Annotated in this window: 53 protein-coding genes (2 of these 53 cut by a window edge); 26 read left to right on the top strand and 27 right to left on the bottom strand. The window is 63.7% G+C overall.

The features are described 5' to 3' along the window. From ttgB to V3314_RS25030, 5 genes are all read left to right on the top strand, one after another. Window positions 1–1,514, top strand: the 3' portion of a protein-coding gene (ttgB, locus tag V3314_RS25010; protein WP_046614835.1) for a multidrug efflux RND transporter permease subunit TtgB. It extends 1,639 nt beyond the left edge of the window; only the last 1,514 of its 3,153 coding nucleotides appear in the window; its start codon lies off the left edge, out of view; the stop codon is at window positions 1,512–1,514. Continuing rightward, a complete protein-coding gene (locus V3314_RS25015) occupies window positions 1,511–2,965 on the top strand; it encodes an AdeC/AdeK/OprM family multidrug efflux complex outer membrane factor (protein WP_046614836.1) in 1,455 nt (484 codons plus the stop codon). The genes ttgB and V3314_RS25015 overlap by 4 nt, the downstream gene beginning before the upstream one ends. A 294-nt stretch (window positions 2,966–3,259) precedes the next feature. Beyond that, a complete protein-coding gene (locus V3314_RS25020; RefSeq protein WP_046614837.1) occupies window positions 3,260–4,516 on the top strand; it encodes an OprD family porin in 1,257 nt (418 codons plus the stop codon). A gap of 201 nt (window positions 4,517–4,717) precedes the next feature. Further along, complete coding sequence (locus V3314_RS25025) at window positions 4,718–5,641, top strand: LysR family transcriptional regulator (RefSeq protein ID WP_153670522.1); 924 nt, start codon at window positions 4,718–4,720, stop codon at window positions 5,639–5,641. Window positions 5,642–5,835: 194 nt separating this feature from the next. Continuing rightward, window positions 5,836–6,360 carry an Mpo1-like protein gene (locus V3314_RS25030; protein WP_046617257.1) on the top strand — a complete coding sequence of 175 codons (525 nt, stop codon included), beginning with the start codon at window positions 5,836–5,838 and terminating at the stop codon, window positions 6,358–6,360. Between the two features lie 113 nt (window positions 6,361–6,473). Here the strand turns inward: V3314_RS25030 and pcaC are convergent, their stop codons facing one another. The 9 genes from pcaC to pcaR all read right to left on the bottom strand — a co-directional run bounded on the left by pcaC (window position 6,474) and on the right by pcaR (window position 16,160). Continuing rightward, entirely contained in the window at window positions 6,474–6,869 is a 396-nt protein-coding gene (gene pcaC / locus V3314_RS25035) for a 4-carboxymuconolactone decarboxylase (protein ID WP_046617256.1), read from the bottom strand. Between the two features lie 10 nt (window positions 6,870–6,879). Then, window positions 6,880–7,671, bottom strand: a complete 792-nt coding sequence (pcaD, locus tag V3314_RS25040) for a 3-oxoadipate enol-lactonase (RefSeq protein WP_046617255.1) — start codon at window positions 7,669–7,671, stop codon at window positions 6,880–6,882. An 11-nt stretch (window positions 7,672–7,682) separates the two neighbouring features. Next, window positions 7,683–9,035, bottom strand: coding sequence for a 3-carboxy-cis,cis-muconate cycloisomerase (locus tag V3314_RS25045; RefSeq protein ID WP_046617254.1), 1,353 nt, complete (start codon window positions 9,033–9,035; stop codon window positions 7,683–7,685). Between the two features lie 9 nt (window positions 9,036–9,044). After that, a complete protein-coding gene (locus V3314_RS25050) occupies window positions 9,045–10,334 on the bottom strand; it encodes an MFS family transporter (RefSeq protein WP_046617253.1) in 1,290 nt (429 codons plus the stop codon). 185 nt (window positions 10,335–10,519) lie between these two features. Then, the gene (gene pcaF / locus V3314_RS25055; RefSeq protein WP_181381669.1) at window positions 10,520–11,725 is read right to left on the bottom strand and encodes a 3-oxoadipyl-CoA thiolase; all 1,206 of its coding nucleotides are present in this window, start codon (window positions 11,723–11,725) and stop codon (window positions 10,520–10,522) included. Continuing rightward, a complete protein-coding gene (locus V3314_RS25060) occupies window positions 11,722–12,501 on the bottom strand; it encodes a CoA-transferase subunit beta (RefSeq protein ID WP_015271653.1) in 780 nt (259 codons plus the stop codon). Before V3314_RS25060 ends, pcaF begins: the two co-directional genes overlap by 4 nt. Next, window positions 12,498–13,358, bottom strand: a complete 861-nt coding sequence (locus V3314_RS25065; RefSeq protein ID WP_046617220.1) for a CoA transferase subunit A — start codon at window positions 13,356–13,358, stop codon at window positions 12,498–12,500. Before V3314_RS25065 ends, V3314_RS25060 begins: the two co-directional genes overlap by 4 nt. A gap of 233 nt (window positions 13,359–13,591) precedes the next feature. Further along, window positions 13,592–14,938 (bottom strand): MFS transporter, encoded by a 1,347-nt coding sequence (locus V3314_RS25070; protein ID WP_046617221.1) that lies wholly within the window; start codon window positions 14,936–14,938, stop codon window positions 13,592–13,594. 331 nt (window positions 14,939–15,269) lie between these two features. Further along, the gene (pcaR, locus tag V3314_RS25075; RefSeq protein ID WP_025340494.1) at window positions 15,270–16,160 is read right to left on the bottom strand and encodes a pca regulon transcriptional regulator PcaR; all 891 of its coding nucleotides are present in this window, start codon (window positions 16,158–16,160) and stop codon (window positions 15,270–15,272) included. A 487-nt stretch (window positions 16,161–16,647) separates the two neighbouring features. Between pcaR and V3314_RS25080 the strand changes: the two genes are divergently transcribed. Together V3314_RS25080 and V3314_RS25085 are read left to right on the top strand one after the other, a co-directional pair. Next, complete coding sequence (locus tag V3314_RS25080; RefSeq protein WP_003259583.1) at window positions 16,648–16,848, top strand: hypothetical protein; 201 nt, start codon at window positions 16,648–16,650, stop codon at window positions 16,846–16,848. A gap of 312 nt (window positions 16,849–17,160) precedes the next feature. Beyond that, window positions 17,161–18,633, top strand: coding sequence for an inorganic phosphate transporter (locus V3314_RS25085; protein WP_025340495.1), 1,473 nt, complete (start codon window positions 17,161–17,163; stop codon window positions 18,631–18,633). A gap of 170 nt (window positions 18,634–18,803) precedes the next feature. Here V3314_RS25085 and V3314_RS25090 read toward each other — a convergent pair whose 3' ends face one another. Next, window positions 18,804–20,279, bottom strand: coding sequence for a helicase HerA-like domain-containing protein (locus V3314_RS25090; protein ID WP_046617222.1), 1,476 nt, complete (start codon window positions 20,277–20,279; stop codon window positions 18,804–18,806). A 169-nt stretch (window positions 20,280–20,448) separates the two neighbouring features. Here V3314_RS25090 and V3314_RS25095 point away from each other — a divergent pair, with 169 nt between their 5' ends. The 4 genes from V3314_RS25095 (at window position 20,449) to V3314_RS25110 (ending at window position 25,433) form a co-directional block, all read left to right on the top strand. Then, complete coding sequence (locus V3314_RS25095; protein WP_085602263.1) at window positions 20,449–22,323, top strand: methyl-accepting chemotaxis protein; 1,875 nt, start codon at window positions 20,449–20,451, stop codon at window positions 22,321–22,323. Between the two features lie 242 nt (window positions 22,324–22,565). After that, a complete protein-coding gene (locus V3314_RS25100; protein WP_085602264.1) occupies window positions 22,566–23,687 on the top strand; it encodes a glycosyltransferase family 1 protein in 1,122 nt (373 codons plus the stop codon). Beyond that, window positions 23,680–24,444 carry a DUF2334 domain-containing protein gene (locus V3314_RS25105; protein WP_338459767.1) on the top strand — a complete coding sequence of 255 codons (765 nt, stop codon included), beginning with the start codon at window positions 23,680–23,682 and terminating at the stop codon, window positions 24,442–24,444. The genes V3314_RS25100 and V3314_RS25105 overlap by 8 nt, the downstream gene beginning before the upstream one ends. After that, complete coding sequence (locus tag V3314_RS25110) at window positions 24,441–25,433, top strand: lysylphosphatidylglycerol synthase transmembrane domain-containing protein (RefSeq protein WP_338459768.1); 993 nt, start codon at window positions 24,441–24,443, stop codon at window positions 25,431–25,433. The genes V3314_RS25105 and V3314_RS25110 overlap by 4 nt, the downstream gene beginning before the upstream one ends. Before the next feature lie 308 nt (window positions 25,434–25,741). Here V3314_RS25110 and purU read toward each other — a convergent pair whose 3' ends face one another. Then, on the bottom strand, window positions 25,742–26,593 hold the full coding sequence (gene purU / locus V3314_RS25115) for a formyltetrahydrofolate deformylase (protein WP_023662871.1): 852 nt from the start codon (window positions 26,591–26,593) through the stop codon (window positions 25,742–25,744). Window positions 26,594–26,877: 284 nt separating this feature from the next. Between purU and mvaT the strand changes: the two genes are divergently transcribed. Continuing rightward, complete coding sequence (mvaT, locus tag V3314_RS25120) at window positions 26,878–27,255, top strand: histone-like nucleoid-structuring protein MvaT (protein WP_003259590.1); 378 nt, start codon at window positions 26,878–26,880, stop codon at window positions 27,253–27,255. A gap of 85 nt (window positions 27,256–27,340) precedes the next feature. Here mvaT and sbcB read toward each other — a convergent pair whose 3' ends face one another. From sbcB to V3314_RS25135, 3 genes are all read right to left on the bottom strand, one after another. Further along, window positions 27,341–28,774 (bottom strand): exodeoxyribonuclease I, encoded by a 1,434-nt coding sequence (sbcB, locus tag V3314_RS25125; protein ID WP_046617203.1) that lies wholly within the window; start codon window positions 28,772–28,774, stop codon window positions 27,341–27,343. 73 nt (window positions 28,775–28,847) lie between these two features. Next, on the bottom strand, window positions 28,848–29,207 hold the full coding sequence (locus V3314_RS25130) for a PilZ domain-containing protein (RefSeq protein WP_046617204.1): 360 nt from the start codon (window positions 29,205–29,207) through the stop codon (window positions 28,848–28,850). A 123-nt stretch (window positions 29,208–29,330) separates the two neighbouring features. Continuing rightward, window positions 29,331–29,717 carry a hypothetical protein gene (locus V3314_RS25135; RefSeq protein ID WP_025340503.1) on the bottom strand — a complete coding sequence of 129 codons (387 nt, stop codon included), beginning with the start codon at window positions 29,715–29,717 and terminating at the stop codon, window positions 29,331–29,333. 179 nt (window positions 29,718–29,896) lie between these two features. On the opposite strand from V3314_RS25135, the gene pyk reads away from it, so the two are divergent. Further along, window positions 29,897–31,351 carry a pyruvate kinase gene (pyk, locus tag V3314_RS25140; protein ID WP_046617205.1) on the top strand — a complete coding sequence of 485 codons (1,455 nt, stop codon included), beginning with the start codon at window positions 29,897–29,899 and terminating at the stop codon, window positions 31,349–31,351. 125 nt (window positions 31,352–31,476) lie between these two features. Here pyk and V3314_RS25145 read toward each other — a convergent pair whose 3' ends face one another. Beyond that, a complete protein-coding gene (locus tag V3314_RS25145; protein ID WP_338459769.1) occupies window positions 31,477–32,397 on the bottom strand; it encodes an iron-sulfur-binding ferredoxin reductase in 921 nt (306 codons plus the stop codon). 276 nt (window positions 32,398–32,673) lie between these two features. Between V3314_RS25145 and V3314_RS25150 the strand changes: the two genes are divergently transcribed. Further along, entirely contained in the window at window positions 32,674–34,197 is a 1,524-nt protein-coding gene (locus V3314_RS25150; protein ID WP_013974059.1) for a fumarate hydratase, read from the top strand. Window positions 34,198–34,318: 121 nt separating this feature from the next. Here the strand turns inward: V3314_RS25150 and V3314_RS25155 are convergent, their stop codons facing one another. Next, window positions 34,319–35,191: a carbon-nitrogen hydrolase family protein gene (locus V3314_RS25155; RefSeq protein WP_338459770.1), complete on the bottom strand. Its 873-nt coding sequence runs from the start codon at window positions 35,189–35,191 to the stop codon at window positions 34,319–34,321. Beyond that, the gene (locus V3314_RS25160; RefSeq protein ID WP_013974061.1) at window positions 35,188–35,778 is read right to left on the bottom strand and encodes a GNAT family N-acetyltransferase; all 591 of its coding nucleotides are present in this window, start codon (window positions 35,776–35,778) and stop codon (window positions 35,188–35,190) included. Before V3314_RS25160 ends, V3314_RS25155 begins: the two co-directional genes overlap by 4 nt. A gap of 115 nt (window positions 35,779–35,893) precedes the next feature. Between V3314_RS25160 and V3314_RS25165 the strand changes: the two genes are divergently transcribed. After that, window positions 35,894–36,292 (top strand): nuclear transport factor 2 family protein, encoded by a 399-nt coding sequence (locus tag V3314_RS25165; protein WP_046616924.1) that lies wholly within the window; start codon window positions 35,894–35,896, stop codon window positions 36,290–36,292. 129 nt (window positions 36,293–36,421) lie between these two features. On the opposite strand, the gene V3314_RS25170 is transcribed toward V3314_RS25165, so the two are convergent. The 6 genes from V3314_RS25170 to V3314_RS25195 form a co-directional block, all read right to left on the bottom strand. Then, window positions 36,422–37,000, bottom strand: coding sequence for a DJ-1/PfpI family protein (locus V3314_RS25170; RefSeq protein WP_046616925.1), 579 nt, complete (start codon window positions 36,998–37,000; stop codon window positions 36,422–36,424). Between the two features lie 51 nt (window positions 37,001–37,051). After that, window positions 37,052–38,209: a phosphatidylserine/phosphatidylglycerophosphate/cardiolipin synthase family protein gene (locus tag V3314_RS25175; protein ID WP_015271668.1), complete on the bottom strand. Its 1,158-nt coding sequence runs from the start codon at window positions 38,207–38,209 to the stop codon at window positions 37,052–37,054. 1 nt (window position 38,210) lies between these two features. Next, window positions 38,211–38,792, bottom strand: a complete 582-nt coding sequence (locus tag V3314_RS25180; RefSeq protein ID WP_046616926.1) for a YceI family protein — start codon at window positions 38,790–38,792, stop codon at window positions 38,211–38,213. A gap of 44 nt (window positions 38,793–38,836) precedes the next feature. Further along, complete coding sequence (locus V3314_RS25185; protein WP_046616928.1) at window positions 38,837–39,133, bottom strand: hypothetical protein; 297 nt, start codon at window positions 39,131–39,133, stop codon at window positions 38,837–38,839. After that, a complete protein-coding gene (locus tag V3314_RS25190; protein WP_196173473.1) occupies window positions 39,130–40,212 on the bottom strand; it encodes a serine hydrolase in 1,083 nt (360 codons plus the stop codon). Before V3314_RS25190 ends, V3314_RS25185 begins: the two co-directional genes overlap by 4 nt. Window positions 40,213–40,379: 167 nt before the next feature. Then, the gene (locus V3314_RS25195; RefSeq protein ID WP_085601219.1) at window positions 40,380–41,267 is read right to left on the bottom strand and encodes an acyl-CoA dehydrogenase; all 888 of its coding nucleotides are present in this window, start codon (window positions 41,265–41,267) and stop codon (window positions 40,380–40,382) included. 160 nt (window positions 41,268–41,427) lie between these two features. On the opposite strand from V3314_RS25195, the gene olsB reads away from it, so the two are divergent. Beyond that, the gene (olsB, locus tag V3314_RS25200) at window positions 41,428–42,183 is read left to right on the top strand and encodes an L-ornithine N(alpha)-acyltransferase (RefSeq protein ID WP_015271672.1); all 756 of its coding nucleotides are present in this window, start codon (window positions 41,428–41,430) and stop codon (window positions 42,181–42,183) included. Next, the gene (locus V3314_RS25205) at window positions 42,183–42,971 is read left to right on the top strand and encodes a lysophospholipid acyltransferase family protein (protein WP_085601218.1); all 789 of its coding nucleotides are present in this window, start codon (window positions 42,183–42,185) and stop codon (window positions 42,969–42,971) included. The genes olsB and V3314_RS25205 overlap by 1 nt, the downstream gene beginning before the upstream one ends. A gap of 132 nt (window positions 42,972–43,103) precedes the next feature. Here V3314_RS25205 and V3314_RS25210 read toward each other — a convergent pair whose 3' ends face one another. Then, the gene (locus tag V3314_RS25210) at window positions 43,104–43,688 is read right to left on the bottom strand and encodes an ACP phosphodiesterase (protein WP_108480666.1); all 585 of its coding nucleotides are present in this window, start codon (window positions 43,686–43,688) and stop codon (window positions 43,104–43,106) included. A 150-nt stretch (window positions 43,689–43,838) separates the two neighbouring features. On the opposite strand from V3314_RS25210, the gene V3314_RS25215 reads away from it, so the two are divergent. Beyond that, complete coding sequence (locus tag V3314_RS25215) at window positions 43,839–44,141, top strand: helix-turn-helix transcriptional regulator (protein ID WP_015271675.1); 303 nt, start codon at window positions 43,839–43,841, stop codon at window positions 44,139–44,141. A gap of 17 nt (window positions 44,142–44,158) precedes the next feature. Then, entirely contained in the window at window positions 44,159–45,208 is a 1,050-nt protein-coding gene (locus tag V3314_RS25220; RefSeq protein WP_046616935.1) for an alkene reductase, read from the top strand. Between the two features lie 108 nt (window positions 45,209–45,316). On the opposite strand, the gene V3314_RS25225 is transcribed toward V3314_RS25220, so the two are convergent. From V3314_RS25225 to V3314_RS25235, 3 genes are all read right to left on the bottom strand, one after another. Further along, window positions 45,317–46,186 (bottom strand): hypothetical protein, encoded by an 870-nt coding sequence (locus V3314_RS25225; RefSeq protein WP_046616936.1) that lies wholly within the window; start codon window positions 46,184–46,186, stop codon window positions 45,317–45,319. 87 nt (window positions 46,187–46,273) lie between these two features. Continuing rightward, window positions 46,274–47,269, bottom strand: a complete 996-nt coding sequence (locus V3314_RS25230; RefSeq protein WP_046616937.1) for an NAD(P)-dependent oxidoreductase — start codon at window positions 47,267–47,269, stop codon at window positions 46,274–46,276. A gap of 49 nt (window positions 47,270–47,318) precedes the next feature. Further along, window positions 47,319–48,209: a LysR family transcriptional regulator ArgP gene (locus V3314_RS25235; RefSeq protein ID WP_046616940.1), complete on the bottom strand. Its 891-nt coding sequence runs from the start codon at window positions 48,207–48,209 to the stop codon at window positions 47,319–47,321. Window positions 48,210–48,306: 97 nt separating this feature from the next. Here V3314_RS25235 and V3314_RS25240 point away from each other — a divergent pair, with 97 nt between their 5' ends. The 7 genes from V3314_RS25240 to V3314_RS25270 all read left to right on the top strand — a co-directional run. Further along, complete coding sequence (locus V3314_RS25240) at window positions 48,307–48,906, top strand: LysE/ArgO family amino acid transporter (RefSeq protein WP_046616941.1); 600 nt, start codon at window positions 48,307–48,309, stop codon at window positions 48,904–48,906. Between the two features lie 282 nt (window positions 48,907–49,188). Beyond that, the gene (locus tag V3314_RS25245) at window positions 49,189–49,785 is read left to right on the top strand and encodes a Fe-Mn family superoxide dismutase (protein ID WP_013974076.1); all 597 of its coding nucleotides are present in this window, start codon (window positions 49,189–49,191) and stop codon (window positions 49,783–49,785) included. A gap of 327 nt (window positions 49,786–50,112) precedes the next feature. Then, window positions 50,113–52,167: a GGDEF domain-containing phosphodiesterase gene (locus V3314_RS25250; RefSeq protein ID WP_046616943.1), complete on the top strand. Its 2,055-nt coding sequence runs from the start codon at window positions 50,113–50,115 to the stop codon at window positions 52,165–52,167. Window positions 52,168–52,324: 157 nt separating this feature from the next. Further along, on the top strand, window positions 52,325–53,662 hold the full coding sequence (locus tag V3314_RS25255; RefSeq protein ID WP_046616944.1) for an imelysin family protein: 1,338 nt from the start codon (window positions 52,325–52,327) through the stop codon (window positions 53,660–53,662). Window positions 53,663–53,940: 278 nt separating this feature from the next. Then, window positions 53,941–55,368: a di-heme oxidoredictase family protein gene (locus V3314_RS25260; protein ID WP_046616945.1), complete on the top strand. Its 1,428-nt coding sequence runs from the start codon at window positions 53,941–53,943 to the stop codon at window positions 55,366–55,368. A 20-nt stretch (window positions 55,369–55,388) separates the two neighbouring features. Continuing rightward, entirely contained in the window at window positions 55,389–56,453 is a 1,065-nt protein-coding gene (locus V3314_RS25265; RefSeq protein ID WP_046616947.1) for an imelysin family protein, read from the top strand. A gap of 2 nt (window positions 56,454–56,455) precedes the next feature. After that, on the top strand, window positions 56,456–56,552 hold the 5' end (the start) of the coding sequence (locus V3314_RS25270) for a DUF1513 domain-containing protein (protein ID WP_046616948.1). 1,001 nt of this gene lie beyond the right edge of the window; only the first 97 of its 1,098 coding nucleotides appear in the window; it begins with the start codon at window positions 56,456–56,458; the stop codon falls past the right edge of the window.

The following is a 56,552-nucleotide window of genomic DNA, read 5'->3' on the forward strand; positions in this document are numbered from 1 at the left end:
TGATCGTGGTCGGCATGATCTGGCTGTTCACCCGCATCCCTACCGCGTTCCTGCCGGAAGAAGACCAGGGCGTATTGTTCGCCCAGGTACAGACCCCGGCCGGCTCCAGTGCCGAGCGCACCCAGGTGGTGGTCGACCAGATGCGTGAGTATCTGCTCAGCGAAGAGGCCGACACCGTGGCTTCGGTGTTCACTGTCAACGGCTTCAATTTCGCCGGCCGTGGCCAGAGCTCGGGCATGGCGTTCATCATGCTCAAGCCTTGGGATGAGCGCTCCAAGGAAAACAGCGTGTTTGCCCTTGCCCAGCGCGCCCAGCAGCACTTCTTCACGTTCCGCGATGCGATGGTGTTCGCCTTTGCCCCGCCTGCGGTGCTCGAACTGGGTAACGCCACCGGCTTCGACGTGTTCCTGCAGGACCGCGGCGGTGTCGGCCATGCCAAGTTGATGGAAGCGCGCAACCAGTTCCTGGCCAAGGCCGCGCAGAGCAAGATCCTCAGCGCCGTGCGCCCGAACGGCCTGAACGACGAGCCGCAGTACCAGCTGACCATCGATGACGAGCGTGCCAGCGCCCTGGGCGTGACCATCGCCGACATCAACAACACCCTGTCGATTGCCTTGGGTGCCAGCTACGTCAACGACTTCATCGACCGTGGCCGAGTCAAGAAGGTGTATATCCAGGGCGAGCCGAACGCGCGGATGAGCCCGGAAGACCTGCAGAAGTGGTACGTGCGCAATGGTGCTGGCGAAATGGTGCCGTTCTCCTCCTTCGCCAAAGGCGAATGGACCTACGGTTCGCCGAAGCTTTCGCGTTACAACGGCGTCGAGGCAATGGAAATCCTCGGTGCACCGGCACCAGGCTACAGTACTGGTGAAGCCATGGCCGAGGTCGAGCGCATTGCTGGCGAACTGCCAAGCGGTATCGGCTTCTCCTGGACCGGCATGTCCTATGAGGAAAAACTCTCCGGTTCGCAGATGCCGGCACTGTTCGCCCTCTCGGTACTGTTCGTGTTCCTGTGCCTGGCGGCCCTGTACGAAAGCTGGTCGATCCCTATCGCCGTGGTACTGGTAGTACCGCTGGGTATCATCGGTGCCCTGATCGCCACCAGCCTGCGCGGGTTGTCAAACGATGTGTACTTCCTGGTCGGCCTGTTGACCACCATCGGCCTGGCAGCGAAAAACGCCATCCTGATCGTCGAATTCGCCAAGGAACTGCACGAGCAGGGCCGCAGCCTGTACGACGCGGCGATCGAGGCGTGCCGCATGCGTCTGCGCCCGATCATCATGACCTCGCTGGCGTTCATCCTCGGCGTGGTACCGTTGACTATCGCCAGCGGTGCCGGCGCCGGCAGCCAGCACGCCATCGGTACTGGCGTGATCGGCGGCATGATCAGTGCGACCGTGCTCGCTATCTTCTGGGTACCACTGTTCTTCGTCGCAGTGTCGTCACTGTTCGGCAGCAAAGAGCCGGAAAAAGACGTCACCCCTGAAACTCCACGTTATGAGGCTGGGCAATGACCAAGTCTTTGTTGTCCCTGGCAGTAACCGCTTTCATTCTTGGCGGCTGCTCGTTGATCCCTGACTACCAGACCCCGGAATCGCCGGTGGCTGCGCAGTGGCCGCAAGGCCCTGCGTACTCGCCGACGCAATCGGCAGAAGTTGCCGCCGCCGAGCAGGGCTGGCGCCAGTTCTTCCACGACCCGGCACTGCAGCAGCTGATCCAGACCGCGCTGGTAAACAACCGCGACCTGCGCGTTGCCGCTTTGAACATCGACGCCTACCGCGCTCAGTACCGCATCCAGCGCGCCGACCTGTTCCCGGCGGTTTCGGCCACCGGCAGCGGCAGCCGCCAGCGCGTACCGGCAAACATGTCGCAGACGGGCGAAGCGGGCATCACCAGCCAATACTCGGCCACCCTGGGCGTCAGCGCCTATGAACTGGACCTGTTCGGCCGCGTGCGCAGCCTGACCGAGCAGGCCCTGGAAACCTACCTGTCCAGCGAGCAGGCGCGTCGCTCCACGCAGATCAGCCTGGTGGCCAGCGTGGCCAATGCCTACTACACCTGGCAGGCCGACCAGGCGCTGTTCAAGCTGACCGAAGAAACGCTCAAGACCTACGAGGAAAGCTACAACCTCACCCGTCGCAGCAACGAAGTCGGCGTAGCCTCGGCACTGGACGTCAGCCAGGCGCGTACCGCCGTGGAAGGCGCCCGGGTCAAGTACTCGCAGTACCAGCGCCTGGTCGCCCAGGACGTCAACAGCTTGACCGTGCTGCTGGGCACCGGCATTCCCGCCGACCTGCCCAAGCCACTGGAGCTCAATGCCGACCAGCTGGCCGAAGTACCGGCCGGCTTGCCGTCGGACATCCTCCAGCGTCGCCCGGACATCCAGGAAGCCGAGCACCTGCTCAAGGCCGCCAATGCCAACATTGGCGCGGCTCGTGCAGCGTTCTTCCCGAGCATCAGCCTGACCGCCAATGCCGGCAGCCTGAGCCCCGACATGGGCCACCTGTTCTCGGGCGGCCAGGGCACCTGGCTGTTCCAGCCGCAGATCAACCTGCCGATCTTCAACGCCGGCAGCCTGAAGGCCAGCCTGGACTACTCGAAAATCCAGAAGGACATCAACGTCGCCAAGTACGAAAAGACCATCCAGACCGCCTTCCAGGAAGTCTCCGATGGCCTGGCGGCGCGCAAGACCTTCGAAGAGCAGCTGCAGGCGCAACGCGACCTGGTGCAGGCGAACCAGGACTACTACCGCCTGGCCGAACGCCGCTATCGCATCGGTATCGACAGCAACCTGACCTTCCTCGACGCCCAGCGCAATCTGTTCAGTGCCCAGCAGGCGCTGATCGGCGATCGCTTGTCGCAGCTGACCAGCGAGGTCAACCTGTACAAGGCGCTTGGCGGTGGCTGGTACGAGCAGACCGGGCAGGCGAACCAACAGGCATCGGTGGAAGCACCGAAGAGCTGATTGAAGCTGTCAAAGCATCAAGCCCTCCCTCGCGGTGGGCTTTTTTTTGTGTTGCCTGAACCGGCCTCTTCGCGGGTTCGCCCGCAAGCCCCAACACAGGCAAACAATTAACCAACCAGAACATTCCGTTCGATTATCGCCCGATTCCGCTTGTGGCGAATTGCCTCACCCCAGCCCCACCCCGCACCATCCTCCCCACGCAACGTTGCCCCGGTTCATCCCAAAAGACCCGCACCTGCAGGCCGCATCCTGCAGCGTACCGGCTCGCCCATAAAAACAAGAGATCCACGACAGATGAGCACTTTGCAACCCGCACGCCAGCTGCTGCCCGGCCTGTTGGCCATGTCCTGCGCACTCCCCGTGTTCGCCGCCGACGAAGGGGGTTTCCTGGAGGACGCCAAGGCCACCCTCAACCTGCGCAACTTCTACATCAACCGCAACTTCGTCGACCCGGCCCACCCGCAGGCCAAGGCCGAGGAGTGGACGCAGAGCTTCATCCTCGACGCCCGCTCCGGCTTCACCCAAGGCACCGTCGGTTTCGGCGTGGACGTACTGGGCCTGTACTCGGTCAAGCTCGACGGCGGCAAAGGCACCACCAACACTCATCTGCTGCCGGTGCACGACGATGGCCGCCCCGCCGATGATTTCGGCCGCCTGGGCGTGGCACTGAAAGCCAAGCTGTCCGAAACCGAGCTGAAAGTGGGCGAATGGATGCCGGTACTGCCGATCCTGCGCTCGGATGACGGCCGCTCGCTGCCGCAGACCTTCCGCGGCGGCCAGCTGACCTCGAAGGAAATCGCCGGCCTGACCCTGTACGCCGGCCAGTTCCGCGGCAACAGCCCGCGCAACGACGCCAGCATGGAAGACATGTCGATGAACGGCAAGGCAGCGTTCACGTCCGACCGTTTCAACTTTGGCGGCGGCGAATACGCCTTCAACGACAAGCGCACCATGATCGGCCTGTGGAATGCCCAGCTCAAGGACATCTACCGTCAGCAGTACCTCAACCTTGTGCACAGCCAACCCCTGGGCGATTGGACCCTGGGCGCCAACCTGGGCTACTTCATCGGCAAGGAAGACGGCGCCGAACGCGCTGGTGAACTGGACAACCGCACCGCCTCGGCCATGCTCTCGGCGCGCTATCAGGGCCACACATTCTACGTCGGCCTGCAGAAAGTCAGCGGCGACGACGCCTGGATGCGGGTGAATGGCACCAGCGGCGGCACCCTGGCAAACGACAGCTACAACTCCAGCTTCGACAACGCCAAGGAACGCTCCTGGCAGGTGCGCCATGACTTCAACTTCGCCACCGTCGGCGTGCCAGGCCTGACCCTGATGAACCGCTACATCAAAGGTGACAACGTCACCGCAGGGGGCGTGGACGATGGCAAGGAATGGGCGCGGGAAACCGAGTTGGCGTATGTGGTGCAGTCGGGCAGCTTCAAGGACCTGTCGGTGAAGTGGCGCAACTCCACCATGCGCCGGGACTTCAGCACCAACTCGTTCGACGAGAACCGGTTGATCGTGAGCTACCCGCTGAATCTCCTTTGAATGCTTCGCGGGTAAACCCGCTCCTACAGGTTCACCACAGATTCTGAAACTGTGGTGAACCTGTGGGAGCGGGTTTACCCGCGAAGAAGCCAGATGCCGCAACAAATAACCTAAAGCTATAAACAAATCAATAAACCTTCTTTGACGGAATATACAGCAACCGCTTGAATAGGCCCCTGAACCCCGCCCCAGAGCCGTGACATGGACCTTCGTCAACTGCGCTACTTCATCGCCCTCACCGAATACCGCAGCTTCGTCCGTGCCGCCGAGGCCATGGGCATCACCCAACCCGCCTTCAGCCGTGCCATCCAGAGCCTGGAACACAGCTTCGGCTGCCCATTGGTCGACCGCGCCAGCAAAGCCCTGCCGCCCACCCCTGAAGGCTTGGTGGTGCTGCAACATGCCCGGCGCCTGGTACAAGGTGCCGCGCAGCTGAGCAACGAAGTGCTACAGATGACCAAGCTCGACGCCGGCGAGCTGCATTTCGGCAGCGGCCCGACGCTGGCCGTACGCCTGGTGCCCGATGCCCTGCGCCACTTTCTCGAGCGCCACCCAGGCATCCGCACCTCGCTGCTGGTGGACAACACCGAACGCCTCGGCCAGGCCCTGCGCCGCGAACAGATCGAGTTTTTCGTCGACGACATCCGCCCGTTCGAGGCCGACCCCAACTTCCACACCGAACCCCTTTCACCGCGCCCCGGCCTGTTCTTCTGTCGCCCGGGGCACCCATTGCTGGCCAAGGACAGCCTGTCGACCAACGACCTGTTCAGCTACCCCCTGGCCAGCGCCCTGCTCGCCCCCGGCGTGCGCAAGCGCCTGGCCAACCTGAGCGGGCGCAGCGATTTCACCCCGCACCTGCAAACCGAGCACCTGGCCGTACTGCGCAGCGTGGTGCTGGCCAGCGATGCCATCGGCACCGCCAGCGAGGAAGCCGTGGCCGAAGACCTGGCCAGCGGCCGCCTGGTGCGCCTGCACTGGCGCAACCTGCCGCCAGCGCTGGAAGTGCTGAGCGTGCGCTGTGGCGTAGTCAGCCGCAGCGGTTACCGGTTGTCGCCGGCGGCGCGAGCGATGATCGAAACGCTGGTGGGGCTGGATATGCCAGTGCGGGCTGCTGCCATTCGCTGAACTGATGATGCTGGCAGGGGCGGTCTATCCTGAGCTATATCGGTCGCCTGTGCCGGCCCTTTCGCGGGTGAACCCGCTCCCACAGGGTCACCACAGTTTCTGAGGGCTGCGCTGTACCTGTGGGAGCGGGTTCACCCGCGAAGAGGCCAGAACAGGCAATACACCCCGATCAGGCAACCAGGGAGGCAAAAACAATGAAGACCCTCGTCGACCACCTGAGCCAATACGCCAGCTACCACCGCGACCCACGCAACATCGCCACCCACTTCGTGGGCATCCCCATGATCGTGCTGGCGGTCACCATCCTGCTGTCGCGTCCTGGCTGGGAGGTGGCGGGCATGTGGCTGTCCCCTGCCCTGCCGGCGGCGGCAGCCTCGGTCTGGTTCTACCTGCGCCTGGACCTGCGCTTCGGCCTGGTGATGGGGTTGTTGCTTGGGCTATGCCTGTGGGTCGGCCAGGTGCTGGCGATGCAGACGACAGCACTGTGGCTCGGCGCCGGGCTGGGTGCGTTCGTGGTGGGCTGGATCATCCAGTTCGTCGGCCATTACTACGAAGGCCGCAAGCCGGCGTTTGTCGACGATGTCAGCGGATTGATCATCGGGCCGTTGTTCGTGGTGGCAGAAGCGGCATTCATGCTCGGCCTGTGCCCGGCCCTGAAGCAAGCCGTGGAAAGCAACGCCGGGCCAGTTGCCATGCGGCAGAAGAATGCGGCCATGTAAACATTCAATGGCCCTATCGCCGGCAAGCCAGCTCCCACAGGGACTGCACTGCCCTCAAGCCTGATGCAATCCCTGTGGGAGCTGGCTTGCCGGCGATAGGGCCGGTACAGGCATTACTGCTGTCGCGACTCCACGCCCAGCTCATCCCATACCGACTCAGCCATGTGGAAGGTGGCATTGGCAGCCGGAATGCCGCAATAAATCGCGCTCTGCATCAGTACTTCCTTGATCTCGTCGCGCGTGACGCCATTGTTGGCCGCCGCGCGCAGGTGCAGCTTCAGCTCGTCATTGCGGTTCATGCCAATCAGCATGGCGATGGTGATCAGGCTACGGGTATGCCGCGGCAGGCCCGGGCGGGTCCAGATGTCACCCCAGGCGTGGCGGGTGATCATCTCCTGGAACTCGTCGTTGAAGTCGTTGAGCTTCTCCAGGCTGCGGTCCACATGGGCATCGCCAAGCACTGCGCGGCGTACTTGCATGCCGGCGTCGTAACGTTGTTTCTCGTCCATGGCGGTATCCTCAGTGGGCCAGCAGGAAGTCGAGCACGCGGCGGCTGAACGCCTCGCCGACCTCGACGTTGGACAGGTGCGCCGCCGGGAAGTCGACGTACTCGGCACCCGTGATACCGGCCTGCATGAAGCGGCCGTGCTCTGGGGTGGTCACCACGTCTTCGGTACCGGCAACGATCAGCGTCGGCACCTGTATGCGGCCCAACTGCTCACGGTAGTCGGCATCGCGCACCGCTGCGCAGTTGCCGGCATAGCCTTGCGGGCTGGTTTGCGCCAGCATCTGGCAGATGCGCTGGGCCTGCGCCGGCTGGGCCTGGGCGAAGCCCGGGGTGAACCAGCGGGCGATGGAAGCATCGCGCAGATCGACCATGGCCTGCTGGCCGCCCTTGAGCACGGTGTCGATACGGGTGTTCCACACCTCGTCGTTGGCGATCTTGGCGGCGGTATTGCACAGGGTCAGGCTGTGCAGGCGCTGGCCGGCATTGATGCCCAGCCACTGGCCGATCAGGCCACCCATCGACAGGCCGACGAAGTGCGCCTTGGCGATATCCAGCCCATCGAGCAAGGCCAGCACGTCACGGCCCAGCTGTTCGATGCTGTAGGGGCCTTCAGTGACCAGCGACCCACCGTGGCCACGGGTGTCGTAGCGCAACACGCGCAAGTGCTGGCTCCACAGTGGAATCTGCGTGTCCCACATGCCCAGGTCGGTGCCCAGCGAGTTGGACAGGACCAGCACCGGGGCGTTTTCCGGGCCATCGATCTGGTAATTCAAAACGCCATCGGCCAGTTGCAAGTGCGCCACAGCGGTCTCCTTCAGGCAGTGAAACGTTGATGTTCGGACACGGCGCGCGCCACCCAGACGCGGGCCTGGCCCAAGTAATGGGCAGGGTCGAGCAAGCGATCGAGTTCTTCGGCGGACAGCTCGGCGCTGACCTGCGGCTCTTCACCCAGTACAGTGCGCAGGTGGCGCTGTTCGGCCACCGCGCGCTGGCAGCACTGCTCCAGCAGGTGGTGGGCGTGGTCGCGGCCCAGGCGCTGGGCGAGGACGATGCTTACCGCTTCGGCCAGCACCAGGCCCTGGGTCAGGTCGAGGTTACGGCGCATGCGCGCGGCATCCACTTCCATGCCCTCGGCAATCACCTGGGCCTGGCGCAGCGCACCGGAGACCAGGCAGCAGATGTCGGGCAGGGTTTCCCATTCGGCATGCCACAGGCCGAGGCTGCGCTCGTGCTCCTGGGGCATGGCGGCAAACAGCGTCGAAACCAGCCCCGGCACGCGGGTCGCGGCGCCGATCAGCACTGCTGCGCCGACAGGGTTGCGCTTGTGCGGCATGGTCGAAGACCCACCCTTGCCCGGCGCGGAAGGCTCGAACAGTTCCCCCGCTTCGGTCTGCATCAGCAGGCTGACATCGCGGCCGAACTTGCCCAGGCTACCGGCGACCAGGCCCAGCACCGAGGCAAACTCCACCAGGCGGTCGCGATGGGTGTGCCAGGGCTGCTCGGGCAGGGTCAGCTTGAGCTGCTCGGCCAAGGCTTCGGCCACCGGCATCGCCTTGCTGCCCAACGCCGCGAGGCTGCCCGAGGCACCGCCGAACTGCAGCACCAGCAGGCGTGGGCGCAGCTCCTGCAGGCGCTGGCGGTGACGGGTCAAGGCGCCCAGCACACCGGCCAGTTTCATGCCCAGGGTCACCGGGGTGGCATGCTGCAACCAGGTGCGCCCCACCAGCGGCGTGTCGGCGTGCTGCAAGGCCTGACGCGACAGGGTATCGGCCAGCTTGCCAAGGTCGGCTTCGATCAGGTCGAGGGCAGCGCGCAGCTGCACGACCAGCCCGGTGTCCATCGCGTCCTGGCTGGTGGCGCCCAGGTGCACGTAGCGCTCGGCCTCGGGCACGCCACTGGCGATCACTTTGCCCAACGCCTTCACCAGCGGGATCGCCGAGTTGCCAGCAGTGGCGATGGCATTGGCCAGCGCGCCAACGTCATAACGCTCGGCGTGGCAAGCCGCCTCGATGGCCGCTACCGCGCTGTGCGGGACCAGCCCGGCAGCCGCCTCGGCCCGTGCCAGCGCCGCTTCGAAATCGAGCATGCCCTGCAGGCGGCCACGGTCGGAGAAGATCTCGCGCATGGCCGGTGCGGTGAAGTAGGCGTCGAACAGTTGGTTGGTCATGCCACGTCCTCAATCATCGTGGTGCAGGTACGCGGCCTGCTTCGGCAAGCGCAGGCTGAACAGGAAGGCAATCGCCATCATCGCTGTCACGTACCAGTAGAAAGTGTTTTCCATGCCCAAGGTCTTCAGGCCCAGGGCAACGTATTCGGCCGAACCGCCGAACGCCGCGTTGGCCACTGCATAGGCCAGGCCCACACCCAGCGCACGCACCTGCGGCGGGAACATCTCGGCCTTCACCAGGCCGCTGATCGAGGTGTAGAAACTGACGATACACAACGCCAGGGTAATCAGCACGAAGGCCATGAACGGGCTGCTCACGGTTTTCAGCGCCATCAGCAGCGGCACGGTGAACAGCGTCCCCAGGGCGCCGAACAGCATCATCGAATTACGCCGGCCGATGCGGTCGGAGAGCATGCCGAAGAACGGCTGCAGCACCATGAACAGGAATAGCGCGCCAGTCATCACGTAGCTGGCGTTTTTTGCGGTCATGCCGGCGGTGTTGACCAGGTACTTCTGCATGTATGTGGTGAAGGTGTAGAAGATCAGCGAACCGCCCGCGGTATAGCCGAGCACGGTGATGAAAGCCGCCGCGTGGTTGCGGAACAGGCCCTTGATGGTACCGGCGTCCTTGTCCTGGCGGGTTTCGGCGCTGCTGGTCTCATGCAGCGAGCGGCGCAGCATCAACGAGATCAGCGCTGCAATGGCACCGACCACGAACGGTATGCGCCAGCCCCAGGCGCGCAGCTCTTCTTCGGTGAGCAGTTGCTGCAGGATCACCACCACCAGCACCGCCAGCAACTGGCCGCCGATCAGGGTCACGTACTGGAACGAGGCGAAGAAGCCGCGCTGGCCGCGCAGGGCCACTTCACTCATGTAGGTGGCAGTGGTGCCATACTCGCCGCCAACCGACAGGCCCTGGATCAGCCGGGCCAGCAACAGCAACGCCGGGGCCCAGGTGCCGATGCTGGCATAGGTGGGCAGGCAGGCGATCATCAGGGAGCCGAAGCACATCATCAGCACCGAGATCATCAGGGAATTCTTGCGACCATGGCGGTCAGCGAGGCGGCCGAATATCCAGCCACCGATGGGGCGCATCAGAAAACCCGCGGCGAACACGCCTGCCGTGTTCAACAACTGCACGGTGGGGTCGTCGGAAGGGAAGAAAGCCGGAGCAAAGTAGATCGCGCAGAAGGCATAGACGTAGAAGTCGAACCATTCCACCAGGTTGCCTGAAGAGGCACCAACGATAGCGAAGATGCGTTTACTGCGTTCTTCGCCGGTGTAATAGGCTGAGGTCATGGTGAGTTTACTCCTGGAGGGTCGCAGGTAATTCTAGACACACCTGGTAACACACTCGTTCCGCTATCTGGCTGGCAATTGGCCTTGAGTCGCATGTGCCGGCCTCTTCGCGGGTAAACCCGCTCCCACAGGGGATGCGTGGTTCCCTGTGGGAGCGGGTTTACCCGCGAAGAGGCCGGTACAGGTCAAACCCGCTCGATGGCCAGCGCCAAACCTTGGCCTACGCCCACACACATGGTCGCCAGGCCTTTACGCCCACCGCTCTTTTCCAGTTGGTGAAGCGCAGTCAGCACCAGGCGCGCACCACTCATGCCCAGCGGGTGGCCCAGGGCGATAGCACCGCCGTTGGGGTTCACCTGCGGTGCATCGTCGGCCACACCCAGCTCACGCAGCACCGCCAGACCTTGGCTGGCAAAGGCTTCGTTGAGCTCGATCACATCGAAATCATTCACCGCGATGCCCAGGCGCTCGGTCAGCTTGCGCACTGCCGGCACCGGGCCAATGCCCATGACCCGCGGTGCAACACCGGCGCTGGCCATGCCCAGTATCCGGGCACGTGGGGTCAGGCCGTGTTTCTTCACCGCCTCGGCCGAGGCCAGGATCAACGCCGCAGCACCGTCATTCACACCCGAGGCGTTGCCGGCGGTGACGGTCTTGTCCGGGCCGTTGACCGGCTTGAGCTTGGTCAGCGCTTCCAGTGTGGTTTCCGGGCGCAGGTGCTCGTCACGCTCGACGATGGTCTCGCCCTTCTTGTGCGCGATACGCACCGGCACGATCTCTTCGGCGAAGAAACCGGCGGCCTGGGCGGCAGCTGCCTTCTGCTGGCTGCGCAGGGCGAAGGCGTCCTGGTCAGCACGCGAAACCTGGTAATCGTCGGCCACGTTGTCGGCGGTTTCCGGCATGGAGTCCACACCGTACTGGCTCTTCATCAGGGGGTTGATGAAACGCCAGCCGATGGTGGTGTCTTCGAGCTTCATGTTGCGCGAATAGCCACTTTCGGCCTTGCCCATGACGAACGGGGCACGCGACATCGACTCGACGCCGCCGGCAATCGCCAGCTCCATTTCGCCGCTGGCAATGGCGCGGAAGGCGGTACCGATGGCATCCATGCCCGACGCGCAGAGGCGGTTCAGGGTAACGCCCGGAATGCTTTCCGGCAGGCCGGCCAGCAGCAGCGCCATGCGCGCCACATTGCGGTTGTCTTCACCAGCCTGGTTGGCGCAGCCGAAGAATACTTCGTCAACCTGATCCCACTGCACGCTCGGGTTGCGCTCGATCAGCGCCTTCAGCGGCACGGCGGCCAGGTCGTCGGCCCGCACGCCGGCCAGGGCACCGCCGAAGCGGCCGATCGGGGTGCGAATGGCGTCACAGATGAATACGTCGCGCATCAGGCTTCTCCTGCCACCTGGCCGTGGGCCGCGGCGGTACGGGCTTCGAGGTCTCGCAGGGCGGACAGCTCGACTTCGGTCGGTTCGGCAGTGGTCTGCACATCGTCGGCAAAGCGGATCGCCCAGCCAGTGGCGGCGATGATCTGCTCGCGGGTCACGCCCGGGTGGATGGCAGTAACGACGAATTCGTGGGTACCAGCCTCCGGCTCCATGATGCACAGGTCGGTGATGATACCGACCGGGCCGTCGCCTGGCAGGCCAAGGCGTTTGCGCGAGTCGCCGCCTTCACCGTGGCCAACCGAGGTGATGAAGTCCAGCTTGTCGACGAAGGCACGCGGCGACTGCTTGAGGATGATCAGCACCTGTTTGGCGGAACCGGCGATTTCCGGTGCGCCACCGGCACCCGGCAGGCGGGTTTTCGGGGCGTGGTAGTCACCGACCACAGTCGTGTTGATGTTGCCGAAGCGGTCGACCTGGGCGGCGCCGAGGAAGCCGACGTCGATGCGCCCACCTTGCAGCCAGTAGCGGAAGATCTCGCCGGTCGGCACCACGGTGTCAGCGGTTTCGGCCAGCTCGCCGTCGCCGATCGACAGCGGCAGTACGCTTGGCTTGGCGCCGATCGGACCGGACTCGTAAATCAGCACCACGTCTGGCGACGAGGTCAGGCGCGCCAGGTTGGCGGCCTTGGAAGGCAGGCCGATGCCGACGAAGCACACAGCACCGTTACGCAGGCGACGGGCTGCGGCGACGGTCATCATTTCGGAAGTGGAGTAGCTCATTGTGCGGCCTCCGCAGTGCTGGCCAGCTTGGCCTTGAATTCGTTGAAATCGGCAGTGCCACGGATGTAGGTGTCAATCCAGGCGGTGAACGATTCGCGGCTGCGCGCGATCGGGTCCCAGGCCTGGTAGAAGCGGTTGTCACGCTCGTAGTAGCCATGGGCATAGGACGGGTGCGCACCGCCAGGTACCAGGCATACCGCGCTCAGGGCCCAGGTCGGCAGTACGCAGGCGTTCATCGGGGCCTGCAGGTCGTCGACGATTTCTTCGACGGTGACGATGCAGCGCTTGGCGGCCAGGGCGGCTTCCTTCTGCACGCCGAGGATGCCCCACAGCAACACGTTGCCTTTGCGGTCAGCCTTTTGCGCGTGAATCACGGTCACGTCCGGGCGCACCGACGGCACGGCTGCCAGCACTTCACCGGTGAACGGGCAGGTGACGCTCTTGATCAAGGGGTTGACCTTCGGCAGGTCGGAGCCGGCGTAAGCACGCAGCACGGCGAACGGCAGGCCAGAAGCACCGGCGACATAGGCGTTGGCCAGGTCGGCGTGGCTGTGCTCTTCGATTTCGATGGCGTGTGGCCACTGCTTCTCGACGGCATCACGCAGGCGGTGCAGCGAACCGACACCCGGGTTACCACCCCAGGAGAAGATCAGCTTGCTGGCGCAACCGGCGCCGATCAGCTGGTCGTAGATCAGGTCCGGGGTCATGCGCACCAGGGTCAGGTCGCGCTTGCCCTGACGGATGATCTCGTGGCCGGCGGCAGTTGGGATCAGGTGGGTGAAACCTTCGAGGGCGACGGTATCGCCATCCTGGATGAACTGCTTCACGGCTTCGTGAAGCGAGAGAATTGCAGCCATTTGGAGACTCCTGGTCAGGGTGCTTCGGTGAGCTCAGATTAAGGAGACTCTTGGGTGGCTTACAATCCGATAATCGACTATTTGTGCGATTATCGAACCATTTGTTGTCCTGCTACTCATTCACTACCGTGTCGAATTCTTCGCAGCACAAGGCTGGTCCTACAGGGGGGGGCGGCATCGCCTGTGTAGGAGCAGCCTTGTGCTGCGAAGGGCCGCAAAGCGGCCCTCGGGCCTCAGGTTGCGTCAGCGTGGCTCACCAGCCCTTTCACGATCACACCCACGGTCGCCAGCCCTGCCGGCACCAGCAACGCCGTCAGCACCTGTTCGAAGTTCCAGCCCAGCCCCAGCAGCGTGGCACCACTCCAGGCCCCGAGAATCGCGCCGAAACGGCCGATACCCAGCATCCACGATACCCCTGTGGCGCGGCCCTGTGTCGGATAGAAGCGCGCCGCCAGCGAAGGCATCGCCGACTGGGCGCCGTTCACGCACATGCCGGCAACCAGCACCAGCGTGGCCAATACGGTGATGTTGCCCAGGCTCTGCCCCACGGCGTAGGCGAACACCCCGGCCAGCAGATAGAAAATGCCGATCACCTTGTGCGGATTGAAGCGGTCCATGGCCCAGCCCACGCCGACGGCACTCAGCACGCCACCGAACTGGAACAGTGCGCCGATGAAGGCCGCCTGCTCCATGCTCGCGCCACTGTCGCGCATCAAGGTTGGCAGCCAGCTGGTCAGCAGATAGACGATCACCAGGCCCATGAAGTAGGTCAGCCACAACAGCATGGTGCCCATGCCGTAGGTACCGGAGAAGATCAGCGCAAACACGTTGCGCGCGGCCACCGCCTTCTGCTCCGGCACGCTGAAGCTGCCCGCCTCGGCCACCACCTGCGGTGCGATGGGGGACAAGGTCTTGCGCACCTTGTCGGTGCCCCGATTGCGCACCACCAGGAACCGCGCCGACTCCGGCAGCCATACCATCAGCACCAGCGCAAGCAGCAACGGCAGCACGCCACCGATCACCAGCAGGCTGTGCCAGCCGTAGGCCGGGATCATCTTGGCGGAAATGAAGCCCCCACCGGCCATGCCCAGGTTGAAGCCGCAGAACATGCTGGTCACCAGCAGCGACTTGAGGCGTTCGGGGGTGTACTCAGACAGCAGCGTGGTGGCGTTGGGCATGCCTGCGCCAAGGCCCAGGCCGGTCAGGAAGCGCAACACCAGCAACTGCTCGACGTTGGTGGCATAGGCCGAGGCAAGGCTGAAGCCGCCAAATACCAACACAGCGCCCACCAGTACGCCCTTGCGGCCAAAACGGTCCGCCAGCGGGCCGGAGCCGAGGGCGCCGAAAACCATGCCGATCAATGCGGCACTCATGACCGGGCCGAGGCTGGCGCGGTCAATTCCCCAATCCTGTGACAGGGCCGGGGCTATGAAGCCCATGGCCGCAGTATCGAGGCCATCGAGGAAGACGATCAGGAAGCACAACAACACCACCCGCCATTGGTAGCGAGACAGCGGCTGCTGATTGATGAACGACTGGACGTCGAGGCTTTTGCCGACGTTGGTTTGCGCTTGGTTCATTATTGTTATCCGGAATGAGGGGCACAGCCAGGCCACTGCACGCGTTAAACCGGTACAGAGGACAGTAGTTTGAGGGAATGCGGCCGGCGTCAGCCTGGATATAACGGTACTGCGCGCGGGTGCGGCCGCGGCAGCGAGGGGACAGTATTCATGTAAGTGCCTCTTATTATGCTTTTCTTGTTCGGTCGGCACAGCCAACCGTTGCGAGAGACATTAATCAGCGGGCGGTGGTGGCGCAATTGACAGCGAACGACACTGTGCGTTTATCGCACAGGAAAGGGTTTTGCCTGTTCCAGATTTGAAAGGGGGCGCTTTGCGGCCCCCTGCAGGCTCAACCAAACAACTGATGGCAAAGGTCCCGGCTTGCCGCCAGCAGGATCGGCAAGAACCGTTGCTCCAGTTCACTGCGCGTCACCCGCCCGACATGGGTACTCACGTTCAATGCCGCCAACACCTGCCCCGAGGCGTCATACACCGGCACCGCAATCGAACGCAGCCCTTGCTCCAGCTCCTGGTCCACCACGCACCAGCCCTGGGCGCGCACCTGCTGGATACAGGCGAACAGTGACTCGGGGTCATGCAAGGTACGACTGGTACGCGCCTTCAGGTCGGCACGTTCCAGGTATTCACGCAGGCTGGTGTCGTCCATGGCCGCCAACAAAATGCGCCCCATCGACGTGCAATAGGCCGGCAGGCGCCCGCCCACCGACAGGTCGACCGAAATCAGCCGCTCCACGGTGGCCGAACGGGCTATATAAAGAATGTCGTCACCTTCGAGCGTGGCCATGTTGGCCGCCTCGTGCAGCTGATCGCTGATGCGGTCCAGGTATGGCTGGGCAGAAATCGCCAGCGGCGTCGAGGACAGGTATGCATGCCCCAGCGTCAGCACTTTGGGCAACAGCGAATAGGTGCGCCCGTCGGTGGTGGCATAACCCAGCTTGATCAATGTGTGCAGGCAACGGCGTACCGCCGCACGAGGGATTTCGGTGCGGTGGCTGATCTGGGCGATGGTCAGGTGACGCTTGCGTTCCTGAAAGGCCTGGATCACTGCCAGGCCTCGCGCCAGGGAGGTCATGAAGTCCGGGTCGCCGGTAAAGGCCTGGATGCGCTTTGCCGGGGAAGCCACGATCGGCGGTGCCAGGGCTGCCGAGGCAGATCGCCCCTGCTCCGGGTTGCCCGACTCTGGATTGACGGAATCGTTGGCCAGGGTTTCGTCACTCATCGCACACCTCGAAAAAAACGCCCACTCGTGCGATTATCGAACAAACGGCCGATAATCGCAATTGACCGCTGACACTTTTACTTATACCTTTCTCATGCCACTTGTGGCTTCTTTGGAGAGACTGGTCAGGTACCCACCGTAGAAGTCCCCAGGCAACGGCCTCGCCTTTTGGCGAGGCCGTTTTTATTTACTCTCCCGTAGACGGTCCCGCTGCTGCACTGCAACGAACTTTTGTCCGTCTTGCCTTTCAAACTTGTACGAAAGGCCCAAACTGTTGTCGGATGCATTCCCTTACTTGCGTCTGGTGATGTCAGGGCTGGGTAAATAACGATGTTCGGCGAAATATCGGTTGCTATAATCGATTGCGCAGGCCTCGACGATGCCGTGGTAATGGAACCTTCCGCTGTATCAAGCCGTTGCGGCCAGCAAGGCATGTGCACGCTGCACACGTAGAACAACAGTCATCAAACTTAATTCAGGTACTACTGTGACGAAAGATGAACTGCGCGCGGAACTCGAGCGCCAGGCTGAACGTTACAAGGATGTTTACGGTGGCGAAGTCACCACTTACGCCGCACAACCGGATCCGGAACGCAAACCATGGCGCAAGCGCGCGAGCGTGCGCGACCAGGCCTTCAGCCAGGAACTGGAACGTATGGAAAAGGAACTGCGCAGCGACACTCCCTGACCCCGGGACCACGCCAGCGCGTCGTCGCCCGGCCAGCCCGGGCGCGGTCGATCTTTACTGTCTGGCCGAAGGTGAAATGGAATTACACAAATTTCATACGACCGTTTGAAAAGAAGCGAAGCGGTTTTTTGCTTAATTTTTTGCCGGTTTTCGCCAGGTTTCGCGCGTTTTAGCGGACATTTCCCTGCCTCGACGTCGCGCCGTGCACATAACGCTCCCGAAAGGAAGATTGCCGTCGGTCTGTCGCAGATGCATCGATTGCCAAGGTTTTCTGGCATAATCCCGCCCCCCTAAGACCGCCAGACAACCTTCATGATCGAATTATTCAGCGGACTGGATGCCTGGGTGTTGGTGAGCCTGCTGCTCGCCTTGACCTTCGTGCTCGCCTTCGAGTTCATCAATGGCTTTCATGACACCGCCAACGCGGTAGCTACCGTCATCTATACCAAAGCCATGCCGCCGCACCTCGCCGTGTTCTTTTCCGGCGTGTTCAACTTCCTTGGCGTTCTGCTCGGCGGTGTCGGGGTGGCCTATGCCATCGTGCACCTGCTGCCGGTAGAGCTGCTGATCAACGTGAACACCGGACACGGCCTGGCCATGGTCTTCTCGCTGCTGGCTGCGGCCATCACCTGGAACCTGGGCACCTGGTACTTCGGTATCCCCGCCTCCAGCTCGCACACGCTGATCGGCTCCATTCTCGGCGTCGGCCTGGCCAATGCCCTGATCAACGACATCCCGCTGGGCGACGGTGTCAACTGGCAGAAGGCGATCGACATCGCCATGTCGCTGGTGGTCTCGCCGATGGCCGGCTTCGCCGTTGCCGCACTGGTACTGATCGGCCTGAAGTGGTGGCGCCCGCTGTCGAAGATGCACAAGACCCCCGAGCAACGCCGCAAGCTCGACGACAAGAAGCACCCGCCGTTCTGGAACCGCCTGGTACTGGTGGTTTCGGCCATGGGCGTAAGCTTCGTGCACGGCTCCAACGACGGCCAGAAAGGTATCGGCCTGATCATGCTGGTACTGATCGGCATCGTCCCGGCCAAGTTCGTCCTCGACCTGAACAGCACCACCTACCAGATCGAGCGTACCCGCGACGCCACACTGCACATGAGCCAGTTCTACCAGCGCAACGCCGCCACCCTGGGCGAGTTCCTGGCGCTGGGCAAGGCCAAGGCCAGCGACCTGCCAGAGCAGTTCAGCTGCAACCCACAGCAGACCGAGCCGACCATTGCCGCGCTGCAGTCCTCGCTGCAGGGCGTGACCGACTACCACAGCCTGAGTGCCGACAAGCGTGTCGAAGTGCGCCGTTACCTGCTGTGCCTGGACGACACGGCGAAGAAGGTTGGCAAGCTGCCAGGCCTGGAAGCCCGTGAAAAGGCCGACCTGGAAAAACTGCGCAAAGACCTGACCGCCACCACCGAGTATGCCCCGTTCTGGGTGATCGTGGCCGTCGCCCTGGCCCTGGGCCTGGGTACCATGGTCGGCTGGAAGCGCGTGGTACTGACCGTTGGCGAGAAGATCGGCAAGCAGGGCATGACCTATGCCCAGGGCATGTCCGCGCAGATCACCGCGGCTTGCGCCATCGGCATGGCCAACATCTTCGCCCTGCCGGTATCGACCACCCACGTGCTGTCGTCCGGTGTGGCCGGCACCATGGTCGCCAACAAGAGCGGCTTGCAAGGCGGCACCGTGAAGACCATCCTGCTGGCCTGGGTACTGACCCTGCCGGCATCGATGGGCCTGGCGGCCGGCCTGTTCTGGCTGGCGTCCAAAGCCATTGGCTGAGTGATACCGCAACAAGAAGAAGGCGCCTGACGGGCGCCTTTTTCATAGGTGTCATTCCTGTACCGGCCCTATCGCCGGCAAGCCAGCTCCCACAGGTATTGCACCGCCCGCAAGGCCTGTGCAGTACCTGTGGGAGCTGGCTTGCCGGCGATAGGGCCGGTACAGGCAAACTACCTTTTCTTGCCCCCCAGCAACGACCCCATCAACCCACGCACCAACTGCCGCCCCAGCTGGTTGGCCGCCTGGCGCACCGCCGACTTGATGGCCTGCCCTGCCGCACTCTGCAAGAACTCACCGGCCTTGTCGGCAAAGCTTTCTTCATCTGCCTTGGGTTGCGGCGCGGGCTCCACCGGCTCGCCCTTGCGCTGGGTCAGCATCTCGTACGCCGACTCTCGGTCCACCGGCTTGTCGTAACGCCCCGCCAGCGGCGAACTGGCAATCAGCGCACTGCGCTCAGCCGCACTCAACGGCCCGATACGCGACTGCGGCGGTGCAATCAGTACCCGCTGCACCATCGCCGGCGTGCCCTTCTCTTCCAGCGTCCCTACCAGTGCCTCGCCAATGCCCAGTTCAGTCAGCACCGCCAGGGTGTCGAACGCCGGGTTGGGGCGGAAGCCATCAGCCACCGCCCGCAGCGACTTCTGCTCCTTGGCGGTAAACGCCCGCAAGCCATGCTGGATGCGCAAGCCCAACTGGGCCAACACCGCATCTGGCAAATCCCCCGGCGATTGGGTGACGAAGTACACCCCCACGCCCTTGGAGCGGATCAGCCGCACCACCTGCTCCAGGCGATCCTGCAATGCCTTGGGCGTATCGTTGAACAACAAGTGCGCTTCATCGAAGAACAACGCCAGCACCGGCTTGTCGGCATCACCGCGCTCGGGCAGCTGCTCGAACAACTCGGCCAGCAGCCACAACAGGAAGGTCGCGTAGACCTTCGGTGCATCGTGAACCAACCGGCTGGCGTCCAGCAGGTGGATACGCCCACGGCCATCCGGGTCTGGCCGCAGGAGGTCCTCGAGCTGCAACCCCGGTTCACCGAACAACGCCTCGGCGCCCTGCTGCTCCAAGGTCGCCAACCGCCGTAACAGCGCCTGAGTGGAGGCCGTGGTCATCAGCGCGCTGTCTTCACCCAGCAGTTGCGGGTTGTCCTTCAGATGCGCCAGCAGCGCCTTGAGGTCCTTGAGGTCGAGCAGCAGCAGGCCTTCACGGTCGGCCACCTTGAACGCCGCGTACAGCGCCGCCTGTTGGCTGTCGGTCAGTTCCAGCAGGTTGCCCAGCAGCAGCGGCCCCATTTCACTGAGGGTGGTACGCAGCGGGTGACCGGACTGCCCGGCAATGTCCCACAGGCTCACCGGGTAAGCCCTGGGCCTGTGCCCCAGCCAGGGCATGCCGGCGATGCGCTCGGCCACCTTGCCCTGCGGCGCACCAGCAGCGCCCAGGCCGCAAAGGTCGCCTTTGACATCGGCGGCGAACACCGCGACCCCCGCATCACTGAACGCTTCCGCCAGATGCTGCAGGGTAACGGTCTTGCCAGTACCCGTTGCACCCGCTACCAGGCCATGGCGGTTGGCCAGCCTCATGGCTTGCCCAACCGGCTGGCCATCCGGACCAGCACCTACAACGATGGTCGAAAATTCCGACATCTCTTAATCCTCTGCTCAAGCTTTAGCGTAATTCGGCCGATACCTGTGGGTGATATTCGCCTTAATAGAGAGGAACAACCGAAAAGGGACTTTTTCGGGATGTTGCACTGCTTTGCGACTCCACGCATGCAAACGCCTGATATGAAACCTTAGCGGAACCGATTACGCCATGAACAAAAGCCTTCGTTTCAGCCACAAGATTCTTTTGGCAGCGTCACTGATCGTGATACTCGCCTTCAGCCTTTTCACGCTCTACAACGATTACCTCCAGCGTAATGCGATCCGCGAGGACCTCGAAAACTATCTGGCTGAAATGGGCGCTTCCACTTCGACCAATATCCGCAACCTGTTCGAAGGCCGTATCAAGCTGGTGGAAAACCTGGCACAGAACATAGCCCAGGACCCGACCAACGCCGAAACCCTGATGGGCCAGAATGCACTGATTTCCAGCTTCCTCACCGTCTACCTGGGCAAGGTCGACGGTGGCTTCAGCGTGCGCCCTGACTCGAAAATGCCCGACGGCTACGACCCACGCACCCGTCCCTGGTACAAGGACGGCATGAACGCCGCTGGCGCAACCCTGACCGAGCCGTACATCGACATGACCACCAACAAGATGGTCATCGGCATCCTCAGCAAGGTTTCCGCCGGTGTCGGCGTGGTCGGTGGCGACCTGGCCCTGGACGGCCTGGTGCAGATCATCAACTCGCTGAACTTCGGCGGCATGGGCTATGCCTTCCTGGTCAACGACCAAGGCAAGATCCTGGTGCACCCGGACAAAGACCTGGTGATGAAGTCACTGTCCGACCTGTTCCCGCAGCACACGCCGAAACTGACAGGTGAGCTGACCGAAGTGCAGAGCGAAGGCCAGGCCCGCCTGCTGACCTTCACCCCGATCACCGGCCTGCCGTCGGCCAACTGGTACATCGGCCTGTCGGTGGACAAGGACAAGGCCTTCTCGATGCTCAGCACCTTCCGCACCTCGGCGGTGATCGCCACGCTGGTGGCGGTGGTGATCATCATCGGCCTGCTCGGCCTGCTGATCCGTGTGCTGATGCAGCCGCTGCACACCATGACCCGCGCCATGGAAGACATCGCCGAAGGTGAGGGCGACCTGACCAAGCGCCTGCTTATCCACAACCACGACGAATTCGGCATCCTGGGCAGCGCCTTCAACCGTTTCGTCGAGCGTATCCACAGCTCGATCCGCGAAGTGTCCTCGGCCACCGAGCAGGTCAACGAAGTAGCCCTGCGGGTCATCAGTGCCTCGAACTCGTCAATGACCAACTCCGACGAACAGTCCAACCGCACCAACAGCGTGGCCGCCGCCATCAACGAACTGGGCGCTGCCGCCCAGGAAATTGCCGGCAACGCCGCCCAGGCTTCGCAGCATGCCAGTTCGGCGCGGTTGCTGGCCGAAGAAGGGCAGCAGGTGGTGGAACGCAACATTGCGGCAATGAACCGCCTGTCCGACCTGATCGTCACTTCCAGCGCGCACATCGAGACGCTGAACAGCAAGACCGTCAACATCGGCCAGATCCTCGAGGTGATCACCAGCATTTCCCAGCAGACCAACCTGCTGGCGCTGAACGCGGCCATCGAAGCGGCCCGCGCCGGTGAAGCCGGGCGTGGTTTTGCGGTTGTCGCCGATGAAGTACGCAACCTGGCGCACCGCACCCAGGAGTCTGCGCAACAGGTGCAGACCATGATCGAAGAACTGCAGGTCGGCGCGCGCGAATCGGTCGAGACCATGGACCAGAGCCAGCGCCACAGCCAGGACAGCATGCAGATCGCCAACCAGGCCGGTGAGCGGCTGGACAGCGTTACCGTGCGCATCGGCGAGATCGACGGCATGAACCAGTCGGTGGCCACCGCCACCGAAGAGCAGACTGCCGTGGTCGAGGCGATCAACATGGACATCAACGAGATCAACATGCTCAACCAGGAAGGCGTGGAAAACCTGCAGGCTACCCTTCGCGCCTGCTCTGACCTGGAGCAGCAGGCCGGCCGCCTGAAGCACCTGGTGGGCAGCTTCCGCATCTGATCGCAAACCGCGTCGCCTGCTTCGCGGGTAAACCCGCTCCCACAGGATCTCCGTCACTCTTGAATGCGTGGTGATCCATGTGGGAGCGCTCAAGCCCGCGAAGAAGCCCGTACCGCTCCCCCGCCTTCCCCGCCCCACCCAACCCCGATCGAACAAACTATCCTTCTGATAGGTCAACCTTTAGGCGCGTCATCGCCGGCCCGTTAGCGCCGGATGACAGACCCGAAGACGATCCCGGAGGGATGCTGATCGTGCACATCGCCGACATCACCATGTTCTACGCCCCCGCCAGTGGCGGCGTACGTACCTATCTTGATGCCAAACACCACCGCCTCGACGCCATCCAGGGCGTCCGCCACAGCTTGCTGATACCCGGTGCCAGCGCCCAGCACGCCGATGGCATCTACCAGGTGCCCGCACCGCCGCTGCCGTTCGGCAATGGCTACCGCTTCCCGGTGCGCCTGGCCCCCTGGTGCAATGTGCTGCGCAGGCTCAAGCCCGACCTGATCGAAGTCGGCGACCCCTACCTGACCGCCTGGGCTGCGCTGGAAGCGCGGCGCAAGCTCGATGTGCCGGTGATCGGCTTCTACCATTCCGACCTGCCGCTGCTGGTCAGCAACCGCATGGGCAACTGGTTCACACCCAATGTCGAGGCCTATGTCAGCAAGCTGTACGGCAATTTCGACCGGGTCCTGGCCCCCAGCCAGGTCATGGCCGACAAGTTGCGCCGCCTGGGGGTGCGCGATGTGCACGTGCAGCGCCTGGGCGTCGACCTGGCCACCTTCCACCCCAGCCAGCGCGACCCGAAGCTGCGTGCCGAACTGGGCATTGCCGACACCAGTCGCCTGCTGATCTACGCCGGCCGTGGCTCGCGGGAAAAGAACCTGCCGGTACTGCTCGAGTGCATGCGGCACCTGGGCCCCCCCTACCACTTGCTGCTGGTGGGCTCGAACATGCCGGCCAACGTGCCGCAGAACGTCAGTGTGATCGATCACTTCTGCCCGGCACCAGAAGTCGCCCGGCTGATGGCCAGCGCCGACCTGCTGGTGCACGCCGGCGACCAGGAAACCTTCGGCCTGGTCATTCTCGAAGCGATGGCCAGCGCCACGCCGGTGGTGGCGGTGCGCGCCGGTGCTTTCGGCGAAATCGTCAACGAACAGTGCGGGCGCTTGTGCCGCCCCAACGATAGCCAGGCCATGGCGACCGCCGTGCAAGAGGCATTCGAGGCTGGCGTACGCAAGCTCGGGGCTCAGGCCCGACGCCATGCCGAGCAGCAGTATTCGTGGGACCACGTGGTCGCCGGCCTGCTGCAGCACTACCAGGCCGTGCTTGGCCACCAGCCACAGGTCCGCGCCCATGGCTGAGCCACTGTCGGCAGCACGCAGCCTGATGCTGGTGCTGCACGATGTCGCGCCCGAGACCTGGCCCGACTATCAACCCTTCGTCCAGGCCGTCGACGCCATCGGCGGCATCCCCATGACCTGGCTGGTGGTGCCGGACTTCCACCACCGCAACCCGCTGCAGCGCTCGCCCACCTTCTGCCGCGTGCTCGAACGGCGCCTGGCCCAGGGTGACGAGCTTGCCCTGCACGGTTTCTACCATGCCGACAACGGCCCGCCACCGCGCACGCCCGGTGAGTACTTCATGCGCCGCATCTATACCCATGAAGGCGAGTTCTACGCTCTCGACCAGCAGCAGGCCCTGCAACGCCTGGAGCACGGCTTGGCCGTGTTCGCGCAGCAGGGCTGGCCGGTGGCTGGCTTCGTCGCACCTGCCTGGCTGATGAGCGAAGGCACCCGCCAGGCATTGCGCCGCCTGCCGCTGCGCTACACCAGCACGCCACAGCACTTGTACCGTTTACCGGACTTCACCGCGATCAAGGCTCCGGGGCTGGTCTGGAGCGCCCGCAGCGCTTGGCGCCGCGGCCTGTCACGGGTGCTGTGCGACTGGCAATGCCGGCGCTGGCGTGACGCCCAGACCCTGCGACTGGGCCTGCATCCGGTGGATATGCGCCATCGCGCGTCCCGCGACTATTGGCTGAACACCCTGCACACGCTACTGGCGCAGGGGCGCGAGCCCCTGACCAAGTCCACCTGGCTCGACCGCCAGGCCAGCGTATGAGCCGCCTGGCCTGGCTGGCCCTGGCACTGCTCGGCGCCGTGCTGGTGCCGGCCCTGCTCGGTGGCAGCGAGCTGCTACCGAGGCTGCAGCGCTTCGCCCCCAGCCTGATGCTGACCCTGCTGGGCATGATCCTGCTGTGCTGGGTCATAAACGCCATGCGCCTGCGCCTGCTGCTCGGCCAGCAAGGCGCAAGGCTTGGGCGCCTGCGCAGCCTGGGTGTGGTGATGGCCACCGAGTTCGCCATCTGTACCACCCCAGGCGGCAGCGGCGGCCCCTTGACCCTGATGGCCCTGCTGGCACGCGACCGGATCGGCCCGGCGCGCAGCGGCGCGGTGTTTGCCATGGACCAGCTGAACGACCTGGTGTTCTTTTTCTGCGCGATGCTGGCGATTGCCGGCTATGCACTGTTCCACAGCCTGGGCCACAGCCAGGAAAGCATGTTGCTGGGCAGCGCGTTGCTGCTGTGCACGGCACTGACCCTGGTGATCGGCCTGCTTCGCTACCGGCGCACGGTGATGCGTGTGAACGGCAGGCTGCTGCGCCGCCTGGGCATGAGCCGCCAGCGCAAGCGGCGCTGGGCGCGCAAACTGCTGCGCTTCATCGACGCACTGTCGCAGACCTGGCGCCTGCCCAAGCGTACGCTGACCCTGGTGTTCACCCTGACCTGCGCCCACTGGGGCCTGCGCTACAGCGTGTTGTATCTGGTATTGAGGGGATTGGGGGTAGACCTGGCGTGGATCCCCAGCTTTCTGGTACAGATGCTGTCGCTCAGTGCCGGCCAGTTCAGCTTGCTGCCTGGCGGTGCCGGTGCCGCCGAGCTGACTTCGGCGAGCCTGCTGACGCCACTGGTGGGCAGTTCGACTGCGGCTGCGGCGATCCTGATATGGCGGGCGGTCACTTACTACTTTTATCTGCTGGCGGGTGGGCCGGTGTTCGTGTGCCTGCTGGCGCGCCCGCTGATGGAGCGCTGGCGGCGTCAGGCGGGTTGAGCTGCTGCCAAAGTTCGGCGGCGCCGGGGAAATCGGTGCCATCGGTGTCGGCCAGGGCTTCGGGGTCGTAGCGGGCCAGGCAGCCTTCGCCGAGGGTGGGCGGCAGTGAGGCGGTGGGGTTGTTGCGGGTCTTAGCCATTGCGTATGCCTCAGGATTGCCGGGGGCGCCTTGCGCCCCTTTCGCGACACAAGGCCGCTCCTACAGGAGTTACGCGACGTAGTGCCGGTACGCGATCCCTTGTAGGAGCGGCCTTGTGTCGCGATGGGCTGCAAAGCAGCCCCAGAACCTCACAGGCAACCAGTCTGTATCAGTCAAACACCACAGTCTTGTTGCCATGCACCAGCACCCGGTCTTCCAGGTGATAACGCAGGCCACGGGCCAACACCATCTTCTCCACATCACGGCCAAAGCGGACCATGTCGTCGATGCTGTCGGCATGGCTGACACGCACCACGTCCTGCTCGATGATCGGGCCGGCGTCCAGCTCTTCGGTGACGTAGTGGCAGGTCGCACCGATCAGCTTCACACCACGCAGGGCGGCCTGGTGATACGGCTTGGCGCCGACGAACGACGGCAGGAAGCTGTGGTGGATGTTGATCACCTTTTCAGCATAGTCCTGGCACAGTTGTGGCGGCAGGATCTGCATGTAGCGGGCCAGCACTACCACGTCGGCGGCGTGCTCCTGCACCAGGCGCGATACTTCGGCAAAGGCCGGGGCCTTGTCCTTGGGGTCGACCGGTACATGGAAGAACGGGATACCGTGCCACTCGACCATGCTGCGCAGGTCGTTGTGGTTGGAGATCACGCAAGGGATCTCGCAGTCCAGCTCATCGGTGTGCCAGCGGTGCAGCAGGTCGGCCAGGCAGTGCGACTCGCGGCTCGCCATCAGCACCACGCGCTTTTTCTGCGCCGAGTCGGTAATGCGCCAGGTCATGGAGAACTCTTCGGCGATCGGCGCAAACGCCTCGCGGAAGGCTTCGATACCGAACGGCAGCGATTCGGCGCGGATTTCATGGCGCATGAAGAACCAACCGCTCTGCTCATCGGAGTGGTGGCTGGCTTCGTTGATCCAGCCATTGTACAAGGCCAGGAAATTACTGACTTTCGCCACGATGCCAACACGGTCGGGGCAGGCGATCACCAGACGATAGGTGCGCATGAATGAGACTCCAGAACTTCGCAAAGGCGCTCATTCTAGCGGCCCGACAGGAAAAACGCAGTATTGATTGCAGCGGCCGTGGTCTGTGTTTCTGACGAGATGTACCGCCGCCATTGTCTGACAGACATGACGAAATGCAGGGTTAATTGTAAATTTTTGTTCACGTAGAGAAATGGTTGTCACACCTTAGTTAACAGTTAATTGCCCAACAATATGTTTACTTGCGAGTATTGCCTGTCTATTATTGCCCCACACATTTCTGAACACGCATTAAGGAACACTCCATGTCCCTGATCAACGAGTACCGCGCTACCGAAGAAGCCATCAAGGAACTTCAGGCCCGCCTGGCCAACCTGTCGCAGGATGACAAGCTGAAGAAAGAACTGGAGTTCGAAGGCAAACTGCGCACACTGATGGGCGAGTACTCCAAGTCGCTGCGCGACGTGATTGCCCTGCTCGACCCAGAGTCGAAACTGAGCAAGGCACCACGTGGTGCGGTCAAGACTACCGCCACCAAGCGTGCGCGCAAGGTCAAGCAATACAAGAACCCGCACAACAATGAAGTGATCGAAACCAAAGGCGGCAACCACAAAACCCTGAAAGAATGGAAAGCCAAGTGGGGTGGCGATGTGGTTGAAAGCTGGGCGACCCTGCTGGACTGATTGTCCGCATACGCCTGCTGCTTATCGCAACAAGAACGCCGGCATATTGCCGGCGTTTTTGTTTGTCCGCATTTTGTGTCAGCACTCAGCCAATTGCAAACTGTGCCTGCAATTGCCGAGCATGTACCTGCCACGCCTCCAGCACACGCCGCCCCGCCTCGTCGGCGCCCTCCCAGGCCTGCTGCCGCGCCTGTTCGAAGTCGCCCAGCGTGTTCGGCGCGCCCCAATGCGGGTCGCTCAGGCGCTGCTGGCAGAAGCTGAACCAGCGTTGCCGCTCTTCGCCGGTCAGGGTCTCGGGGAAGTTGCGCGCCCGATAGCGGAACAACAGTTCAGGCAGGCGCGGGTCATCGAACATCCACTGCCCACGGCCCAACTGCGCCGGTTCCAGTGCACGTACTTGCTCGCATAAGCGGCGGTCACGGTCCCTCAGAAAACCGTCATACAATTGTTGTTCCGGGTCTACACTCGGGGCGAAGTCTTCCTTTCCGTAGATGTGTTGCAGTTTGTCTTGCCATTGGGCCTGTTGCCTGGCCAATTCTTCGCCGCGCAATTGTAACAATGTCAAGTCCAGACCCAACCGTTGTTGATCGACCGGGCGCAATACCGAAAGTGGCGCCAGCACCGGGCAGCGATTGATCTGCACCAGTTTGAGCGGCACGGGTAATTCGCCTTCGGCCAGTTCTTCATGGCGGGTATACAAACGCTGGCGTAGAACTTCAGCACTTTCCCGTATTAACGGTAGGGTTTCCTGATGCAGGTCGCACACAATCAGTGCATTGCGATTATGCGGGTGCCAGGCCAATGGCAATACGACACCAAGGTAATTGCGTGCCGCCGAGAAGCGCCCGGATATATGCACCAGCGGCTGCAACAAACGGATCTGCTCCATCACTTTATGCTTGCTGCGCAACTGGAACAGCCAGTCATACAACTTGGGCTGTTTCTGCCGGATCAGGCGGGCCAGGGCGATGGTTGCCCGCACGTCGGAAAGCGCTTCGTGGGCATGCCCGTGGTCGATGCCATTGGCCTTGCTCAGAAGCTCCAGGCGCAGGCTGGTGCGCCCGTCCTGTTGCGGCCACTCGATACCGTCCGGGCGCAATGCATAGGCCGTGCGTACGATGTCGATCAGGTCCCAGCGGCTGTTACCGCCCTGCCACTCTCGGGCATAAGGGTCGAAAAAGTTGCGGTACAGGCTGTAGCGGGTCACTTCGTCGTCGAAGCGCAGGGTGTTGTAGCCGGCGCCACAGGTTCCAGGGTGCGCCAGTTGTGCGTGCACCCGGGTCATGAACTCGGCTTCGCACAGGCCCTGCTCGGCCAGCAGTTGCGGGGTGATGCCGGTCACCAGGCAGGCGGCCGGGTGCGGGAGGATATCGTCGGAGGGACGGCAATAGAGGCTGATCGGCTCGTCGATTTCGTTGAGGTCGAAGTCGGTGCGCACGCCGGCCACCTGCAGCGGCCGGTCGCAGCGCGGGTTGATGCCGGTGGTTTCGTAGTCGTGCCAGAAAATGCTGGAGGTCACGGGGTCGTCCTGTATCGAGGTCGACCCGATTCTAGCGCGATTCCAGCGAGCTCGGCCCGTTGGCTCCGCAGGCTCAGACAGAGGCGTTGGCGGGGTGGAAACTGAAATAGTCGCGCAACGAGCGGACGAATTCGTCGTACTCGCGGGGCGCCTGCAGCAGCATGAAACCCGAATCGTAGTGCCCGGGCGTCTGGTCTTCACGGCACCACAGGCAGCTGGCGGTAAGGTTGACGAACTGATGCCCGCCACCCAGCAGCGGCAGGCGTAATTGCAGATCGTAGTCGGGCCCGACCAGCACAGGTAGCTGGCTTATCAGCATCAGCCCGTCTTCGGAGGCGTTGCCTAGCTGGCCGATGGCCTGGCCGGTAATGCGGTTGAACACCTTGAGAACACAAGGCAGCTGATGGCGTTCGATGTGGCGCTTGTTGAACATGATCGCAAGTGCAGTCCGTATCCGATGCCAGGAATACGTGGAACTGGCGGTTGTTGTAACAGCTGAGTTACAGATTAGCGCAGCACGCGCGGCAAATCCCGTGAAATAAATCACACCTTGGTGTTAACGCCAAGGTGCGGCGGTCACCGGGTTTGCCACAGCGGCTTCGGCGCCGCGCAGATGGCCGAGTTTCTCCAGGGTCTGCAGGCGTGCCTGGGCGCGATAGGCGTATTCATTGCCCGGGTACTGCTGGATCAGGTACTGGTAGGTCTGCGCGGCATCCACATACAAGGCCTGGCGCTCGAGGCACTGGCCGCGCAGCAGCGACACCTCGGGGTGGATGAACGGTCGCGCACGGCTGGTGCGGTCGACTTGCGACAGCTCGAGCATGACCCGTGCGCAATCGCCACGGTCGTAGGCGCGGTAGGCATTGTTCAGGTGGTGGTCCATGGACCAGCGGGTGCAGCCGACGGCGCTGGCCGCCAGGGCTAAAACGATCAGGGCTCGCATGGGGGTCTCCTTTGATGCCAGTGTATCGGCCTTTGCCGGCAAATCTTCACACCCTTTTGCAAGGATACCCTGCCCGTTCAAATGCCACCCTGCCTTGGTTGCAGGTAGTGCAACGGAACAATGACTACAGCGAGATTCAGGAGTAGCCTTTCGCTGCGCTTCACTATAGGAGTCTGTGCATGAGCATCCGCCGTACCAAAATCGTCGCCACCCTTGGCCCCGCCAGCAACTCGCCGGAAGTGATCGAACAGCTGATCCTCGCCGGCCTGGACGTGGCACGCCTGAACTTCTCCCACGGCACTCCGGACGAGCACAAGGCCCGCGCGCGCCTGATCCGTGACATCGCCGCCAAGAACGGCCGCCATGTTGCACTGCTGGGCGACCTGCAGGGTCCGAAGATCCGCATCGCCAAGTTCGCCAACAAGCGCATCGAATTGAAGATCGGTGACAAGTTCACCTTCTCCACCGCCCACCCGCTGACCGAAGGCAACCAGGACATCGTCGGTATCGACTATCCCGACCTGGTCAAGGACTGCGGTGTTGGTGACGAATTGCTGCTCGACGATGGCCGCGTGGTGATGCGCGTCGAAACCGCCACTGCAGATGCCCTGCACTGCGTGGTGATCATCGGTGGCCCGCTGTCGGACCACAAAGGCATCAACCGTAAAGGTGGCGGCCTGACCGCACCGGCTCTGACCGAGAAAGACAAGGCCGACATCAAGCTGGCCGCGGAAATGGACCTGGACTACCTGGCCGTGTCCTTCCCGCGTGACGCCAGCGACATGGAATACGCGCGCAAGCTGCGTGACGAAGCCGGCGGCAGCGCCTGGCTGGTGGCCAAGATCGAACGCGCCGAAGCGGTGGCCGACGACGAAACCCTCGACAAGCTGATCCTGGCCTCCGACGCCGTCATGGTCGCCCGTGGCGACCTGGGCGTGGAAATCGGCGACGCCGAACTGATCGCCATCCAGAAGAAGATCATCCAGCACGCCCGCCGCAACAACAAGGCGGTGATCGTGGCGACCCAGATGATGGAGTCGATGATCCAGAACCCGATGCCGACCCGTGCCGAAGTGTCCGACGTGGCAAACGCCGTGCTGGACAACACCGACGCGGTGATGCTGTCGGCCGAGAGTGCCGCCGGTGCCTACCCGATCGAAGCCGTCCAGGCCATGGCCCGCATCTGCCTGGGTGCCGAAAAGCACCCGACCAGCCAGAAGTCCAGCCACCGCCTGCACACCACCTTCGAGCGCTGCGACGAGAGCATCGCGCTTGCCGCCATGTACACCGCCAACCACTTCCCGGGCGTGAAGGCGATCATCGCCCTGACCGAGAGTGGCTACACCCCGCTGATCATGTCGCGCCTGCGTTCGCACGTGCCGATCTTCGCCCTGTCGCCACACCGCGCCACCCAGGCACGCGCCTCGATGTTCCGCGGCGTGTACCCGATCGCCTTCGACCCGGCCTCGCTGCCGGCCGACAAGGTGAGCCAGGCAGCGGTCGACGAACTGCTCAAGCGTGGCCTAGTGGAGCAAGGTGACTGGGTAATCCTGACCAAGGGTGACAGCTACCACACCATCGGTGGCACCAATGGCATGAAGATCCTGCATGTCGGTGATCCGCTGGTCGGTTGATCCTGCTCGAAAGGGGGCCGCTTTGCGGCCCTTCGCGACGCAAGGCCGCTCCTACAAGGGATACGCATTCCCCTGTAGGAGCGGCCTTGTGTCGCGAAAGGAGGGCAAAGCCCTCCCCTGCTCATTCAGGCATGCTCGACAAACACATCGGCAAACACCTGCCCGCGCGGCACCCCGGCAATGAAGAGCCGACGGGCAAACCGCTCGACACTTCCCGGCGCCCCGCACACCAGCGCTACCGTCTGCCGCGATGACGGCCGCAACCCGGTCAACGCTTCATCCAGCTGCTCTGCCAGTACCAACTCGACATTCACATTCGCCATCTCTCGCAACGGCTCGGCCAGATAATGCCCAACGCCTTCGCGCGCCACATGCATGACCCTGATTTCCCCTTGGTGCCCCTGCCGCAGGGCCTCGCGCAAGATGCCCCACAATGGCGCCAACCCGGTCCCCGCCGCCAGCAACCACAGCGGCCGCTGCTGCCAGTCCGGGTCGTAATGCAAGGCCCCACCCCTGAGTTCGCCCAGGCGCAGCACATCACCCAGCTGCAAGCCACGAGCCTTGTCACAGAAGGCGCCGGGGCGCTGGCAGTCGATATGAAACTCGAGAAAATCATCTTCTCCCGGCAGGCTGGCCAAGGAGTAAGGCCGCGCTACCGTGCCATTCCACAGCACTACATGCTGCCCCGCCTGGTAACGTATTGCCCGTTCGGGGCGTAGCCGCACGCGCAGCACATCGCCGAACCAGTCCAGGGCACAGACCTGCGCTGGCACGCCATCCTGCTGCGGGTCGAACAGCGCGACGCGCAGGTCCTCGACTACCCGGCACTGGCAGGCCAGGCGCCAGCCCTGGGCATGCTTGTCCTGCGCCAGGGCCTCGGGCATGGCGTCCAGCGGTTGCCCGCCCAGACAGTGCACCAGGCAGGCATGGCAACTGCCGGCGCGGCAACTGTAGGGGACATTCAGCCCGGCCTCGTTCAAGGCATCGAGCAGGTTGCTGCCGGTCGGCACCGCCCAGCGGCGCTCGCCCACGCAAAGTTCGGGCATTTTCAGCTATCTCTTCCAGCTCTTGAGTTTCTGGGGCCGCTTTGCGGCCCATTCCAAGCATCCTATCTCAACAACAAGTCAGCAAGAACAATGCCTGCCAGCTGCCGACCATGGTCCCAGACCGGCCGCAGGTGTGCCCGGCACGGATGCGCGCTATACTGCCGCGCCTTTTTCCGTCGGCCCGACCTGCCGGCGCCTTGCAAGGCGCTTCGACACGCTGGTCGGCACCGTCGAGCGCCGTAATGAATGTTCCCGTCTTTAAGAGGAGCGCGCTGCATGACCGTGATCAAGCAAGACGACCTGATTCAGAGCGTCGCCGACGCCCTGCAATTCATCTCGTACTACCACCCCGTCGATTTCATCCAGGCCATGCACGAGGCCTATCTGCGTGAAGAGTCGCCTGCTGCACGCGATTCCATCGCCCAGATCCTGATCAACTCGCGCATGTGCGCCACCGGCCATCGCCCGATCTGCCAGGACACCGGTATCGTCACCGTGTTCATCCGCGTGGGCATGGACGTGCGCTGGGACGGCGCCACCATGAGCGTCGACGACATGATCAACGAAGGTGTGCGTCGCGCCTACAACCTGCCTGAAAACGTGCTGCGCGCTTCGATCCTGGCCGACCCGGCCGGTGCCCGCAAGAACACCAAGGACAACACTCCGGCAGTGATCCACTACTCCATCGTCCCCGGCGACAAGGTCGAGGTCGATGTCGCAGCCAAGGGCGGCGGCTCGGAGAACAAGTCGAAGATGGCCATGCTCAACCCGTCCGACTCGATCGTCGACTGGGTACTGAAGACCGTCCCGACCATGGGCGCTGGCTGGTGCCCGCCTGGCATGCTCGGCATCGGCATCGGCGGTACCGCCGAAAAGGCCGCCGTGATGGCCAAGGAAGTGTTGATGGAGTCCATCGACATCCACGAACTGAAAGCCCGTGGCCCGCAGAACCGCCTGGAAGAAATCCGCCTGGAGCTGTTCGAGAAGGTCAACCAGCTGGGCATTGGCGCCCAGGGCCTGGGTGGCCTGACCACCGTGCTCGACGTCAAGATCATGGACTACCCGACTCACGCCGCTTCGCTGCCGGTGTGCATGATCCCCAACTGCGCCGCTACCCGCCACGCCCACTTCGTGCTCGATGGCTCCGGCCCGGCCGAACTGGAAGCGCCGTCGCTGGACGCCTACCCGGAAATCGTCTGGGAAGCCGGCCCGAGCGCCCGTCGCGTCAACCTCGACGCCATCACCCCGGAAGAAGTCGCCAGCTGGAAGCCGGGCGAAACCATCCTGCTCAACGGCAAGATGCTGACCGGCCGCGACGCCGCGCACAAGCGCATGGTCGAAATGCTCAACCGTGGCGAAGAGCTGCCGGTGGACCTGAAGGGCCGCTTCATCTACTACGTAGGCCCGGTCGACCCGGTCGGTGACGAAGTGGTAGGCCCTGCCGGCCCGACCACCGCCACCCGCATGGACAAGTTCACCCGCCAGATCCTCGAGCAGACCGGCCTGCTGGGCATGATCGGCAAGTCCGAGCGCGGCCCTGCCGCCATCGAAGCGATCAAGGACAACAAGGCCGTGTACCTGATGGCCGTCGGCGGCGCTGCCTACCTGGTAGCCCAGGCCATCCGCAAGTCGAAGGTCCTGGCCTTCGCCGAGCTGGGCATGGAAGCGATCTACGAGTTCGAGGTCAAGGACATGCCGGTGACCGTCGCCGTGGACAGCAACGGTGAGTCGGTACACATCACTGGCCCTGCCCTGTGGCAGAGCAAGATTGCCCAGAGCCTGGCAGTCGAAGTGAAGTAAGCCTGATGTAACGGCGGCGGCCTCTTCGCGGGCTTGCCCGCTCCCACAGGTAACTCGTAGCCCTCGGGCTTGCGCTGTACCTGTGGGAGCGGGCAAGCCCGCGAAGAGGCCGCCGCTGTTTTCACAGGACTCTGTCAAACTGCTCCGGCCAGTCCCTGCGGGTAAACACCTGCCCTTCCCGCCTCACCCGCCTTACTTCCTCAAGGTCCACCTCACAGACCAGCCACTGACTGTTGGCAGGGCTCGATTCTTCACTCAAGGCCACCACCCCATCCCCCGGCATTCCATGATCCGGTGGCACGAACAACCCTGCACGGCCGATATTCTCGTCCAGCGCCGGCGACCAGGGCGCCAGCCCGACCGTAGGGCTCTGCAACACCGCGATCTGGTTCTCCAGCGCCCGCGCCTGGGCACCGATACGCACCCGGTGGTATCCCGCCTCGGTGTCGGTACAGCTCGGCGCCAGGATCAGGTCGGCACCACCCTCGGCCAGGCGCCGCGCCAGCATCGGGAATTCATTGTCATAACAGATCAGGATGCCCAGGCGCCCCAGTTCGGTGTCGAACACCTGCAGCCCCTGGCCCGCCGCGATGTCCCACTGCTCGCGCTCGAAGCGGGTCATCATCAGCTTGTCCTGGAAACCCAGCACACCCTTGGGGCCGAACAGCCAGGCACGGTTGCGGTAGCGCCCGTCGCTGTCCAGCACCGGTACGCTACCCGGTTGCAGGTAGATACCCCAGCGCCGGGCAAGGCGCTCGCACAGGGCTTTCCAGGGTTCGATCAGCGGCTGGATGCCGGCGATGGAGGCCTTCAAGTCACCTCGCTGCTCGGCACTCAGTTGCCCGCTGAGCACCAGCCCGGCGTACTCCGGCAACAGCAGCAGGCGGGCCCCCGCTTCCACTGCTTCGGCGCACAGGCCTTGCAGGTGGTCGGCATAGGCCTCCCAGGTTTCATGCAGCTCGATGGCGTACTGGCAGGCCGCCAGGCGGATCATATCGGCAATTCCTTGAGCCAGAACGACATCAGCTTATCGGAGCTTTCCTGCTCGTCCAGGTCGCGCCAGGCGTAGCTGGTGCGCAGCGACGGGTCGTGCAGGAAGCCGCGGTTACGCCAGAAGCCATGCAATGGCTTGTAGTCCGCGGGGCGCCGTGGATGCACACCTGGCCGCTCTACCGCGCAGAACGCGCAGTAGTCGAACTCGGCCAGCTTGTGCGCGTAGGACTCGCGCTCGATGAAAAAGCGCACCCCCAAGCCCTGGCCACGGTACTCGGGCAGTACCACCGACTCACCGAAGTAGTACACGCTGGCCGGGTCGCGCCCCTGGGCCAGGAACGGCTGCTGGAACTCGGGGGCGACATCGACCAGCGGCAGGCCGGTGGAGGCGCCAACGACCTTGCCGTCGTCCAGCGCCAGCACCACCAGGCTGCGCCCGGAGCGGGCATAGGTGGCCAGGTAGTCGGCCTCGTACTCCGGGGTGCCGTCATAAAGGTAGGGAAACTCGCGGAACACGGTAAGGCGCAGGCGAGCGAGGTCATCGATGTAAGGCGCGATAGCGGCGCCGTGCAACAGGCGTATTTCCATGCTTGGCGGTCGTTTTGTCGATGTGGATGACGCGCTCGGCTAAGCCGGGCTTGAGGGGAAACCCTATCATCCGGAGCAACGACCCGCCTTTTCCCTCCACGACAGGTATTGTTCCATGACCGCTACCGAACTGGTAAATGCTTACTACGCCGCCTTCAACGCTGGCGACATGCCGGCCTTTCTCGCCCTGCTCAGCGAGGATGTGATCCACGACATCAACCAGGGCGAGCGGCAGATGGGCAAGGCGCGGTTTGCAGCGTTCATGGACAAGATGAACCGCTGCTACCGCGAGCGCCTGGCCGATATCGTAGTGATGCAGAACGCCGACGGCAGCCGCGCGGCAGCCGAGTTCACCGTGCATGGGGAATATCTGGCCGATGACGAAGGGTTGCCGACGGCCAACGGGCAGACCTATGTACTGCCGGCGGGGGCGTTCTTCTATATCCATTGCGGGAAGATTGCCCGGGTGACCAACTACTACAACCTCAATGACTGGGTTGAGCAGGTGGGTTAAGCCTGGTTGAGTTGAGCTGTGTTGCCTGCACTGGCCTCATCGCCGGCAAGCCAGCTCCCACAGCTACTTCGCAGGTCTTGAAACCTTCGCTAAACCTGTGGGAGCTGGCTTGCCGGCGATAGGGCCCTGTCAGGCAATACGGGTACCAAGCACCTTGAGGAATGCCGCCAGCCACGCCGGATGCGCCGGCCATGCCGGTGCCGTCACCAGGTTGCCGTCCACATGCGCCTGGTCCACCGCGATATCGATGAATGTCCCGCCCGCCAAGCGCACTTCCGGCGCACACGCCGGGTACGCACTGCATTCGCGCCCTTCCAGCACGCCGGCCGCCGCCAACAGCTGGGCACCATGGCATACGGCCCCGATCGGCTTGCCAGCCTGGTCGAACGCCCGCACCAGTTCCAGCACCCGCTCATCCAGACGCAGGTACTCCGGTGCACGGCCACCGGGGATCAACAACGCGTCATAACCCTCGGCACGCACCCGCACGAAATCGTAGTTCAGGGCAAAGTTGTGCCCCGGCTTTTCGCTGTAGGTCTGTTCTCCCTCGAAATCATGAATCGCGGTGCGCACAGTCTGCCCCGCGACCTTTTCCGGGCATACCGCATGCACCGTGTGCCCGACCATGCTCAACGCCTGGAACGGCACCATGACTTCGTAATCTTCGACGTAGTCGCCGACCAACATGAGAATCTTCTTCGCCGTCATCGCACCCACTCCTTCGATTGCCTTGAGACAGTCACTGCACGATAGCCGGTCTCAGTCGCGACGGTCGAGCAAGTTGACCACCAACCGGTCCAGCCAACCCCACAACCGCTGCTTCACCCGGCGCCACAGCGGCCGGGCATTCCAGTGGCCCAGGTCGACCACCTCGCTCAAGGCGAAATCACGCTCGAAGCTGGCCTGCACGGCAGCCGTCAGTGGTGGGTCGAGCGCCTCGATATTGGCCTCGAGGTTGAAACGCAGGTTCCAGTGATCGAAGTTGCATGAGCCGATACTGACCCAGTCGTCGATCAGCACCATCTTCAGGTGCAGGAAACAAGGCTGGTACTCATAGATGCGCACCCCGGCGCGCAGCAGGCGCGGGTAATAGCGGTGTCCGGCGTAACGTACCGAGGGGTGATCGGTGCGCGGCCCGGTCAGCAGCAGCCGCACATCGACCCCCTTGCCGGCAGCCCGGCGCAGCGACCGGCGCACGCTCCAGGTCGGCAGGAAGTAAGGCGTGGCCAGCCACACTCGCTGCTTGCCGCTGTTGATCGCCCGCACCAGCGAATGCAGGATGTCCTGGTGCTGGCGGGCGTCGGCATAGGCCACCCGGCCCATGCCCTGCCCCTGCGCAGGCACCTTGGGCAGCCGCGGCAGGCCAAAGCCCTCGGCGGGGCGCCAGGCGGTGCGACGGTTGTTGGCGTGCCACTGGCGGTCGAACAGCAACTGCCAGTCGCTCACCACCGGCCCCTGCATCTGCACCATCACCTCGTGCCACTCACTGGTCGCCTCGCCCGGCGTCCAGAACTCGTCGGTGACGCCCGTACCACCCACCACGGCCCAGCGCTCGTCCACCAGCAGCAACTTGCGGTGGTCGCGGTACAGGTTGCGAAGGCCACGCTTCCAGCGCAGGCGGTTGTACCAGCGCAGATACACACCTGCGTCCAGCAGGCGCTGACGCAACTTGCTGTTGAAAGCCAGCGAACCATAGTCGTCGAACAGGCAGCGCACCCGCACGCCGCGTCGGGCAGCCTGCTCCAGCGCTTCGACCACAGCATCCGCGCAGTCACCGGCCTCGACCAGGTACAGCTCCAGGTCGACCTGGAACTCGGCGCGCATGATCGCCAGGAGCATGCGCGGAAAAAACTCGGGGCCGTCGATCAGCAGTTCGAACTGGTTGCCATCCCGCCAGGGAAAGACCGGCCCCGGCATGTCAGCGGGCGGTGAAGATCAGCACCGCGCTAACCGGCACCGAAGGGTTGATGGACTTGAGCCCGGCGAACTTGCGCAGGCGTTGCAGCCCCGGCAACAGGCCGAAATCTTCGGCGCGCAGCACCAAGGGCTCAAGGGTCACCACCTGGAAGCGTCGCTCGTCCAGCCGGGTGGCCAGCAGCAAGGCGTTGTAGCTGTGCGACTGGCCATGCAGGGTCACGGTCAATGGCAGGCGCAGTTCGATCTGGGCACCGTTGGCCAGGTCGTTTATCGGCCGCAGGTCCAGTTGCGCCTGCACCTTGGCTTCGGCAAAGCGCTCGACCTCGAACAGGTCCTCGCGCATGCGCTCGTCACGCAGCGGAATACCGCTGCTCACCGAATCCATCTCGATGCGCAGCCCGGCCACACCCTTGCGGTCGACCGTGCCATGCAGCACCAGGAAGCGGTGCACTTCGGCAGTATTACCGTTCTTGCCGGTAATGAACGAAAGGCGCGAAGACTCGCCATCGAGGTGCCAGTTGGCATGGGCGGGCAGGCAAAAAGCCAGCAACAAGGCGGGCAGCAGGCGGGGCAGCTTGAACATGACAGATCTCGTGAAACCAGGCCGCCAACCTTACCCGCCCGCCTTCACGGCAGCAAGCGGCAGCCCTCGCGCGGGCCTTGCCAGGCGGCCTGATTGCGACGGCCCAGGCCTTCGGCGGTAACCTGCCGCTGTTGGCTGTCTTCCTCCAGCAGGCTCAGCGGCAGCCATTGCTTCACGTAGCCTTGGCAATACGCCGGCTCGAACCCCATGACGAAGCGGCACGAGCAATATTCCTTGGCCGAGTAGGCCGAAAGGATACCGGGGAAGTCCGCCAGAGCCTGGCGCTCGTGCCAGGCCCAGTACACCAGCCCCAGCAACACCACCAACAGCATCCGCTTCATGCCCCCTCCCCAGCCAGCGCCGCGAGTATCCGCTTGAGCAGCTCGTCGTGCTGGTAGCTGCCGTCGCGGTCATCGGCGTAACGCACGATCACCAGCTTTTGCGCGGGCAGCACGTACAGCGCCTGGCCCCAGTGGCCAAGGGCTGCATAGGTGTCTGCGGGCGCACTCGGCCAAGGCCGTGCAGCACCGTCCAGAGGCTGGTTGAGCCACCAGTGGCCACCGGGGTTGGCCTCGCCGGGCAGCGCTTCGGCCTCGGCAAACGGCGTGCGGTTGAAGGCCACCCAGGGCTTGGGTAGCAATTGCCGATCCTGCCAGCGCCCGTCGCGCTGCATCAGCAGGCCGATGCGTGCAAGGTCGCGAGCGCTGAGGTACAGGTAGGACGAACCCACATAGGTACCCACGCGGTCCCGCTCCCATACCGCACTATCGATCCCCAGCGGGTTGAACAGTGCATGCCAGGGGTAGTCGGGGTACTGACCGGCATCGAGCATGCCGCGAAGCGCGGCGGCCAGCAGGTTGCTGTCGCCACTCGAATACAGAAACCGCTGGCCTGGGCTGGCCACCGCTGTTCGCGCCGCCGCATAGGCCGCCATGTCTTCGCGGCCACGGGTATAGAGCATGGCCACCACCGACGACTTGAGCGGGGCGTACTCGTAGTCTTCCTGCCAGTCCAGGCCGCTGGCCCAATGCAGCAGATCGGCCATGCGCACGCCGGGATGGGCGTGCATGGCCGGGTAGAAGCGGGTGACCGGGTCCTGCAGCTGGAAGCGGCCTTCGCCCTGGGCTACGCCCAATAGCGTGGCGAGTACGCTCTTGCTGATCGACCAGGTCAGGTGGGCGGTGGCGGCAGTGCTGGGGGCGGCGTAGCGTTCGTGGAGGATGCGGCCGTCGCGGATGATCAGCAAGGCGTCGGTGCGGATGCCGCTGCGTTCGGGGGTGGTGCGTGCGGGGAAGGCGTAGGCGTCGACGGCTTGCCAGTCGAGGGGGGTGTTGTCGATTGGCCAGTCCGGAGTTGGCCAGACCTCGGCTTTGGCGGTTCCCGTAGCCATGCAAAAAAGCAGCAGCAGACTTTTCAGCATCCCGTTTCAGGCTCGCAATTTTGGGGCTGCTGCGCAGCCCTTTCGCGACACAAGGCCGCTCCCACAGGGAACAGCGCTGCTCTTGCTTTTGTGGGAGCGGCCTTGTGTCGCGAAAGGGCCGCAAAGCGGCCCCAGGATTCATCGGATCACACAAACCTATCAGGCATTCATGACAATCCCGCAGCAGCCCAAGCCTTGTTCAGCCGCTTCTCCCGCGCCGCCGCCGCCAGCGCCATCACCCCCTGGTCACGCTGCCAGATCTGCGCCCACTGCGCCGGCCCCGCCGCCAATGCAGCATCGATCTCCCTTCGCAGCGCCTGGAACTGTGCAAACAGGCCCCCCAGCAACAAATGGCAACCAACGCTATCGGCGCACTGCCGGCTACCTTCGGCACACCCGGCCAGCAGCCCAAGCAGTTGCAGGCGCAGGGCCTGCGGCCAGGCACACTCCTGCCCCACGCCATACAGCCAGGCCGTCAACGCCGTAAGCACATACAAGTCCTCCAGCGAACGGAACGGCTTCACATAAGCATCCCAACCATCACCGGCCAGCAACTCGCACGCCGCCTGCTCCAGTATCAATCGCCCATGCCCCACCTCCGGCATCAGCGGCAGGGTCGGCAGCGCTTCCAGCGTCACACCTGGCTCCCCGGGGTAGACCACCGCCAAATTCAATTGTGGCGCCGCGCCCGTCGCCTCGCAGCGCGCCGCCACCAGCAGCCATTCCGCCTCCAGGCCTGCAGTGACGAAGTCCTTGCTGCCGGTCAGCCGCAAGCCGTCCAGGCGCGTGCGCATATCCGCTGGCCGCACGCTGCGCCGCTCGGTGGCGCACAGGGCGCCGAGGCTGGGTGGAGCACTGGGCCACAGCACGCGCAGGGCGGCCTGGTAGCCGATCAGGAAGGCCAGGCCCGGGGTGGCCATCGCACGCCCGCCGAGCACTGCCAGTTCGAACGGGGCAACCGGGCCAAGGCGCTCGAGCAGCGCGGCATAGGTTTCGCCCAGGGTGCCCGCCAGCGCTTGGCGAAGCGGGTCGTTGAGTCGTTGCAACCAGGCCATCGGTCGGCTCCTTGCTGAAGGGCTTTCAGTTGTGGCTCAGAGGGTGTCACGCAAGCATCACCAAAGATTCACAGGGGTGACACCCCATCTACCTAGGCTGACTTTGCACAACAAAGCCGACCGGCCGCAACCCTTCATGGCTGGCTTATGGAGACTCGTAATGACTCGGATCGCTCACGCTGGCGACAACAGCACCGAACGCCGTCTGCAAGCCGAACGCCTGGTTGGCGCTGCGGCCCTGCAGGAAGCCCAGGCCCTGCGCTACAAAGTGTTCAGCGCCGAATTCAAGGCCAAGCTCAAAGGAGCCGAGCAAGGCCTGGACATGGACGACTACGACGTGCACTGCCGCCACATTGGCGTACGCGACCTGAGCACCGGCGAGCTGGTTGCCACCACCCGCCTGCTGGACCATCAGGCCGCCAGCAGCCTGGGCCGCTTCTATAGCGAAGAAGAATTCAGCCTGCACGGCCTGTTGCAGCTGCAGGGCCCGATCCTGGAGCTGGGCCGAACCTGCGTAGCCCCCGACTACCGCAACGGCGGCACCATCGCCGTGCTCTGGGGCGAACTGGCCGAAGTGCTCAACGAAGGCCGCTACAGCTACCTGATGGGCTGCGCCAGCATCCCCATGCAGGATGGCGGGGTACAGGCCCACGCGGTGATGCAGCGACTGCGTGACCGCTATCTGTGCACCGAGCACCTGCGCGCCGAGCCGAAGAATCCGTTGCCAAACCTGGCCCTGCCGAACAACGTCATTGCCGAAATGCCACCGCTGCTCAAGGCGTACATGCGCCTGGGCGCGAAGATCTGCGGCGAGCCGTGCTGGGACGAAGACTTCCAGGTGGCCGATGTGTTCATTCTGCTCAAGCGCGACGAACTGTGCCCGCGCTACGCCCGCCACTTCAAGGCAGCGGTCTGATGCCGAAGCTGCGGGTAATGGCCCGCCTGACTCGACTGCTGCTGGTACTGCTGCTGGGCATGCTGATGGCCAGCGTGATCGCCCTGGGCGAACGCCTGGGGTTCAAGGCACCTATCGAGCGCCGCCAGCGCTGGACCTGCCTGTTCATGAAGCGACTGGTCGCGGCCCTGCCCTTCGATGTGCGGGTGGTCGGCGAGCTACCGAAGCGGCCGATGCTGTGGGTCAGCAACCACGTGTCCTGGACCGATATCCCGCTGCTCGGCATGCTGCTGCCCCTGTCGTTCCTGTCCAAGGCCGAAGTGCGCCACTGGCCGGTGGCCGGCTGGCTGGCGGAAAAGGCCGGTACCCTGTTCATCCGCCGTGGCGGGGGCGACAGCCAGCGCCTGCGTGAACAGATCGCCGGGCAACTGGGCCTTTCCCGGCCGCTACTGATCTTTCCGGAAGGCACCACCACCAGCGGCCGTACCCTGCGCACCTTCCATGGTCGCCTGTTGGCAGGCGCCATCGACCGTGGCGTGGCGGTGCAGCCGGTCGCCATCCAGTACCTGCGCGATGGCCAGATCGACCCGATTGCACCGTTCATAGGTGACGATGACCTTGTTTCGCACCTGATGCGCCTGTTCGCCCTGCCACGGGGCGAGGTATGCATTCACCTGCTGCAGCCGATCGGCAGCGTGGGCAAGGAGAGAGCGGTGCTGGCGTTGCAGGCGCAGCAGGCGATTCACCTGGCGCTGTTCGGGGTTGAAGAAGTTGAGCTGGCGCCACGGCGGCAGGCGCGGGCTGCCTGAATTCTTGTACTGCCTGTTCTGGCCCTTTCGCGGGTGAACCCGCTCCCACAGGGACCGCCCTTATCCTGAGCTCTGTGGTGTACCTGTGGGAGCGGGTTTACCCGCGAAGAGGCCAGCAATGACAACCCGGCACTAACTGCCAGACATCCGCCCCGCTGCCGCAAACGCCTGCAACTGTGGATAAAACTCCCTGAAGTCCGCCAGCAATGGCTCATACAGCCGCTCCAGCTCTCCCATCACCCCGACCATCCCCTCCGGCCGCGACAAGCGCCGGGCAATGCCGTTGAATACTTGCTCCAGCGTGGCAAAGTCGCCATACGCCCCCAGCCAGTCATCTGCCGCCATGAACGGCGCAATGCGCGCCAGCCGCCCTGGCAACTCGGGCTGCGCGAGCAATACCCGATAGAAGTCACCGGTGAACTGCTCCAGCGGCTGCTCGGCATAATCTCGCCAATGTCGTGCCAGGCAATGATCGAAAAACACATCCAGAACGATGCCGGCAAAGCGCCGCCGCTCCCGTGGAAAGCGCGCCAGTGCCGCCAGCACCAACGGGTGCTGGTCGGTGTAGCTGTCGATATGCCGGTGCAGGCGGATGGCCGCCTCAAGCGCAGGCGGGAAGCGCCCTTCCAGCGAGCCTTTGACGAAGTCGCCATACAGGCTGCCAAGCAGTTGGTGCGGCGCCGGGCCGCCGAGGTGCAGGTGTGCAAGGTAGTTCATGAACGCAGTCTAGCACCGCCGCGCCCTATATCGTTATAACGCGATATAGCGATTCGTGCTCAGCTCAGAACCTCTTCATATTTGTACATCGAGAAACCACGATTTATATTTCGCTATATCGCGATATACCGCTACAACGAGTCTCAACCCATGCCTATCGATCTCGACGAAATCATAAAAGCGCTGGCCCACCCGGTCAGGCGAGAAATCCTCAGCTGGCTGAAGGACCCGGCAACGCAATTCCCCGACCAGTATCACAGCACCGAGAACGGTGTGTGTGCCGGGCAGATCGACCAACGCTGCGGCCTGTCGCAGTCGACCGTCTCCGCCCACCTGGCCACCCTGCAGCGCGCCGGGCTGATCAGCAGCCAGAAGATCGGCCAATGGCACTTCTTCAAACGCAACGAAGCCACCATCCAGGCGTTTCTCGAACAACTGCGCCAAGCACTCTGAACAGGCAGGTAACCGTCATGACCACGCTTTTCGATCCAATCACACTGGGCGACCTGCAACTGCCCAACCGCATCATCATGGCCCCGCTCACCCGCTGCCGGGCCGACGAAGGCCGCGTGCCCAACGCGCTGATGGCCGAGTACTACGTACAACGCGCCAGCGCCGGGCTGATCCTCAGCGAGGCGACCTCGGTCAGCGCCATGGGCGTCGGCTACCCGGATACCCCTGGCATCTGGAACGACGAGCAGGTGCGTGGCTGGAACAATGTGACAAAGGCCGTGCATGCCGCTGGCGGGCGCATCTTCCTGCAGCTTTGGCACGTTGGCCGCATCTCCCACCCCAGCTACCTGAACGGCGAGCTGCCGGTGGCCCCCAGCGCGATCCAGCCCAAGGGCCATGTAAGCCTGGTGCGCCCGCTCAGTGACTACCCCACCCCACGCGCGCTGGAAACCGAAGAAATCATCGACATCGTCGAGGCCTACCGCAGCGGTGCCGAGAATGCAAAGGCTGCCGGTTTCGATGGCGTGGAAATCCACGGTGCCAACGGCTACCTGCTCGACCAGTTCCTGCAGAGCAGCACCAACCAGCGCACCGACCACTACGGCGGCTCGCTGGAAAACCGTGCGCGGCTGCTGCTGGAAGTGACCGATGCAGCTATCGAGGTGTGGGGTGCGAACCGCGTGGGCGTGCACCTGGCGCCGCGTGCCGATGCCCATGACATGGGCGATGCCGACCGTGCCGAAACCTTTACCTACGTGGCCCGTGAGCTGGGCAAGCGGGGTATCGCCTTCATCTGTTCGCGGGAACGGGAAGCCGATGACAGCATTGGCCCATTGATCAAAGAAGCGTTTGGCGGCCCGTATATCGTCAATGAGCGGTTTGACAAAGCCAGTGCCAATGCGGCCCTCGCCAGCGGCAAGGCGGATGCAGTGGCGTTTGGCGTACCGTTCATCGCCAACCCTGACCTGCCAGCACGGCTGGCGGCGGATGCGCCGTTGAACGAGGCGCGGCCGGAGACTTTCTATGGCAAGGGGCCGGTGGGATACATCGATTATCCGCGGTTGTGATTCAGGGCCATTCGCGGGCACGCCCGCTCCCACAGGGTCAGCACAATCTTCAAGCTTGTCGCTGTACCTGTGGGAGCGGGCGTGCCCGCGAAGAAGGCTCAGGTGATCTCACGGCCGGGCGTTGATCTGCTGCTGCAGGTTCTGGATCTGGCTCTGCAAGGTATTCAGGTTGCGGGTCGTCTGCGCCCGGAAGGCGTCGAATTCCTGCACCGAAGCACCACCCGCCGACGCAGCAGCCGGGCGGTTGTCGATCTGGCTCTTGAGCACCAGGATATCCTGTTCCAGGCCCTGGATGGCCGCACTCGGGTTACCCTGCTTCTTCAGCGCCGCCACCTCGCTGCCCAGGCTCTTGAGCTGCCCGTCCAGCTTGGCGCCATCCACCTGCGCGGCCTTCAGCGCAGCTACCTGTTCGTTCAGGCCCTTGAATTGCGTATCCAGCTTGCCACCATCGACCTGCCCCGAGCGCAACGCGGCCAGCTCGCCATTCACCGCTTTCAGCTGTGCCTGCAACTGGGTTTGCAACTGGGTCACGGCCTTTTGCTGTTCACGGGTATCGGCCAGCACTTGCTCCAGGCGCTTGCCCAGGTCGCCGGTCTGCCCCGCCACACCCTTCTGCAACTCGCGCAGCTGCAGCTTCAGCGCCTCGCTGTTGGTGGTGGCGCCGGATTCGCTGGCCGCCACCTTGCCGCTGATCGCCTGCAGGCGCCCCGCCGCCTCTTCACTGATGCGGGCAAAGCTTTCCTGGGTCGCCACCAACTGCTGCTCCATCAGCGAGATCTGCTGGAAGCTCCACCAGCCAAGCCCCGCCAAGGCGATGAACGAGGCCCCGAGCAACGCCCACAGCGGCGCCGTGCTGGCACCCCGAGCGGCTTTCTGGCGGCTGCGCACCACGTGCGCCGGCATCAGTTCGTCATCGTCATGGGTGCCGGCACGCAGGGTAGGCACGTCATCGTAGTCATCGTGAGCATGGTTACGCATGGATACATTCAACCGCGGTAGTCGCAAAGAGGCACGAGTATAAACCGCCAGCGCGGCGCGTTGATGACCATTGTCGGCCGGCCGGCTTCACTGCCCCGGCGGCTGGTGCTTCCACCAGGCACAGAATTCATCCAGCGCCGTCCACAGGCTGACCTTGGGTTGGTAGTCCAGGTGCTGCCGGGCGCGGCTGATATCCAGGGTGAAATCGCGGCTCATCACCTGCATCCCCAGGCGCGACAGGGTCGGTTGCGGGCGCCCCGGCCACAACATGCAGGCCGCCTCGTTCAGCGCGGCGAGGCTGTAGGCCAGGCCGTAGGAGCGGTAACGGGTAACCTGCGGCAGCTGCATCTGGCGCATCACGTAGTTGACCACGTCCCACAGCGGCAGCGGTTGGCCGTTGCTGATGTTGTAGGCCTGGCCCAGCGCCCGGTCGTCGGCAAACAGGGCACTGAGCAGCGCTTCGTTGAGGTTGTGCACGCTGGTGAAATCGACTTTGTTCAGGCCGTTGCCGATGATCGCCACACGCCCCTTGCGCTGCATCTGCATCAGCCGCGGGAAGATACTGGCATCGCCGGCACCGGTGACGAAGCGTGGGCGCAGCGCCAGTACCTCAAGGCCAAACTCCTGGGCACCGAACACTTTCTGCTCGGCCATGTGCTTGGTCTGCGCGTAATGGTCATGGAAGCGGCGCGGCACCTGGTCTTCCCGGATGTCCAGGCGCGAGCGGCCATTGAAGTAGATCGACGGCGACGACAGGTGTACCAGCCGCCGTACGTGCTCCTTCAAGCAGCCCTCGACCACGTTTTCGGTGACCATCACATTGCCTTGGTAAAAATCCTGGTAGCGCCCCCAGTTGCCTACTGCGCCAGCGCAGTGCACCACCGCCTCGACGCCCTGGCACAGGCGGCGTGCCAACTCGGCATCACCCAGGTCGCCGGGGATGAACTGAGCGCCGCGCTTGACCAGGTGCTCGACCCCCTCGGCTCGACGGCCGCTGACCCGCACGTCCAGGCCCTGCTCCAGGGCAAAGCGCGCAAAGCGCCCGCCAATGAAGCCACTCGCGCCGGTGACCAGAATTCGCATGTAAGACTCCGTCTTGCCAGATTTCAGATGCAACTGACGCCAGCCGTGGCTACAAGGGCACCAGCCATTGCCGCGCGGTGTGCCGCAGGTGGTCGGTCAGTTGCGCGAGCAGTTGCCCGCCATTGCGCCAATGATGCCAGTACAGCGGCACATCGATGGGGGTATCGCTACAGATTTCCACCAACTGCCCGCTGGCCAGTTGCTCGCGAGCCTGCAGTTCCGGCACCAACCCCCAGCCCAGGCCGGCTTCGGTCATGCGCAGGAAGCCTTCGGATGACGGGCACAAGTGGTGCAGGAAGCCATCTTCGATGCCCAGCGATGCCAGGTAACGGTGTTGCAGGAAGTCGTCCGGGCCATACACGATCGCCGGGGTACGGGCCAGGCGGCTGGCAACGAAACCGTGCGGAAAATGCCGCGCCATGAACCCGGGACTGGCCAGCGCCCTGTAGCGCATGGCGCCCAGCGGCAGGCTGCGCGCGCCGGCCACTGGCCGCTCGCTGCCACACAGGCAAGCCGCCACTTCGCCCGCACGCATGCGTTTCAGGCCCACTTCCTGGTCCTCCACCACCAGGTCGGTCAGCACATTGTGCTGTGCGCAGAAGTTGCCCACTGCGCCGGCCCACCAGGTCGCCAGGCTGTCGGCGTTGAGGGCGATGCGCAGGCGCTCGGGCATGCCCTCCTCATCCAGCGCCGGCACCTGGCGCTGCAGGTCGCGTTCGAGCAGGCGCACCTGCTGCACATGGTTGAGCAACTGGCGGCCGACTTCGGTAGGGCTTGGCGGTGTGGCACGCACCAGCACCGGCTGGCCGACCCGCGCCTCGAGCAGCTTGATGCGCTGGGAGATGGCCGACTGCGACAAGCCCAGCACCTGCGCCGCGCGTTCGAAACCGCCCTGCTCGATCACCGCAGCAAGGGCGGCCAGCAGTTTGTAGTCGAACATCGATTTTCCTAATGACGGATCAGATCTATTTGTTTTTCTTATACAGCGTGCTTCATCACAATGACCAGCATCTTTTGGACTCTTTGGAGAGCACGCCATGTGGCAAAGCTATCTCAACGGCATGCTCGTGGCCTTCGGCCTGATCATGGCCATCGGTGCACAGAACGCCTTCGTCCTCGCCCAGAGCTTGCGCCGCGAGCATCATTTGCCGGTGGCGGCACTGTGCATCATCTGTGACGCCATCCTGGTGGCTGCCGGAGTGTTCGGCCTTGCCACCGTGCTGGCGCACAACCCGACGTTGCTGGCGATCGCCCGCTGGGGCGGTGCAGTGTTCCTGATCTGGTACGGCGCCAAGGCTTTGCGCAGCGCCTGCTCCAGGCAGAGCCTGCAGCACCAGCAAGGCCAGGGTGCCCGGTCACGCCGCGCGGTACTGCTCAGTGCCTTGGCAGTGACCCTGCTGAACCCGCACGTGTACCTCGACACGGTGCTGCTGATCGGCTCGCTGGGCGCCCAGCAGGCTGCGCCCGGTGCCTACGTGGCCGGTGCCGCCAGCGCCTCGCTGCTGTGGTTCTCGACCCTGGCGATCGGCGCGGCCTGGCTGGCACCGTGGCTGGCCCGGCCGGCGACCTGGCGCATGCTCGACCTGATGGTGGCGGTGATGATGTTCGCGGTGGCGGCGCAGTTGATCTTCAACTGACCTGGGCTCACCACAACATCTTTATCGCCTGTGAGACCGAGCGCCGCCCGCGCGGCGCTCAATCTCACAGGCGCTACAAGCGTTAAGCCGAACACCACCGGTCGGCACACCCCAACCGCTCTGGAACCTCTATTCCCTATCTTTGTTGCGTGGTTATGCGCCGGGCCCGGTGCTATGATCCAGCGCTTGCGTCGCAAAGAGTACAAACTCGCCGACGCTCATCGGGCCGCCCGTGATCGGCCTTGCGCAAACCGCAAACAGACCTGAATCAGGAGATCCACCATGGCTTTTGAATTGCCGCCGCTGCCATACGCCCACGATGCCCTGCAGCCGCACATCTCCAAGGAAACCCTGGAGTATCACCACGACAAGCACCACAACACCTATGTCGTGAACCTGAACAACCTGGTCCCAGGCACCGAATTCGAAGGCAAGACCCTGGAAGAGATCGTCAAGAGCTCTTCGGGCGGTATCTTCAACAACGCCGCTCAAGTCTGGAACCACACCTTCTACTGGAACTGCCTGGCACCAAACGCCGGTGGCCAGCCGACCGGTGCCCTGGCTGACGCCATCAACGCCGCTTTCGGTTCCTTCGACAAGTTCAAGGAAGAGTTCACCAAGACTTCGGTTGGCACCTTCGGTTCCGGCTGGGGCTGGCTGGTGAAGAAGGCTGACGGTTCCCTGGCCCTGGCCAGCACCATCGGCGCCGGCTGCCCGCTGACCAGCGGCGACACCCCGCTGCTGACCTGCGACGTCTGGGAACACGCCTACTACATCGACTACCGCAACCTGCGTCCGAAGTACGTCGAGGCGTTCTGGAACCTGGTCAACTGGGCCTTCGTTGCCGAACAGTTCGAAGGCAAGACCTTCAAGGCCTGAGTCATTCAGCCCTGAACGAAAAACCCGGCCTGGTGCCGGGTTTTTTTATGCCTGTACCGGCCTCTTTGCGGGTGAACCCGCTCCCACAGGTACGGCGCCGCTTGTGGACTTGATGCTATCCCTGTGGGAGCGGGTTTAACCGCGCAAAGCCGGCACGGTTTTGCTTGCTCAGCCCGCATAGCACGCTAACATCAAACCTCTGGATATCGTTACGGCGCATTCAAGTTGCGGGGTCAGGCAACCGATACACTACTGAAGGTCGGCCGATAGTGTATCGTCATCGTTGATGGCAAAATGATGCCATGCGCATGGATTAAGGAAACCCCATTGAAGCTGGAATTGCGGAACAGCTTGTCGGTCAAGTTGCTCAGGGTCGTGCTGCTGTCGGCGCTGGCGGTCGGTGTCGTGCTCAGCTGTGCGCAAATCGTCTACGACACCTACAAGACCCGCCAGGCCGTGAACAACGATGCCCAGCGCATCCTCGACATGTTCCGCGACCCCTCGACCCAGGCCGTATACAGCCTCGACCGCGAAATGGGCATGCAAGTGATGGAAGGCCTGTTCCAGGACGAATCGGTACGCATGGCCTCCATCGGCCACCCCAACGAAACCATGCTGGCGGAAAAGTCCCGCCCGCTGCAGGACATGTCCATGCGCTGGCTGACCGACCTGATCCTCGGCCAGGAACGCACCTACACCACGCAACTGGTCGGCCGCGGCCCCTACAGCGAATACTACGGCGACCTGAGTATCACCCTGGACACCTCGTCCTACGGCGAAGACTTCCTGATCAACGCCGTGATCATCTTCATCTCCGGCGTGCTGCGGGCCCTGGCCATGGGTCTGGTGCTGTACCTGGTCTACCACTGGCTGCTGACCAAACCGCTGTCGAAGATCATCGAGCACCTCACCCAGATCAACCCCGACCGCCCCAGCCAGCACCAGCTGCCCCTGCTCAAGGGCCACGAGAAGAACGAGCTGGGTCTCTGGGTAAATACCGCCAACCAGTTGCTGGCCTCGATCGAGCGCAACACCCATCTGCGCCACGAGGCGGAAAACAGCCTGCAACGCATGGCCCAGTACGACTTCCTCACCGGCCTGCCCAACCGCCAGCAACTGCAGCAGCAACTGGACAAGATCCTCGTCGACGGCGGCCGCCTGCAACACCGTGTGGCAGTACTGTGCGTAGGCCTGGACGACTTCAAGGGCATCAACGAGCAGTTCAGCTACCAGGTCGGCGACCAGCTGCTGCTGGCCCTGGCCGACCGCCTGCGCGCCCACAGTGGCCGCCTGGGCGCCCTGGCACGCCTGGGTGGCGACCAGTTCGCCCTGGTGCAGGCCAATATCGAGCAGCCTTACGAGGCGGCCGAACTGGCACAGAGTATCCTCGATGACCTGGAAGTGCCGTTCGACCTCGACCACCACCAGCAAATCCGCCTGCGCGCCACCATCGGCATCACACTGTTCCCGGAAGACGGCGACAGCACCGAGAAGCTGTTGCAGAAAGCCGAACAGACCATGACCCTGGCCAAGGCCCGTTCGCGCAACCGCTACCAGTTCTACATCGCCAGCGTCGACAGCGAGATGCGCCGCCGTCGCGAGCTGGAAAAGGACCTGCGCGAAGCCCTGCCACGCAACCAGCTGTACCTGGTGTATCAGCCACAGATCAGCTACCGCGACCACCGCGTGGTCGGTGTCGAGGCGCTGCTGCGCTGGCAGCACCCGGAGCTGGGCATGGTACCGCCAGACCAGTTCATCCCCCTGGCCGAACAGAACGGCAGCATCATCAGCATTGGCGAATGGGTGCTCGACCAGGCCTGCCGGCAACTGCGCGAATGGCACGACATGGGCTTCAGCGACCTGCGCATGGCGGTCAACCTGTCCACCGTGCAGCTGCACCACAACGAACTGCCGCGGGTAGTCAACAACCTGCTGCAGGCCTACCGCCTGCCACCACGCAGCCTGGAGCTGGAAGTCACCGAGACCGGCCTGATGGAAGACATCAGCACCGCCGCCCAGCACCTGCTGAGCCTGCGCCGCTCCGGAGCACTGATTGCCATCGACGACTTCGGCACCGGCTACTCGTCGCTCAGCTACCTGAAATCGCTGCCGCTGGACAAGATCAAGATCGACAAGAGCTTCGTCCAGGACCTGCTGGACGACGATGACGACGCTACCATCGTTCGTGCCATCATCCAGCTCGGCAAGAGCCTGGGGATGCAGGTGATCGCCGAAGGCGTGGAAACCGCCGAACAGGAAAGCTATATCGTCGCCCAAGGCTGCCACGAGGGCCAGGGCTACCACTACAGCAAGCCGCTGTCGGCCCGTGAGCTGACCAACTTCCTCAAGCAGGCGCAGCGCAACCAGGTTTCGATGTTCTGAGCCGCCAGCCCGGTTACAGGCCGTGACCGGCATTTACACGAATTGCATGCCCGCCCCCTTTACAGCAAATGCAAATCTTTCGCATGATGTTGCCGTTTCGCGTGCCACGGCGCACGGTCTACCCATGGTCCAACCACACGACGCAGGAAAACCAATAATGATTCGAATGCCTCTGGCCTCCGCCAGTCTGCTGGCCATTGCCATCGCTCTCGCCGGTTGCGGTGAAGGCAAGGACGACAAGGCCGCCGCGCCGCAAGCTCAGGCACCTGCTGCCGCCAGCACCAACGCTGCGGCGCCCGGGGTTGTCGACGAAGCCGCCGGCAAAGCCGTGGTCAAGCATTACGCAGAGCTGGTCTACGCCGTGTACAGCGATTCGCTGAGCACCGCCAAGACTCTGCAGACCGCAGTCGACGCGTTCCTGGCCAAGCCCAACGACGAAACCCTGAAGGCAGCCAGGGAAGCCTGGGTCGCCTCGCGCGTACCGTACCTGCAGAGCGAAGCCTTCCGCTTCGGCAACACCATCATCGACGACTGGGAAGGCCAGGTGAATGCCTGGCCGCTGGACGAAGGCCTGATCGACTACGTCGACAAGAGCTATGAGCACGCCCTGGGCAACCCGGCAGCCAACGCCAACATCATCGCCAACACCGAGATCCAGGTGGGCGAAGAGAAGATCGACGTCAAGGACATCACTCCCGAGAAGCTGGCCAGCCTGAACGAGCTGGGCGGCTCCGAAGCCAACGTCGCCACCGGCTACCACGCCATCGAATTCCTGCTCTGGGGCCAGGACCTGAACGGCACCGGCCCGGGCGCGGGCAACCGTCCGGCGTCTGATTACCTTGAAGGCAAGGGCGCCACCGGTGGCCACAACGACCGCCGCCGTGCCTACCTGAAAGCGGTCACCGACCTGCTGGTCAAGGACCTCGAAGAGATGGTCGGCAACTGGGCACCGAATGTTGCCGACAACTACCGCGCCAAGCTGGAAGCCGAGTCGGTCAACGACGGCCTGCGCAAGATGCTGTTCGGCATGGGCAGCCTGTCGCTGGGCGAACTGGCTGGCGAGCGCATGAAGGTTTCGCTGGAAGCCAACTCGCCGGAAGACGAGCACGACTGCTTCAGCGACAACACCCACTACTCGCACTTCTACGACGCCAAGGGCATCCGCAACGTCTACCTGGGCGAGTACACCCGCCCGGACGGCAGCAAGGTGACCGGCCCGAGCCTGTCGTCGCTGGTGGCCAAGGTAGACCCGGCCGCCGACGCCACCCTCAAGGCCGACCTGGAAGCCACCGAAGCCAAGATCCAGGTGATCGTCGACCACGCCCTCAAGGGCGAGCACTACGACCAGCTGATCGCTGCCGACAACGCAGCCGGCAACCAGATCGTGCGTGACGCCATTGCCTCCCTGGTCAAGCAGACCGGTGCGATCGAGCAGGCCGCGGGCAAGCTGGGCATTGCCAACCTGAACCCGGATACCGCAGATCACGAGTTCTGATCCTGCTGTAGCGGTTCTGAAAGAGGCGGCCTTCGGGTCGCCTTTTTTTGCTTCCGGCCCTATCGCCGGCAAGCCAGCTCCCACAGGTACTTCACAGCCCTTGAGCCCTGTAGGGTACCTGTGGGAGCTGGCTTGCCGGCGATAGGGCCTGACCAGGCGACCACAAACCATGGCCAACTGACATCGATTTCATCCAGCAATTGCAAATTGCTCTTATTCAAACTCTTTCACCCTGCTAAGCTTGCACGCCGGTTTTTCGCTCACGCCCAGGATTCTCGATGTCCTTGTCGCTGTCCCGACTCTCCCCCCTGCTGCTGGCCTTTGCCCTCGCCGCTTGTGACGACGCTCCGCGTTTCACCCAGGCCGAGCCCGGCGAAGCGTTGTCGGGCGGCAAAGCCACCGTGCAGCGCACTGACCGCAATGCCTATTCCCTGCCCTCGGCCAACCTCTCGCCCGAGCGGCGCCTGGACTTCGCCGTAGGCAACAGCTTCTTCCGCAACCCTTGGGTGATCGCCCCTTCCACCACCACCGCGCGTGACGGCCTGGGCCCGCTGTTCAACACCAATGCCTGCCAGAACTGCCACGTGCGCGACGGGCGCGGCCACCCGCCAGAGCCGGGCGACAGCAACGCCGTTTCGATGCTGGTACGCCTGTCGATCCCCGACCAGCCCTACCTGGCCAAGGTGGTCGAACGCCTCGGGGTGGTGCCGGAGCCGGTCTATGGCACCCAGTTGCAGGACATGGCCATCCCCGGCGTGACGCCGGAAGGCAAGGTGCGGGTGAGCTACACCAGCGAAACGGTGTCGTTCGAGGACGGTCACCAGGTCGAGCTGCGCAAGCCGGCCCTGCAGATCACCCAGCTCGGCTATGGCGTGATGCACCCCGACACGCGCTTTTCGGCGCGGGTGGCGCCGCCGATGATCGGCCTGGGCCTGCTCGAAGCCATCCCCGAAGCCGACCTGCTGGCCAACGAAGATCCGGATGACCGTAACCGCGACGGCATCCGCGGCCGGGCCAACCGGGTGTGGGACGATGCCCTGGGCAAGACCGTGGTCGGCCGCTTCGGCTGGAAGGCCGGGCAGCCCAACGTCAACCAGCAGAACGTTCACGCTTTTGCCGGCGACATGGGCCTGACCACCACACTGCAGCCCAATGATGACTGCACCCCGTCGCAGGCCGACTGCCTGGCCGCGCCCAACGGCGACGGTGCCGATGGCGAAAAGGAGGTCAGCGACAACATCCTGCGCCTGGTCACCTTCTACACCCGTAACCTGGCCGTGCCGGCCCGCCGCGACGTGGGCTCGCCGCAGGTGCTGGCGGGCAAGAACCTGTTTTACCAGGCCGGCTGCCAGGGCTGCCATACACCACAGTTCACCACCGCCACCAATGCCGCCGAGCCGGAACTGGCCAACCAGCTGATCCGCCCCTACAGCGATCTGCTGCTGCATGACATGGGCCCGGGCCTGGCCGACGAGCGGACCGAATTTGCCGCCAACGGCCAGGACTGGCGCACCCCGCCACTGTGGGGCATAGGCCTGAGCGAAACGGTCAGTGGCCACAGCCAGTTCCTGCACGACGGCCGCGCCCGCAACCTGCTCGAAGCGGTGCTCTGGCACGGTGGTGAGGCCGAGGCGGCACGCAATTTCGTACTCACTTTCAATGCCGAGCAGCGTGCCGCGTTGCTGGCTTTCCTGAACTCACTTTAAAAAGCGCAAAGGAGCCGGGCATGTTCCGACCCAAACTGTTGTTCACCAGCCTCGCCGCACTCGCCCTCGGCGCCTGTTCGCCGCAGGACCCGCAAGCCGTGACCTCCGCTGCCATCGCCAAACAGGTGATCCTGCCCACCTACAGCCGCTGGGTCGAAGCCGACCGCACGCTGGCCGCCAGCGCCCTGGCCTACTGCGAAGGCAAGGAAACCCTGGACAAGGCCCGGGCCGACTTCCTCAATGCGCAAAAGGCCTGGGCCGAACTGCAACCGCTGCTGGTCGGCCCGCTGGCCGAAGGCAACCGCGCCTGGCAGGTACAGTTCTGGCCCGACAAGAAGAACCTGGTCGGCCGCCAGGTCGAGCAGTTGGTCAACGCCGACCAGCCCGTCGATGCCGCGGCCCTGGGCAAGGCCAGCGTGGTGGTACGTGGCCTGTCGGCCTACGAGTACATCCTGTTCGACAGCAAGCCGGACATCGCCACAGCCGAGCAGAAAGCCCGCTACTGCCCGTTGCTGGTCGCCATTGGTGAACATCAGAAGGCCCTGGCCGAAGAGATCCTCAAGGGCTGGAACAGCACCGACGGCATGCTCTCGCAGATGACCAAATTCCCCAACCAGCGCTACGCCGACTCCCACGAGGCCATCGCCGACCTACTGCGCGCCCAGGTCACCGCCCTGGACAGCCTGAAGAAAAAGCTCGGAGCACCGATGGGCCGCCAGAGCAAGGGTATTCCGCAGCCACTGCAGGCCGAAGCCTGGCGCAGCCACAGCTCGCTCAAGAGCCTGGAGGCCAGCCTCAAGGCCGCCGAAGCGGTCTGGCTCGGGGTCGACAACCAAGGCCTGCGCGGCTTGCTGTCCAGCGATCAGAAAACCCTGGCGGACAAGATCGACGCCGCCTACGCTGCCTCGCTCAAGCTGCTGGCCGCCAACCAGAAGACCCTGGGCGAGCTGCTGGCCGACGACGCCGGCCAGCAAACCCTGAACCAGATCTACGACAGCCTCAACGTCGTCCACCGCCTGCACGAAGGCGAGCTGGCCAAGGCGTTGAACATCCAGCTGGGCTTCAATGCCAACGACGGTGACTGATCATGCTGCGACGCCAGGCCCTCAAACTCGGTAGCGTATTGCTCAGCGCCCTCACCCTGGGCGGCTGGAGCCTGTTCCGCAACAAAGGCAGCGAGCCCC

The organism is Pseudomonas sp. TE3-3-F2023 (assembly GCF_036784815.1).
Taxonomy (GTDB): domain Bacteria; phylum Pseudomonadota; class Gammaproteobacteria; order Pseudomonadales; family Pseudomonadaceae; genus Aquipseudomonas; species Aquipseudomonas pudica.

What these genes read in the sequence shown, in the direction of transcription:
- V3314_RS25100 (WP_085602264.1), top strand. Translation starts at nt 22,566, where the DNA reads ATGCTGATCGTGCACATCGCCGACATCACCATGTTCTACGCCCCCGCC.
- V3314_RS25130 (WP_046617204.1), bottom strand. Translation starts at nt 29,207, where the DNA reads ATGTTCAACAAGCGCCACATCGAACGCCATCAGCTGCCTTGTGTTCTC.
- V3314_RS25105 (WP_338459767.1), top strand. Translation starts at nt 23,680, where the DNA reads ATGGCTGAGCCACTGTCGGCAGCACGCAGCCTGATGCTGGTGCTGCAC.
- V3314_RS25205 (WP_085601218.1), top strand. Translation starts at nt 42,183, where the DNA reads ATGCCGAAGCTGCGGGTAATGGCCCGCCTGACTCGACTGCTGCTGGTA.
- V3314_RS25025 (WP_153670522.1), top strand. Translation starts at nt 4,718, where the DNA reads ATGGACCTTCGTCAACTGCGCTACTTCATCGCCCTCACCGAATACCGC.
- pcaC (WP_046617256.1), bottom strand. Translation starts at nt 6,869, where the DNA reads ATGGACGAGAAACAACGTTACGACGCCGGCATGCAAGTACGCCGCGCA.
- V3314_RS25255 (WP_046616944.1), top strand. Translation starts at nt 52,325, where the DNA reads ATGATTCGAATGCCTCTGGCCTCCGCCAGTCTGCTGGCCATTGCCATC.
- V3314_RS25155 (WP_338459770.1), bottom strand. Translation starts at nt 35,191, where the DNA reads ATGATCCGCCTGGCGGCCTGCCAGTACGCCATCGAGCTGCATGAAACC.
- V3314_RS25220 (WP_046616935.1), top strand. Translation starts at nt 44,159, where the DNA reads ATGACCACGCTTTTCGATCCAATCACACTGGGCGACCTGCAACTGCCC.
- V3314_RS25090 (WP_046617222.1), bottom strand. Translation starts at nt 20,279, where the DNA reads ATGTCGGAATTTTCGACCATCGTTGTAGGTGCTGGTCCGGATGGCCAG.
- V3314_RS25190 (WP_196173473.1), bottom strand. Translation starts at nt 40,212, where the DNA reads ATGCTGAAAAGTCTGCTGCTGCTTTTTTGCATGGCTACGGGAACCGCC.
- V3314_RS25180 (WP_046616926.1), bottom strand. Translation starts at nt 38,792, where the DNA reads ATGTTCAAGCTGCCCCGCCTGCTGCCCGCCTTGTTGCTGGCTTTTTGC.
- V3314_RS25210 (WP_108480666.1), bottom strand. Translation starts at nt 43,688, where the DNA reads ATGAACTACCTTGCACACCTGCACCTCGGCGGCCCGGCGCCGCACCAA.
- V3314_RS25230 (WP_046616937.1), bottom strand. Translation starts at nt 47,269, where the DNA reads ATGCGAATTCTGGTCACCGGCGCGAGTGGCTTCATTGGCGGGCGCTTT.
- V3314_RS25060 (WP_015271653.1), bottom strand. Translation starts at nt 12,501, where the DNA reads ATGAGCTACTCCACTTCCGAAATGATGACCGTCGCCGCAGCCCGTCGC.
- V3314_RS25070 (WP_046617221.1), bottom strand. Translation starts at nt 14,938, where the DNA reads ATGAACCAAGCGCAAACCAACGTCGGCAAAAGCCTCGACGTCCAGTCG.
- V3314_RS25175 (WP_015271668.1), bottom strand. Translation starts at nt 38,209, where the DNA reads ATGCCGGGGCCGGTCTTTCCCTGGCGGGATGGCAACCAGTTCGAACTG.
- mvaT (WP_003259590.1), top strand. Translation starts at nt 26,878, where the DNA reads ATGTCCCTGATCAACGAGTACCGCGCTACCGAAGAAGCCATCAAGGAA.
- V3314_RS25045 (WP_046617254.1), bottom strand. Translation starts at nt 9,035, where the DNA reads ATGACCAACCAACTGTTCGACGCCTACTTCACCGCACCGGCCATGCGC.
- V3314_RS25160 (WP_013974061.1), bottom strand. Translation starts at nt 35,778, where the DNA reads ATGGAAATACGCCTGTTGCACGGCGCCGCTATCGCGCCTTACATCGAT.
- purU (WP_023662871.1), bottom strand. Translation starts at nt 26,593, where the DNA reads ATGCGCACCTATCGTCTGGTGATCGCCTGCCCCGACCGTGTTGGCATC.
- V3314_RS25225 (WP_046616936.1), bottom strand. Translation starts at nt 46,186, where the DNA reads ATGCGTAACCATGCTCACGATGACTACGATGACGTGCCTACCCTGCGT.
- V3314_RS25170 (WP_046616925.1), bottom strand. Translation starts at nt 37,000, where the DNA reads ATGACGGCGAAGAAGATTCTCATGTTGGTCGGCGACTACGTCGAAGAT.
- V3314_RS25050 (WP_046617253.1), bottom strand. Translation starts at nt 10,334, where the DNA reads ATGACCTCAGCCTATTACACCGGCGAAGAACGCAGTAAACGCATCTTC.
- V3314_RS25260 (WP_046616945.1), top strand. Translation starts at nt 53,941, where the DNA reads ATGTCCTTGTCGCTGTCCCGACTCTCCCCCCTGCTGCTGGCCTTTGCC.
- V3314_RS25065 (WP_046617220.1), bottom strand. Translation starts at nt 13,358, where the DNA reads ATGGCTGCAATTCTCTCGCTTCACGAAGCCGTGAAGCAGTTCATCCAG.
- V3314_RS25030 (WP_046617257.1), top strand. Translation starts at nt 5,836, where the DNA reads ATGAAGACCCTCGTCGACCACCTGAGCCAATACGCCAGCTACCACCGC.
- V3314_RS25150 (WP_013974059.1), top strand. Translation starts at nt 32,674, where the DNA reads ATGACCGTGATCAAGCAAGACGACCTGATTCAGAGCGTCGCCGACGCC.
- V3314_RS25085 (WP_025340495.1), top strand. Translation starts at nt 17,161, where the DNA reads ATGATCGAATTATTCAGCGGACTGGATGCCTGGGTGTTGGTGAGCCTG.
- V3314_RS25015 (WP_046614836.1), top strand. Translation starts at nt 1,511, where the DNA reads ATGACCAAGTCTTTGTTGTCCCTGGCAGTAACCGCTTTCATTCTTGGC.
- V3314_RS25165 (WP_046616924.1), top strand. Translation starts at nt 35,894, where the DNA reads ATGACCGCTACCGAACTGGTAAATGCTTACTACGCCGCCTTCAACGCT.
- V3314_RS25185 (WP_046616928.1), bottom strand. Translation starts at nt 39,133, where the DNA reads ATGAAGCGGATGCTGTTGGTGGTGTTGCTGGGGCTGGTGTACTGGGCC.
- V3314_RS25135 (WP_025340503.1), bottom strand. Translation starts at nt 29,717, where the DNA reads ATGCGAGCCCTGATCGTTTTAGCCCTGGCGGCCAGCGCCGTCGGCTGC.
- V3314_RS25235 (WP_046616940.1), bottom strand. Translation starts at nt 48,209, where the DNA reads ATGTTCGACTACAAACTGCTGGCCGCCCTTGCTGCGGTGATCGAGCAG.
- V3314_RS25240 (WP_046616941.1), top strand. Translation starts at nt 48,307, where the DNA reads ATGTGGCAAAGCTATCTCAACGGCATGCTCGTGGCCTTCGGCCTGATC.
- V3314_RS25145 (WP_338459769.1), bottom strand. Translation starts at nt 32,397, where the DNA reads ATGCCCGAACTTTGCGTGGGCGAGCGCCGCTGGGCGGTGCCGACCGGC.
- pyk (WP_046617205.1), top strand. Translation starts at nt 29,897, where the DNA reads ATGAGCATCCGCCGTACCAAAATCGTCGCCACCCTTGGCCCCGCCAGC.
- V3314_RS25095 (WP_085602263.1), top strand. Translation starts at nt 20,449, where the DNA reads ATGAACAAAAGCCTTCGTTTCAGCCACAAGATTCTTTTGGCAGCGTCA.
- olsB (WP_015271672.1), top strand. Translation starts at nt 41,428, where the DNA reads ATGACTCGGATCGCTCACGCTGGCGACAACAGCACCGAACGCCGTCTG.
- V3314_RS25245 (WP_013974076.1), top strand. Translation starts at nt 49,189, where the DNA reads ATGGCTTTTGAATTGCCGCCGCTGCCATACGCCCACGATGCCCTGCAG.
- V3314_RS25215 (WP_015271675.1), top strand. Translation starts at nt 43,839, where the DNA reads ATGCCTATCGATCTCGACGAAATCATAAAAGCGCTGGCCCACCCGGTC.
- V3314_RS25110 (WP_338459768.1), top strand. Translation starts at nt 24,441, where the DNA reads ATGAGCCGCCTGGCCTGGCTGGCCCTGGCACTGCTCGGCGCCGTGCTG.
- V3314_RS25020 (WP_046614837.1), top strand. Translation starts at nt 3,260, where the DNA reads ATGAGCACTTTGCAACCCGCACGCCAGCTGCTGCCCGGCCTGTTGGCC.
- V3314_RS25265 (WP_046616947.1), top strand. Translation starts at nt 55,389, where the DNA reads ATGTTCCGACCCAAACTGTTGTTCACCAGCCTCGCCGCACTCGCCCTC.
- pcaR (WP_025340494.1), bottom strand. Translation starts at nt 16,160, where the DNA reads ATGAGTGACGAAACCCTGGCCAACGATTCCGTCAATCCAGAGTCGGGC.
- V3314_RS25195 (WP_085601219.1), bottom strand. Translation starts at nt 41,267, where the DNA reads ATGGCCTGGTTGCAACGACTCAACGACCCGCTTCGCCAAGCGCTGGCG.